This window comes from Plantactinospora sp. A48, assembly GCF_055793945.1.
Genome location: NZ_JBTIXF010000051.1, coordinates 1 through 48,215, shown reverse-complemented (window position 1 = coordinate 48,215; position 48,215 = coordinate 1). Strand labels below are relative to the sequence as shown.

Annotated in this window: 44 protein-coding genes and 1 tRNA gene; 9 read left to right on the top strand and 36 right to left on the bottom strand. The window is 70.7% G+C overall.

All coding sequences use genetic code 11. From position 1 onward, the window contains the following. Positions 1-216: 216 nt before the first annotated feature. The 7 genes from ACXN5W_RS22850 to ACXN5W_RS22820 all read right to left on the bottom strand — a co-directional run bounded on the left by ACXN5W_RS22850 (position 217) and on the right by ACXN5W_RS22820 (position 8,207). Positions 217-558: an STAS domain-containing protein gene (locus tag ACXN5W_RS22850; protein WP_473160396.1), complete on the bottom strand. Its 342-nt coding sequence runs from the start codon at positions 556-558 to the stop codon at positions 217-219. 38 nt (positions 559-596) lie between these two features. Then, positions 597-2,717, bottom strand: coding sequence for a glycogen debranching protein GlgX (gene glgX, locus ACXN5W_RS22845; RefSeq protein WP_473160395.1), 2,121 nt, complete (start codon positions 2,715-2,717; stop codon positions 597-599). Continuing rightward, a complete protein-coding gene (locus ACXN5W_RS22840) occupies positions 2,714-3,076 on the bottom strand; it encodes an STAS domain-containing protein (protein ID WP_473160394.1) in 363 nt (120 codons plus the stop codon). The genes glgX and ACXN5W_RS22840 overlap by 4 nt, the downstream gene beginning before the upstream one ends. Positions 3,077-3,182: 106 nt before the next feature. After that, the gene (locus tag ACXN5W_RS22835; RefSeq protein WP_473160393.1) at positions 3,183-4,997 is read right to left on the bottom strand and encodes an AGE family epimerase/isomerase; all 1,815 of its coding nucleotides are present in this window, start codon (positions 4,995-4,997) and stop codon (positions 3,183-3,185) included. 525 nt (positions 4,998-5,522) lie between these two features. Beyond that, positions 5,523-6,911 (bottom strand): peroxidase family protein, encoded by a 1,389-nt coding sequence (locus ACXN5W_RS22830; RefSeq protein ID WP_473160392.1) that lies wholly within the window; start codon positions 6,909-6,911, stop codon positions 5,523-5,525. Beyond that, positions 6,908-7,231: a UBP-type zinc finger domain-containing protein gene (locus ACXN5W_RS22825; protein ID WP_473160391.1), complete on the bottom strand. Its 324-nt coding sequence runs from the start codon at positions 7,229-7,231 to the stop codon at positions 6,908-6,910. The genes ACXN5W_RS22830 and ACXN5W_RS22825 overlap by 4 nt, the downstream gene beginning before the upstream one ends. Positions 7,232-7,259: 28 nt before the next feature. After that, positions 7,260-8,207 (bottom strand): NAD(P)/FAD-dependent oxidoreductase, encoded by a 948-nt coding sequence (locus ACXN5W_RS22820; RefSeq protein ID WP_473160390.1) that lies wholly within the window; start codon positions 8,205-8,207, stop codon positions 7,260-7,262. 979 nt (positions 8,208-9,186) lie between these two features. Between ACXN5W_RS22820 and ACXN5W_RS22815 the strand changes: the two genes are divergently transcribed. Further along, positions 9,187-10,359 (top strand): IS701 family transposase, encoded by a 1,173-nt coding sequence (locus tag ACXN5W_RS22815; protein WP_473160389.1) that lies wholly within the window; start codon positions 9,187-9,189, stop codon positions 10,357-10,359. 121 nt (positions 10,360-10,480) lie between these two features. Here the strand turns inward: ACXN5W_RS22815 and ACXN5W_RS22810 are convergent, their stop codons facing one another. The 10 genes from ACXN5W_RS22810 to ACXN5W_RS22765 all read right to left on the bottom strand — a co-directional run bounded on the left by ACXN5W_RS22810 (position 10,481) and on the right by ACXN5W_RS22765 (position 18,587). Beyond that, complete coding sequence (locus tag ACXN5W_RS22810; RefSeq protein ID WP_473160388.1) at positions 10,481-11,503, bottom strand: aldo/keto reductase; 1,023 nt, start codon at positions 11,501-11,503, stop codon at positions 10,481-10,483. A gap of 76 nt (positions 11,504-11,579) precedes the next feature. Beyond that, positions 11,580-12,041 (bottom strand): VOC family protein, encoded by a 462-nt coding sequence (locus ACXN5W_RS22805; protein WP_473160387.1) that lies wholly within the window; start codon positions 12,039-12,041, stop codon positions 11,580-11,582. Further along, positions 12,038-12,643: a DJ-1/PfpI family protein gene (locus tag ACXN5W_RS22800; protein ID WP_473160386.1), complete on the bottom strand. Its 606-nt coding sequence runs from the start codon at positions 12,641-12,643 to the stop codon at positions 12,038-12,040. Before ACXN5W_RS22800 ends, ACXN5W_RS22805 begins: the two co-directional genes overlap by 4 nt. After that, the gene (locus tag ACXN5W_RS22795) at positions 12,636-14,225 is read right to left on the bottom strand and encodes a GMC family oxidoreductase (protein ID WP_473160385.1); all 1,590 of its coding nucleotides are present in this window, start codon (positions 14,223-14,225) and stop codon (positions 12,636-12,638) included. The genes ACXN5W_RS22800 and ACXN5W_RS22795 overlap by 8 nt, the downstream gene beginning before the upstream one ends. Continuing rightward, positions 14,222-14,617 (bottom strand): nuclear transport factor 2 family protein, encoded by a 396-nt coding sequence (locus ACXN5W_RS22790; RefSeq protein ID WP_473160384.1) that lies wholly within the window; start codon positions 14,615-14,617, stop codon positions 14,222-14,224. Before ACXN5W_RS22790 ends, ACXN5W_RS22795 begins: the two co-directional genes overlap by 4 nt. Before the next feature lie 31 nt (positions 14,618-14,648). Continuing rightward, complete coding sequence (locus ACXN5W_RS22785) at positions 14,649-15,101, bottom strand: nuclear transport factor 2 family protein (protein ID WP_473160383.1); 453 nt, start codon at positions 15,099-15,101, stop codon at positions 14,649-14,651. A gap of 1 nt (position 15,102) precedes the next feature. After that, entirely contained in the window at positions 15,103-15,534 is a 432-nt protein-coding gene (locus tag ACXN5W_RS22780; RefSeq protein ID WP_473160382.1) for a nuclear transport factor 2 family protein, read from the bottom strand. Positions 15,535-15,621: 87 nt separating this feature from the next. Then, entirely contained in the window at positions 15,622-16,053 is a 432-nt protein-coding gene (locus ACXN5W_RS22775; protein WP_473160381.1) for a Cif family virulence factor, read from the bottom strand. 51 nt (positions 16,054-16,104) lie between these two features. Continuing rightward, positions 16,105-17,745 carry a thiamine pyrophosphate-binding protein gene (locus tag ACXN5W_RS22770; RefSeq protein WP_473160380.1) on the bottom strand — a complete coding sequence of 547 codons (1,641 nt, stop codon included), beginning with the start codon at positions 17,743-17,745 and terminating at the stop codon, positions 16,105-16,107. A 14-nt stretch (positions 17,746-17,759) separates the two neighbouring features. Then, complete coding sequence (locus ACXN5W_RS22765; RefSeq protein WP_473160379.1) at positions 17,760-18,587, bottom strand: type 1 glutamine amidotransferase domain-containing protein; 828 nt, start codon at positions 18,585-18,587, stop codon at positions 17,760-17,762. A gap of 375 nt (positions 18,588-18,962) precedes the next feature. Between ACXN5W_RS22765 and ACXN5W_RS22760 the strand changes: the two genes are divergently transcribed. Beyond that, the gene (locus tag ACXN5W_RS22760; protein WP_473160378.1) at positions 18,963-20,114 is read left to right on the top strand and encodes a low temperature requirement protein A; all 1,152 of its coding nucleotides are present in this window, start codon (positions 18,963-18,965) and stop codon (positions 20,112-20,114) included. Between the two features lie 190 nt (positions 20,115-20,304). Here the strand turns inward: ACXN5W_RS22760 and ACXN5W_RS22755 are convergent, their stop codons facing one another. The 4 genes from ACXN5W_RS22755 to ACXN5W_RS22740 form a co-directional block, all read right to left on the bottom strand. Further along, entirely contained in the window at positions 20,305-20,790 is a 486-nt protein-coding gene (locus tag ACXN5W_RS22755; protein ID WP_473160377.1) for a DinB family protein, read from the bottom strand. A gap of 124 nt (positions 20,791-20,914) precedes the next feature. Then, on the bottom strand, positions 20,915-22,885 hold the full coding sequence (locus ACXN5W_RS22750) for a vWA domain-containing protein (protein ID WP_473160376.1): 1,971 nt from the start codon (positions 22,883-22,885) through the stop codon (positions 20,915-20,917). Between the two features lie 2 nt (positions 22,886-22,887). Continuing rightward, positions 22,888-24,408 (bottom strand): magnesium chelatase, encoded by a 1,521-nt coding sequence (locus ACXN5W_RS22745; RefSeq protein WP_473160375.1) that lies wholly within the window; start codon positions 24,406-24,408, stop codon positions 22,888-22,890. 110 nt (positions 24,409-24,518) lie between these two features. Beyond that, on the bottom strand, positions 24,519-25,016 hold the full coding sequence (locus ACXN5W_RS22740) for a hemerythrin domain-containing protein (RefSeq protein WP_473160374.1): 498 nt from the start codon (positions 25,014-25,016) through the stop codon (positions 24,519-24,521). A gap of 233 nt (positions 25,017-25,249) precedes the next feature. Between ACXN5W_RS22740 and ACXN5W_RS22735 the strand changes: the two genes are divergently transcribed. After that, entirely contained in the window at positions 25,250-26,371 is a 1,122-nt protein-coding gene (locus ACXN5W_RS22735; protein WP_473160373.1) for a site-2 protease family protein, read from the top strand. Between the two features lie 25 nt (positions 26,372-26,396). On the opposite strand, the gene ACXN5W_RS22730 is transcribed toward ACXN5W_RS22735, so the two are convergent. Further along, a complete protein-coding gene (locus ACXN5W_RS22730; RefSeq protein WP_473160372.1) occupies positions 26,397-27,008 on the bottom strand; it encodes a hypothetical protein in 612 nt (203 codons plus the stop codon). Positions 27,009-27,168: 160 nt separating this feature from the next. Between ACXN5W_RS22730 and ACXN5W_RS22725 the strand changes: the two genes are divergently transcribed. Both ACXN5W_RS22725 and ACXN5W_RS22720 read left to right on the top strand, forming a co-directional pair. Further along, positions 27,169-30,081: a hypothetical protein gene (locus ACXN5W_RS22725; protein ID WP_473160371.1), complete on the top strand. Its 2,913-nt coding sequence runs from the start codon at positions 27,169-27,171 to the stop codon at positions 30,079-30,081. Between the two features lie 436 nt (positions 30,082-30,517). Continuing rightward, positions 30,518-31,216 (top strand): helix-turn-helix domain-containing protein, encoded by a 699-nt coding sequence (locus ACXN5W_RS22720; protein WP_473160397.1) that lies wholly within the window; start codon positions 30,518-30,520, stop codon positions 31,214-31,216. A 58-nt stretch (positions 31,217-31,274) separates the two neighbouring features. Here ACXN5W_RS22720 and ACXN5W_RS22715 read toward each other — a convergent pair whose 3' ends face one another. The 7 genes from ACXN5W_RS22715 to ACXN5W_RS22685 are packed head-to-tail and all read right to left on the bottom strand — an operon-like array spanning position 31,275 to position 39,615. Further along, entirely contained in the window at positions 31,275-32,534 is a 1,260-nt protein-coding gene (locus ACXN5W_RS22715) for an MFS transporter (protein WP_473160370.1), read from the bottom strand. Further along, positions 32,531-34,882: a malto-oligosyltrehalose synthase gene (gene treY, locus ACXN5W_RS22710; protein ID WP_473160369.1), complete on the bottom strand. Its 2,352-nt coding sequence runs from the start codon at positions 34,880-34,882 to the stop codon at positions 32,531-32,533. Before treY ends, ACXN5W_RS22715 begins: the two co-directional genes overlap by 4 nt. Continuing rightward, complete coding sequence (gene malQ, locus ACXN5W_RS22705) at positions 34,882-36,381, bottom strand: 4-alpha-glucanotransferase (protein WP_473160368.1); 1,500 nt, start codon at positions 36,379-36,381, stop codon at positions 34,882-34,884. The genes treY and malQ overlap by 1 nt, the downstream gene beginning before the upstream one ends. Further along, positions 36,365-37,786, bottom strand: coding sequence for a glycogen synthase (locus ACXN5W_RS22700; protein ID WP_473160367.1), 1,422 nt, complete (start codon positions 37,784-37,786; stop codon positions 36,365-36,367). Before ACXN5W_RS22700 ends, malQ begins: the two co-directional genes overlap by 17 nt. Continuing rightward, a complete protein-coding gene (locus ACXN5W_RS22695) occupies positions 37,783-38,553 on the bottom strand; it encodes an HAD family hydrolase (protein WP_473160366.1) in 771 nt (256 codons plus the stop codon). Before ACXN5W_RS22695 ends, ACXN5W_RS22700 begins: the two co-directional genes overlap by 4 nt. Then, the gene (locus ACXN5W_RS22690) at positions 38,553-38,828 is read right to left on the bottom strand and encodes a MoaD/ThiS family protein (RefSeq protein WP_473160365.1); all 276 of its coding nucleotides are present in this window, start codon (positions 38,826-38,828) and stop codon (positions 38,553-38,555) included. The genes ACXN5W_RS22695 and ACXN5W_RS22690 overlap by 1 nt, the downstream gene beginning before the upstream one ends. A gap of 13 nt (positions 38,829-38,841) precedes the next feature. Next, positions 38,842-39,615 (bottom strand): HisA/HisF-related TIM barrel protein, encoded by a 774-nt coding sequence (locus tag ACXN5W_RS22685; RefSeq protein ID WP_473160364.1) that lies wholly within the window; start codon positions 39,613-39,615, stop codon positions 38,842-38,844. Positions 39,616-40,331: 716 nt separating this feature from the next. Here ACXN5W_RS22685 and ACXN5W_RS22680 point away from each other — a divergent pair. After that, positions 40,332-41,666, top strand: a complete 1,335-nt coding sequence (locus ACXN5W_RS22680) for a CE1 family esterase (protein ID WP_473160363.1) — start codon at positions 40,332-40,334, stop codon at positions 41,664-41,666. Between the two features lie 189 nt (positions 41,667-41,855). Here ACXN5W_RS22680 and ACXN5W_RS22675 read toward each other — a convergent pair whose 3' ends face one another. Next, positions 41,856-42,230, bottom strand: a complete 375-nt coding sequence (locus tag ACXN5W_RS22675; RefSeq protein ID WP_473160362.1) for a hypothetical protein — start codon at positions 42,228-42,230, stop codon at positions 41,856-41,858. A gap of 8 nt (positions 42,231-42,238) precedes the next feature. On the opposite strand from ACXN5W_RS22675, the gene ACXN5W_RS22670 reads away from it, so the two are divergent. Further along, the gene (locus ACXN5W_RS22670; RefSeq protein WP_473160361.1) at positions 42,239-42,412 is read left to right on the top strand and encodes a hypothetical protein; all 174 of its coding nucleotides are present in this window, start codon (positions 42,239-42,241) and stop codon (positions 42,410-42,412) included. Between the two features lie 98 nt (positions 42,413-42,510). Here ACXN5W_RS22670 and ACXN5W_RS22665 read toward each other — a convergent pair whose 3' ends face one another. From ACXN5W_RS22665 to ACXN5W_RS22645, 5 genes are all read right to left on the bottom strand, one after another. Beyond that, a complete protein-coding gene (locus ACXN5W_RS22665) occupies positions 42,511-42,768 on the bottom strand; it encodes a Txe/YoeB family addiction module toxin (RefSeq protein WP_473160360.1) in 258 nt (85 codons plus the stop codon). Continuing rightward, a complete protein-coding gene (locus ACXN5W_RS22660; RefSeq protein WP_473160359.1) occupies positions 42,765-43,040 on the bottom strand; it encodes a type II toxin-antitoxin system Phd/YefM family antitoxin in 276 nt (91 codons plus the stop codon). Before ACXN5W_RS22660 ends, ACXN5W_RS22665 begins: the two co-directional genes overlap by 4 nt. 70 nt (positions 43,041-43,110) lie before the next feature. Next, positions 43,111-43,401, bottom strand: coding sequence for a hypothetical protein (locus tag ACXN5W_RS22655; RefSeq protein ID WP_473160358.1), 291 nt, complete (start codon positions 43,399-43,401; stop codon positions 43,111-43,113). Positions 43,402-43,439: 38 nt separating this feature from the next. Next, positions 43,440-43,512: transfer RNA gene (locus ACXN5W_RS22650), tRNA-Ala, on the bottom strand. A gap of 76 nt (positions 43,513-43,588) precedes the next feature. After that, the gene (locus tag ACXN5W_RS22645; RefSeq protein WP_473160357.1) at positions 43,589-44,179 is read right to left on the bottom strand and encodes a YqgE/AlgH family protein; all 591 of its coding nucleotides are present in this window, start codon (positions 44,177-44,179) and stop codon (positions 43,589-43,591) included. A gap of 193 nt (positions 44,180-44,372) precedes the next feature. Here ACXN5W_RS22645 and ACXN5W_RS22640 point away from each other — a divergent pair, with 193 nt between their 5' ends. Beyond that, a complete protein-coding gene (locus ACXN5W_RS22640; protein ID WP_473160356.1) occupies positions 44,373-45,176 on the top strand; it encodes an S-methyl-5'-thioadenosine phosphorylase in 804 nt (267 codons plus the stop codon). 72 nt (positions 45,177-45,248) lie between these two features. Further along, positions 45,249-46,844: a benzoylformate decarboxylase gene (gene mdlC, locus ACXN5W_RS22635; protein ID WP_473160355.1), complete on the top strand. Its 1,596-nt coding sequence runs from the start codon at positions 45,249-45,251 to the stop codon at positions 46,842-46,844. A 412-nt stretch (positions 46,845-47,256) separates the two neighbouring features. Here mdlC and ACXN5W_RS22630 read toward each other — a convergent pair whose 3' ends face one another. Then, a complete protein-coding gene (locus ACXN5W_RS22630; RefSeq protein ID WP_473160354.1) occupies positions 47,257-47,739 on the bottom strand; it encodes a hypothetical protein in 483 nt (160 codons plus the stop codon). Between the last annotated feature and the right edge of the window lie 476 nt (positions 47,740-48,215).

Genomic DNA, 48,215 nt, shown 5'->3' with positions numbered 1-48,215 from the left:
GCCACTCCCTTCGGGCAGGCCCCGCCAAAGAGGGGATAAGACCTGACCACCAAAAGGGGGCGGGCCCGGCCAAACCGGGCGGACCCCAGGTCAACGCAGGGCAAGACGCAAGGCCACAGAAACCAGGCCGGCCTGATCGGGGGTACGCCCAAAGAAGCGGCCCGGCGGCGACGGAGGTTCTCCGTCGCGACCGGGCCCGGCACTGGCGCTTGCCCGTCAGACAGCGCCCTCCCCCAGCCAACCGGGCAGGCGGTCGATGATCTCGAAGCAGTAGTGGTATCCCACCAACAGGATGGTGCGCTGGATCGTCTCGTTGGCCCCCACCAACGCGATGCGCACTCCGGCGGGCAGCTTCTGCCGGGCGTACGCCAGCATCCGCAGCCCGCCGGAGGACAGGTAGCTCACCTGGGTCAGGTCGAAGACCACCTGTTTGACAGTCGGATCAGCGGCCCGTTCCAGTTCCTGTCTGAACGTCGGCGCCGTGTGTGCATCCATGACGCCGGCCAGCGTGATGACCGTGGTAGCTCCCTTCCGGCGCAGGGTGGCCCTCAGATTCACCTACGGCTCCTCTCGCTGTGGGTCGGCATGGACTTTTGTCAGGACCGGCGACCCACCAGAGCCAGGCAGGATCGGGGACCGACCCGGATCGCCCGCTGGTCGTCGAGCACCGGCTCGGATCCGGATTCGGCGGCGCCGACGACGGTGTCTGCGAACAGGTGCCACCGCACCCCGTCGGGCAGTTCCGGCAGTTCCAGGTCGTGGCCCTCCCAGTGGCCGTTCGCCACCAGGTAGACGAAATCCACCTCGCCGTCGGCGGCCCGGCCGGTGCGCATGCAGGCCAGCAGGTGGCTGTCGTCCGACCAGTCCGCCTGCCAGGGCCGCACGCCGTGCCAGCTGACGTCCGGGTAGCCCGTACCGGCCCGGTCCTCACCCACCGGGTGCAGCGGGTCGCGCAGCATCGGGTGGGCCGACCGGAAGCCGATGCACCGGCGGACGAACTCCAGCAGTTCCTTGTTGCGCTCCACCAGTGACCAGTCGAACCAGGTCAGCGAGCTGTCGTGGCAGTAGGCGTTGTTGTTGCCGCTCTGGCTGCGGGCCACCTCGTCGCCGGAGTAGATCATCGGGATTCCCTGGCTGCTGAGCAGCAGGAGCATCGCGTTCTTCATCTGCTGCATCCGCAGCGCGACCACCTCGGGGTCGTCGGTCGGCCCCTCGACTCCGCAGTTCCAGCTCGCGTTGTCGTCGTTGCCGTCCCGGTTGCCCTCGCCGTTGGCCTCGTTGTGCTTGTGGTTGTACGAGACCATGTCGGCCAGGGTGAACCCGTCGTGGCAGGTGATGAAGTTGACCGAGGCGGCGGTCCCGCGCAGCGCGTACAGGTCCGCCGAGCCGACCATCCGGGTGGCCAGGTCACCGATCGTGCCGGACTCGCCCTTCAGGAAGCGCCGCACGGTGTCACGATACTTCCCGTTCCACTCCGACCACCTGCCGTAGTTCGGGAAGGCGCCCACCTGGTACAGGCCACCGGCGTCCCACGCCTCGGCGATGAGCACGCAGTCCCGCAGCAGCGGGTCGTAGGAGAGCGCCTCCAGCAGCGGCGGGTTGGCCAGCGGCGCACCGTCCTCGCCGCGGTCCAGGATCGCCGCCAGGTCGAACCGGAACCCGTCGACGTGGAACTCGCTGGCCCAGTACCGGAGGCAGGACAGCACGTAGTTGCGGACCACGGGGTGGTTGCAGTTGAACGTGTTACCGGTACCGCTGAAGTTGTAGTAGTACCCCTCGGGCGTGAGGATGTAGTAGGTCCGGTTGTCCAACCCACGGAAGTGGATGGTCGGGCCGTCCTCGTTGCCCTCGGCGGTGTGGTTGAACACCACGTCGAGCAGCACCTGGATGCCGGCGGCGTGCAACTCCTTCACCAGGTTCTTGAACTCGTCGCACTGCATCCCGAACGGGCCGGTGGCGGCGTAGCCCGCCTTCGGGGCGAAGAACCCGATCGTCGAGTAGCCCCAGTAGTTGAGCAGCAGCTCACCGGTGGTCGGGTCGATCCGGCTGTTCTCGAACTCGTCGAACTCGAAGACCGGCATCAGCTCGACGCAGTTGACCCCGAGCGACTTCAGGTACGGGATCTTCTCGACCAGCCCGGCGTACGTGCCCGGAGCGGCCACGCCCGAGGAGGGGTGCCGGGTGAACCCGCGCACGTGCATCTCGTAGATGACCAGATCCTCGTTCGGGATCCGCAGCGGACGGTCGTCGTCCCAGTCGAAGTCGTCGAAGGCCAGCCGCGAGCGGTACTGGTACGGGTTGTTCCAGTCCGGTGCGGTACCCCAGACGTCCCGGCCCGACATGGCCCGCGCGTACGGGTCGGACAGGATCCGCTCCGGATCGAACCGGTCCGCGATGTGCGGGTTGCTCGGACCGTGTACCCGGTATCCGTAGTCGAGGTTCTCGTAGTCCAGCCCGAAGACGGTGATCGCCCACACGCCGCCGATCCGGAACTCGTGCGGGATGGGGATCTCCGCCATCGGGCTGTGCTCGCCGTGCTTGAACAGCACCAGCGAGATGGACTCGGCCGCGCTGGAGTAGACGGAGAAGTTGACCCCGCCCGGCACCAGGGTGGCGCCGAACGGCATGTGCCGGCCCAGCCGGACCCCGTACCCCGCGATCTGGTGGGTCGGGTACGAGTCGATGCGGTCCCGGACGACGTGTACCGGCGAGGTCATGCGGCCACGCTCCGATCGGTGGTGGCGGCCTCCGGCCGCAACGCCGACAGCCCCTGGTCGAGGTTGTCCGCGACGAGGAAGAACCGCAGGAAACCGGTGGCGGACAGCGCCAGGTGCAACTCGTCCCGTACGCCGATCACGCACACCTTGCCGTCCATCGCCTGCGCCTGGCGGTAGACCGCCAGCATGGTCCCCAGCCCGGCGTGTGACACGTAGGGGACCTCGGTGAAGTCGAGCAGCAGGGGTTGCCCGGTGAGCAGGAGCGGCATGATCCCGTCATGCACCTCCTGCGCGTACCGGCTGTCCAGGGTCCCGACGAGGCGGGCCACGGTGACGTCGCTGATTTGGTCTCTGGTCACGTACATGGGCGCTCCTTCCTTCAACAGCCGCCCGACCGGTGTGCGAGCCCGGCCACCGGGCCCGGCGGTGACCGGACCCGGTGACGCCACCGGTCGGGCGGAACGGTCAGGCCGTCGGGGTGAGCTGGACCTTGACGGTGAGGGACTCCGCGGACTCGGGAAGCTCGACGGTCATCGCCGTCGGGTCGAAGCTCTCCCAGGGCTTCCCGTCGATCTCCACGTCGGTGAGCCGGACCCGGCCCGCCGGCAACAGGTCCGGTGCGACCCGCAGGGTGCGCGAGGCGTCCGGCCGAGGCTTGAACCACAGCTCCAGCGGCTGCTTGGTGATCAGCAGGTTCGTGTAGACCGCGGACAGGTAGCACAGTTCGGCGGAGTGGTACATGCTCATCGAGTGGCTGCCCTTGAGCCGCTCGGTGCCGAGCAGGTAGGGCAGGCCGCTGGCCAGGACGTTGAAGTAGACCGCACCCTCGTCGTGGTCCAGGAAGAACGTGTTGTAGAAGCCGGCCGCCTGCCGCGCCTGCTCCCGGTTGTCCTCGCCGCCGATGCTGCCGGCGAGGATGAGGTACGCCAGGATGGCCTGCTCCTGCTGCCACCACGCCTTGCGGTCGTGCCAGGCGAAGCGGTGCCAGTCCTGCCCCTCCTGCCGGACCCGCTCGACGACGTCGTACCAACCGCCGCGCTGCTGGTCGGAGCCGACCGCCGGCATGATCTCGGCGATCTTCTCGGCCAGGTCCCGGTAGGTCTTCTTCGGGTTCTGCGCGTGCATACGCATCAGGTTCCAGGCGATCTTGAGGTTGTGCCCCACCACCGCCCGGTTCTGCTGCCAGGTGTGTCCGAGGTCGTGCGACCAGTCGGCCAGGAACCGCTCGTTGACGAACGGGCTGGTGTCGTAGTCGGGGAAGTGCTCGACGATCGTGTCGAAGGTGCGCTCCAGCATCTCCGCGTGCCGCTCCTCGCCGGTGGCGAGCAGCATGTTGATCAGGTACGCCGGCGCGTGGTCGCCAACCGAGTTCCAGTTCTTGCGGGACTGGTTGAACCGCAGCGAGTCGTGGTGCGGGCTCAGCAGCACCGGGTCGATGTGCGAGTAGTACCCGCCGCCCTCCCGGTCGCGGTAGTACTTCTCGAACAGCCGCAGCGTGGCGTCCACGTCGGAGGAGATCCGCGGGTCGCCGGTGACCCGGAACGTCTGGGTCGGCCCGGCCAGGGCGTAGATCTGCTCGTACATCGGAATCGCGTCGTAGTCGTCGTCGAATTCAGAGGTGAAGAGCTTGCGCTCGTAGTCACCCTCGACTTTGATGCCGTGGTACCAGTACACGACGTCGGCATCGAGGTCCACAAAACGCATGTGATCGCGCAGGTATTCGGTGCCCTTTTCCGCGACCCGGAGGTACTCCTCGTCGCCGGTCAGCATGTACGCCGACGCCATCCCGTAGACCATCCGGGAAATTGTGTCGGTTTCCTGCACGTGACTGTCGGCTTTCTCACCGTCGAGTCGGATGTTGGTGCGGTATTCCTTGTAGTCGATCGGGCCGTGTCCGAACTGCGCCCGGCGGTAGAAGGAGGCCAGGGAGTCGATCTGGTTCACCCACCAGTTGGGCTTCTCGAAGCCGTACTCGCCCACCCGCCGACCCAGGAAGACCAGCCGCTTCGCCTCGAAGTTGTAGCCGTCGCCCTCCGGGTAGAAGACGCCGTAGGTGAACAGGTGGCGCCCCGGCGTCAGCATGTCGTCGACATGCTCGCTCGCGTCGGCGTACGGCTCGTCGAGGTTACGCAGCAACTCGGCCGACATGCCGTCCGAAAGTCGTACGTCGAAATCCCGTCCGTCAATCGTCCGCAGGCCGAAAACTCCCTTCTGGCGGTCGTATTCAGTGACGCTCCCCGCAATGGTGTCCATGAAGGGAAAGCGCATTGCATCGGTCATGGTCGACCTCCTCAGCAGGCGTGCTGGCCGTGACGAATCGGCCGGTCAGGCAGGCGTATGAAGAAATCGTGGCCAGTGGGGCTGGAGAGCGTCAACCAAATGCCGGGCACCGGACGGTCGTCGGGAGATAGAGCGGGTGGCTTCGTCAAGTCACCCGCACAGGTGGTCGTCTGTCGCCGTGGTCTTCCGTCGGGGTCTTCCGGGGCGGTCCCCCGCCGCCCGGTCCGCGAACCGGCGCCCGGGGTGACACCGGACGGACGCCGGCCGGCAACCGACGCGTCACCCACCGGGGCGGTCCGGGCGGTACGGACCGCCCGCCGACCGTGGCCCGGAGATCCCCCGGAGCCCCGGCCCCCCGGACCCCCCGGGCGCGGCAGGGATGCGGGCGCGGCGGGCCGAGCGGCACGGACACGCGAAACTGGGCCACAGCCGGTGTTGGCTGCGGCCCAGCCGCGTCGTCGGCTCAGCGGGCGCCTGTGGGCCCCGCATCACGCTTACGGTCCCCGGTTGTGCGCGGGCCCCGCGTCATGCCGCCGGGGCCGGCGGCATGGCGAAGGCGAGCAGGTCGGCCAGCCCGAACCGCTCGCCGGCGGCCGGCAGCGTGGGCCGCCACTCGGGATCCACCGTGAGGTAGGCGTCGGCGTCGGCCCGCAACAGTCCGATCAGGACCTCGGCCACGACGCGACCGCCCACCGGGCCGAGCCGGTCGCCGCCGCCGTGGTGCTGCGCCTCCTTGAGGACGTAGAACCAGAGCGGGGTGCCGGCCTGCCATTCCTCGCCGACCTGTTCCGGGGCCAGCGCCGGCACGCCGAGCAGCTCGGCGACGGCCTCCCCGGAGGGCAGCGCGGTGGCCCGGCCACGGAGCAGGTCGCGCACCGCCAGCGAACGGTGCTCGGGTGTCGCGACGTCCCCGGTGATCTCGTGCGGCAGCACGATCAGGCTGGCCGGCAGCCCGCCGTCGAGCCGTTTGGCCCGCTGGGCCGGCGGCTGGTCCGGCAGGTCGAAGACCTGGGCCCACTCCAGCCGATGTTCCGGCGCGATCGGCCCGTGCCCGAACAGGTCGGGGAAGAGCGGGTACTCCCGCTGTCCGGCCTGCAGCCGGTACCGGTGCCGGATCTGGCCGTGGCCGTACCGGTAGGCGGCGTCGGCGAACTCGAGCGGGATGAACGCCTCCCCGGCCGCCGGGGCGAAGAACCGCGCCCCGTCGGTCAGGACCTCCGTCACGAGGTCCCGGCCCACCAGCCGGGGCAGGAAGTCCTCCACGACGATCCACTGGTAGTGCCACACCAGCGCCCGCCGGGCCTCCTCGAACAGGTCGTCGTCGGGTACGCCGTCCTCCCGCAGCCGGTCGACCAGCCGGTTGTGCGCGTGCAGGAACGCCAGGTGCAGGTGGGCGACGAAGCAGTGCACGTCGTTGCGCGGATCGCCGATCAACGCCGTGCCCTGCCAGTTGCGCGGCAGGTCGAGCCCGTCGGGCGCGGTGATCAACCGCGCGGTGTCCTGGCTGTCGTAGAGGTACGGCGAGCCGACCGGTCCCTCGGCGTGCACCATCTCCAGGTTGAGCCGGGGCGAACGGGCGTTCCGCAGCGCCTCGACCTCGGCGCGCAGCCCGACCGGGGACCGGTCCGCGGTGATGTCGTGCGCCACGAGCTGGCCGAAGAACGGCCAGCCGGCCGCCTCGTGACCATCGTCGATGGCGTGCCCGGGACGGCTCGGGAACCGTGAGGCGTCGCAGGAGCCGCCCGGCGTACCGGCGGCGTAGAGCGCGTCGGCGTCGGTCTCCAACGGCGGCAGGCCGGGGAACATCCGGCCGTAGCGGGCGCCGAGCGACGGCGCGTCGACGCCGCGACCCGGTGCGAGGCAGTGGTCGCGGACGATCCGGCGGGGCGCGGCACGGGTGGGGGCCGCCGTCATACCGCCTTCTCCTCGGGGAGCAGGAACAGCTCGTCCGGATAGCACCAGCCCCACTCCTCGCCCGGCTCGAGCGAGCGGACGAGGGGATGCTGGACGTGCCGCCAGTGCGCGGTGGCGTGCCGGCGGGGCGAGTTGTCACAGCAGCCGACGTGCCCGCACTCCAGGCACTCGCGCAGGTGCACCCAGCGGGTGCCCTCCCGCAGGCAGTCCTCGCAGCCGTAGCTGGTGCTCGGCTGGACATCCCGGACGCTGTCCAGGTGGTCGCAGCTCTTGGACGTCGGGTTGCCCTCGGCGTCCCCGACAACTTCCCATGCGGTCATTCCGACCGTCCTTTCACGAATGTCGGCCTCAGTCGGCCTTCAGCTCAGGTGGGTACAGGAAGTAGTTGGCGGCCGAGGCGGCCTGGGCGCCCTCGTGCACGGCGGCGGTCACCTGGTGGGAGTGCAGCGCGGTGACGTCGCCCGCGGCGTAGACGCCGGGCACCGAGGTCTTCTGCTCCGAGTCGACGTCGATCCACCCGCTGGGAGCCAGCCGCACACCGAGCTGCCTGGCGAGGCCGGTCTCCGGCGTCGCGCCCTGGATGCTGAACAGCGAGTCCAGCTCCAGCCGGCGCCCACCCCGGGTGAGGACCGCGGTCATCATGCCCTCGACGCCCTCCACCTCGTGGATGTGGTCGTCGATGACCTCGATGTTGGCGTTGTCGAGCCGCTTGCGGAACTTCGGCTCGATCTCGTTGGAGTGGCTGTTGGTCAACAGCCGGATCTGGTCGGTGAGGCTGTGCAGTTGCATCGCCTCGCCGGCCGCCGCGTTGGTGTGCCCGACCACGAGGATGTTGCGGCCCCGGTTCTCGTACCCGTCGCACGTGATGCACCAGAACATGCTGCGGCCGACGTAGTCCTCCCACCCCGGGAAGTGCGGGAAGTGGTCCAGGACTCCGGTGGCCAGCACCACGACCCGCCCGTGCCAGCTGTGCCCGCCCTGCCCGGTCGCGGTGAAGCCCCGCTCGCCGTCCCCCTCGAGGTGCGAGATGACGTGGTGGGCGAAGGTGATCTGCGGGTACGGCTCAAGCTGGCGCCGCGCCAGCTCACGCAGGCCGATGGTCGCGATCCCGTCGGGGAAGCCGAGGTAGTTGCGGTTCTTCTGGTGATGGGTGGAACGACCGTGCCCGGTGTCGAAGACCAGCACGCTGCGGTTGTAGCGCGCGAGGTAGAGGGCGGCGGAGAGCCCCGCCGGCCCGCCGCCGACAACCAGCGCATCGGCGTTGCCGCCCCGGGGGGCGTGGTCGGGGGTGGTCAATGTGCTTCCTCCGGGTCTGAATTGGCGACGGACCGACCCGACGGCGCGGGCGGCCAGGATGGCCCGCATTTCCGGTCACGGTGGGGTCGCGTCACAGCCCTGAGCACGATGGCCGGGCGGTGGCCCGTAACACAACGTCACCGACTCCGGACTGAGGGCACGAGCCGAGCTTTGCATACGGATTCATCTTCAAACGTCCCCCGGGAAGGTCGTGACGCACTTCGTCAAGTTCTCGCGTACGATGCGTCAGGTCATCCGCACGAACCGGCAGGACGGGCGAGCGGCGGCCGGGGCCGCGCGACGACCGACCGGGTACGCACCAAAGTGGACGGCGGCGCCCTCACCCAAGGTGACCCCCGAATTGATCGCTCTGCGTCAGGACGGCAGATCATGAAGGTTTCATGTCAATTTGATTAACTGCTCTTTGTCAATGGGACTATTCAACCGTCAAAATATCAGCCATTCTTCAGAGAGTCTTATGGCGTGTATCAGGAGCCCGGTCGGTCGATTTCCGTCGACTGATCAGACAGTCAGTTTCTGCGAAAGAATGAACGAGACTCAGCCGTTCGTCGTGGCAGTCACTGCCACTATGCGGATCCCGCAGCGTGACTCCGACAGCGTGGAATCCCCCAGCAAATAGGAAAAATGTCCCCACCGGTCGGGTCACACCCCCCGCCACCTGCGTCAACGTACTGTCACCGAAGGTGACGTCTACTTGACTGCGGTGATCGTCGAGGCCCTCGAACCGCTGGCCGGCGGCCCAGGTGAAAGCATATCTTCCATCGCGATCATTCCTCTTCATTCCTGACAGAGACGCCAATCCAACACAGTCACCACATCGGACAGACCTAGCCAGCCCCTACAACGACTCGGCATAATCTTCCACGGGAGTCAATTTTCGGGGGTAGGCAAAGTGACCGATTCGTTGCAATCATTCACCTCAGCCGGCCAGAAGGACTTTAAGGAGTTCTGTGGAGACGTGTTCGCCACCCTAGGCCGCACCGACCAGCGACAGGCCGCCGAGACGTACCTCTACGGGTTGCTCAACTGCCAGGGTCGCAAGTCGATCAGGCGGCTCGTCGCCACCGCCCCCGGGCGCAGCGAGCAGTCCCTCCAGCAGTTCATCAACCAGAGCCCATGGGATCCGGAGCCGATCCGCCAGCGCCTGCTGGCCCACCTCGTCCGGCACCTCCAGCCCAGCGCCTGGACGATCGAGGAGATCCACTTTCCCAAGCACGGCCGCTATTCGGCCGGCGTCGACCGCCAGTACGTGCCGTTCCTGGGCCGCGTCTGCAACTGCCAGATGGCGATCGCGGTGACCCTGACCGCGGACAACGTGACCGTACCGATCAACTGGCGGCTCATCGTGCCGGAGTCCTGGGGGCGGGACGAGGACCGCCGGCTACGGGCCCGGATGCCCGACCACGAGCTGCCCCGCCCCTACTGGCAGTACCACATCGAGGTGCTCGACGACATGGCCCTGGAATGGGGCATGCCCGCGGCACCGGTGCTGGCCGACACGGCCCACCGGAGCAATGTGGAGCCCTTCCTGACCGGGCTCGAACTGCGCAACCAGCCCTACCTGGTGCAGCTCGGACCGACCCAACGGATGTGGTGCGAGTTGCCCGGACAGCGTCCCGGCCGGACCGGCCAGGGCACGGACGGGTCGTCGGCGGCCTGGCACGGCACGGCGAGCGACCTGGTGGCCCGCATCGGCAACCTGACCCGGGAGACGGTCGAGTGGCGTCACGAGCACAACAGCCTGATGCGTTCCCAGTTCCTCCGGATACCCATCCGGGCCACGGTCTCGGACGGCGTCGGGGGACGGCCACCGGGCGAGGCGCCGACCCGGGTGCTGCTGTGCGAGTGGCCGCTGGGCAAGTCCCGGCCGCGCGGTTTCTGGATCACCAACATGGCCGACAATTCGCTGCGGAGCCTGGTCGCGCTGGCCAAACAGCGTCTCCAGGCCCGTCCCCGACTGGAACAGTTCGCCGACCGGTTCGGCCTGCGTGACCACGAGGGCCGTACCTTCGCCGGCTGGCACCACCACGTGACGCTCACCAGCGCGGCGTACACGTACCAGCTTCTCACCGGCGAGGTGGAGGACGACGCCGACGGGCACAGCCCGGCCAGCGACTACGCGGTCTCCTGACCGACCCGCGCGACACGGCGCGCACGCGCGACCCGGCCCCGCCGGACGCCGGTCGCGCCGGGCCTGCTCGGCAGGCCCGGCGCGAGGGGTGTTCGCCGCCCGGGTGACAGGACACCAGGTGTCAGTACGGGCTCTGCATGTCGACGTCGTCGCCGACCGGACCGTAGACGAAGTTCCGCATCGAGGAGATGAAATCGGCGGGAAAGCCCCGCTGGATCCGGCTGACCTCGTCCAGCCGCCGCAGCGCCTCGGCGGGAAGCTGGACGTCCACCGCACCCAGGTTGTCGACGAGCTGGTCCAGCCGCCGGGCCCCGATGATCGGGTGGACCGTCGGATGCTCGGCCACCAGCCAGGCCAGCGCCACCTGCGAGGAGCTGACCCCCAGCTCGTCGGCGACCGCGTCCACCTCCCGGGCGATCCGTAGGTCCCGCTCCCCGACATCGGCGGCGTTCAGCCGGGTGTGGACGGTCGGCGTGGACCGGGTGAACTTGCCGGACAGCAGGCCGCGGGCCAGGGGCGACCAGGCGGTCACCCCCAGCCCCAGCCACTCGGCCATCGGCAGCAGCTCCCGCTCCGCGTCCCGCTCCAGGAGGCTGTACGGCAGCTGCACACCGACGAACGGGCTCCACCCGTGCCACTCGGCCAGGGTGTTGGCCCGGGAGATCACCCAGCCGGGGGTGTCGGAGATGCCGACGTACTGGATTTTTCCGGCGCGTACGGAATCGTCGAGCGCGCGCATCATCTCCTCGACCGGCGTCGCCGGATCCCAGATGTGCACCCACATCAGGTCGATCCGGTCGGTGTCGAGCCGTTCGAGACTCTGCTCGATCGAGCGGACCAGGTTCTTCCGGTGGTTGCCCGAGGCGTTCGGGTCGGTTCCGTCGCTGGACAACGTGTACTTCGTCGCCACCACGAACCGGTCTCGATCCGCCTTGATCAGCTCACCGACGATCCGCTCGCTCGCGCCCTCCGTGTACTTGTCCGCCGTGTCGATGACGTTGCCACCGGCCTCGGCATAGGCGGTGAACAGCTTCCGACACTCCTCGACCGGAGCACCCCAGCCCCAGTCCTCCCCGAAGGTCATCGTGCCCAGGATCATTTCCGAGACCCGCAGTCCGCTGCGGCCCAGCGTTCGGTACCTCACCGACAGCCTCTCCGTCCATTACGTTCAACACCTCGTCGTGACCGGATGAGACTACGCCTGCTACGCATCGTCAGGGTTACGCCGAGCCGCGCGCGAGCTCCGGCCGGGCCGCGGGTGCGTCCTCGTCCCGGTAGCCCTGGCTGACCTCCACCACCACGCCGTCCGGATCGGTCAGCCAGACACTGTGCCAACCGGCGATGAAGTCGTCGAAGTGCAGCGGCCCCAGCGACACCGGGATCTGGTCGCCCACCCGGTCGAGGAAGGCGGCCAGGTCGTCGGTCTGGAAGGCCAGGTGCCGGGCGATGCCCCGGTACGGCGGCCCGTCGCCCGTGACGTCCAGCGGGGACGCCTCCGGACCGTCGAACAGCTCCAGGTAGACGTCGCCCTGCCGGAGGAAGATGATCCGGCTGTCCCCGAGTTCCACCGTCCGGGCCCGCTCGAAGCCGAACCACCGGTGGTAGAACTCCTCGGTCACCCGCTGGTCCGCGCAGTTCAGCGCGACGTGTGACCAGCGCAGCCCGGGTGCCGGCGCCGTCACGACCGGCGCCGCTCGACGAGCCGGTCGATGATCTCCCGGGCGAACAGGTGGGCGTGCATCCCGGTACGGCCGGTGACCAGATCGTCCCCGTCGACCACGACGTCGGAGTCGACGTACTCGGCACCCATGTTGCGGACGTCGCCCACCAGGTTGTTGTGGCAGACGACCTTCCGGCCACGGATGGTCTCCGGGATCGGGGCCAGCAGCCAGAAGCCGTGGCAGATGATGCCCTTGAGCACCGACGGCTCGGCGAAGGCCCGCCGGACCAGATCCACCGCGGGGGCCAGCTGGTTGACGTCCTCGGTGTACCGCAGCCGGTCCGAGACCATGCCGGAGGGCACGATCACCGCGTCGTACGAGCGCAGCGTCTCGTCGTCGATGCCCTCGACGCTCTCGTGCGCGGTGAACGGCGCCCGCCACTCGTGGCCGCTGAACGTCAGCGACGGCTGGCCCCACAGGCGGCTGAGGAAATGGACCTCCGCGCCCTCCTCGGCGAACCGGCGCTGGTAGTAGTGGATCTCCGGCTCGAAGAAGTCGCTCTCCACCAGCACGGCGACCTTGGCCCCGGACAGCGGTCCCTCACGCAGCACGATGTCAGCCATCACGCGCCTCCTTGATCAGATCCGCGACCCGCTCGGCGATGGCCACGATCGCGGTGTGACAGTTGCCGGACGGAACGGCGGGCATGACGCTGGCGTCGACCACCCGGACGCCCTCGACACCGCGGACCCGCAGCGCCGGGTCGACCACGGCCAGGTCGTCGATGCCCATCCGGCACGAACCGGCCTGGTGGTGGTAGCAGTCGGCCCGGTTCCGGACGAACTGCTCCAGCTCACGGTCGGTGCGCACGTCCGGACCGGGCAGCAGCTCGCCCTTGAGCAGGCCCTTGAAGGTGGACGTGGCGAAGATGTCCCGGCTGAGCTTGACCGCCTGCACCATCCGCTCCAGGTCGGAGCGGTCGCCCAGGTAGTTCGGGTCGATCAGCGGCTTCTCGGCCGGGTCGGCCGAGGCGAGCCGGATGCTGCCCCGCGAGTTGGGCCGGACCACGCCGGGCAGGATCGACACCGCGTTCGGGTGCTGCTGCCCGACGATGATGTCGAACGGCACGTGTACGAACGCCATCTGCAGGTCGGGCGCGATCATCCCGGGCTGGGAGAGCGCGAACAGCGCCGACTCGGACAGGTTCTGCCGGCCCGGTGGCACCGGATCGACGGTCTCGGCGATCACGCCGGTGAGCACGTGGTTGTGGAAGTTCTCCCCCACCCCCGGCAGGTCGGCCACCACGGGCAGGTCGAAACCGCGCAGTTGCTCGGCGCCGCCCAGGCCGGACAGCAGCAGCAGCTTCGGCGACTCGATGGCGCCCAGGCAGACCAGCACCTCCCGGGTGGCGCGTACCTCCCGGTCACCCGGCTCGGCCGGGTCGATCCCCGGCAGCCGCCGGCCCTCGCCGGTGGCCTCGGCCGGTGCCTCCTGCCGGTAGTTCACCCCGACGCAGCGGCTGCCCTCGAAGACCAGCCGCCGGGCGTAGGCGTCGGTGCGTACCGTCAGGTTCGGCCGGGCCAGCGCCGGTTCCAGGAACGACACCAGCGCGCCCCGCCGCTTGCCGTCCTTGACGTCGATGTGGTGCCAGCCGGCGCCGATCATCTCCGGGCCGTTGAAGTCGGTGACCTCACGGTGCCCGAGTTCCTTGCAGGCGTCGATGAAGACCCGGGACATCGGGTTGGCGTCCGGGCCGCCGGCGTTCGTCACCACCTGCGGACCGGTGGTGCCGATCCGCGGGTCGGTCACGTCCTCCTGCGCCTCCAGCTTGCTGAAGTACGGCAGCAGGTCGTCGTAGGACCAGCCGGCGGCGCCCTGGTAGGCCCAGTTGTCGAAGTCCGACCGGTGCCCCCGGATGTGCATCATGATGTAGAGGTTGCTGCTGCCGCCCGGCAGCTTTCCCCGGGGCTCGTAGACCCGGCGCCCGCCGAGGGCCGGCTGGGGCACCGTCTGGTAACCCCAGTCGACCGGGCTGCCGAGCAGCGTGTACCACAACGGGGCGGCGTCCACATTGGCCGGTATGAAGCTGCCACCGGCCTCCAGCACCAGCACCCGGATGTCCGGGTCCTCGGTGAGCCGGTTGGCCAGCACCGACCCGGCGGTGCCGCCGCCGACGATGACGTAGTCGTACTCCTCGACGCTCACGACTGGCCTCCGTCGGTGGCGGCACCGGACAGGACCGCGCGGAAGGGCACCGTGTCATGGAAGTTGGCCATGTACGTGATCAGCCCACCGGTGACCCGGAAGTAGTTCGCCACATCCGCCTCGATCCGGCCCCCACTGGGAGTGACCGCCGAGATGTGGGAGACCACCGCCGCCTGGTCGCCGTCGACCACCACGTGCCGGGGCCGGTTGGCGAAGCTCGCGTACATCTCCGGGAAGCCCTTCATCATCGAACGCAGGGTTTCCCGGCCGGTCACGTGGCCGGCGAGCTGCTCGTCCATCACCTGATCAGCGTCGAACAGGTCGCACCAGGCGTCCCAGCTACCGGCGTTGGCGAGCTCGTAGTACCTGTTCACAACTTCCCTGGTGTCCATCGGTGCCCCTCCGCGTATATGTGGGCCGGTTTCAGACCCCGACGCGGGTGGCGTCGGTGCCCAACTGCGACCAGAACTGGTTGAACAGGGTGGTGCCGTCGCCGAAGATCGCGCCGCGACCCTCGATGACCTTGTCGTCGCGCCACCGCAGCAGGTGGACCACGTCGATCTCCAGCCGGTCGTACGGCGAGGTGCTGCCGTCCCGGGCCGAGGAGCGGGTGCCGACGTTGTAGGACACGTCGGCCGACCACTCGTCGGCGAGGAGGATGGCGGACCGCGTCATCACGAAGCTGCCGCCGGAGAGCTTCCCGACCCGCTCCATGAAGGCGAAGAACCCGTCGAGGCCCTCCCACCAGCCGGCCAGCTGGTGGTTGCCCGGAACCAGCCACCGCATGTCCTCGGCCCAGTACCGCTCGATCTCCTGCCGGTTTCCGGTGGCCAGCGCCTGGTACGCGGCCTCCACCAGCTCCGTGGTGACGGCCATCTCAGGCCACCGCGGCGGAGAGGCGCTCGCCGACACCCTTGAGCTGGAAGCGCGACCACATGTACCGGTCCACGCCGTGCTGGTCGGCGGTGTGCACCTGGACGGTCTTGATCCGGCCGTCCTGGACGCCGTACGAGGTGCAGGTCGGGAACAGGTACTCCTGGCCCTCGGAGTTGCCGTGGCCGTGGTGCTTCTCCACGACGGTGCCGTCGTCCAGCTCACCGAAGTGGACGTCGTCGACGGTGATCCCGGCCTGGAAGAGGTCGCCGAAGAAGGCGATGACCTCGTCGGCGCCCTTCATCACCCCGGACAGCGGGTGGTGACCGGGCATCGCCCAGGTGATCTCCGAGTGGAAGATGTCGGACTTGATCTTGTCCATGTCACCGTTGCCGAAGTACTCGTACATCTTGAGTACGAGATCCGTGTTGGACATGACTCCTCCTTCGTCGTACCGCTCCTGGGCGGTCCAGGAGCGGCGGTTGCCGCGTTCCGACGCCCGGCGAAGGCCGGACGCCGGTGGTCAGAGCGACGCCGAGCCGGGCATCGGCTGGAGGGCGTCGACGGTGTACGTCTTGATCAGCGGGCTGCCGTCGGCACCGGGCACGACCTCCCAGGTCTGGTAGGCGTCGAAGCCCAGCCACACGCTCTTCGGCGCCGGCGGGTTCCAGATGGTCGCCTGCCAGTTCACGACCACCTTGACGGTGGCCCGCGTCTCGGACAGGTCGGTGAACTCGACCGAGGTGACCGTGTGCACCTCGTCGAAGAAGCGGTTGGTGACCGCCTTGTACCAGTCGGCGAAGCCGGCGTGGCCGCGCGCGGTGGCCTCGGGGAACCGCATCTCCAGGCCGTCGTCGACCAGGTAGCGCAGCGCCTCGTCGAGGTCGACGTGCCGGTCCAGCGCGACGTACCAGTCGGCCACCATGGCCCGGACCGCCTGTTCGGTGAAGCTCATCTCATCCCTCCTGGATGGGTGGGTGGGGTGCGGCCGGCCGGGAGCCGACCCTCAGGGCCGCACCGTGTCGTCGGTCAGCAGGTCGATCAGGAACGGCCGGGTGGTGGTGAGCATCCGCTCGACCGCCTCGGCCACCTGGTCCGGCTTGTCCACCCGCATCCCGTCCGCGCCGAAGGACCGCGCCAGCCCGACGAAGTCGACCTCCGGGTGGGACAGGTCGAACGAGTGCGGGAACGGGTGGTTCGGGATCTCGCGCTCGGTCCAGTACTGCTCGATGTTCAGGTTCAGCAGCTCGTACCGGTGGTTGTTGCAGACCACGAACGAGGCCGGCGCGTTGTGCCGGACCGCCGTCCACAGTGCCTGGTACGTGTAGAGGCTTCCGCCGTCGCCGCTGAAGCTGACCACCGGTCGATCCGGGTGGGCGAGCTTCATCCCGACCGCGCCGGGGATGCCGACCCCGAGCGAGCCACCGCGGGTCAGGAAGTAGTGTCCGGGCCGCGCGGGTTGCAGGTGCTTCACCACGTACGGCGAGGCGGTCAGCGCCTCGTCGAACACCATCAGGTCCTCCGGCGCCCGCCGGGCCAGCTCGGCCAGGAAGACGTCGATCAACCTGTCCCCGGGCTCCTCGGCGCCGCGCTCGGCGCTGCGCCGCTCGATCCGGGCCCGGGCCGCCGCGTCCTGCTCCGGGGTACGCAGCCGGTCCAGCGTGTCGGCCAACGCGGCCAGCGTCGGCTTCGGGTCGGCCACCAGCCCCAGGGTCACCGGGTGGTTCTTGGCGATCTCGTAGTCGTCCAGATCGACGTGGACGATCCGGGCGTCCGGGTGGAACGGGCTGGTCAGATCCGGGAAGACCTCCGGGAAGACGTACGTCCCGACGATCAGCACCGTGTCCGCCTCGGCCACCGCGGCGCGGCTGACCGGGCCGAACATGTGCCCCAGCGGGCCCCGGGTCAGCGGATGCGCCGCCGGCATGTGCGCCTCGGACGAGTCGACGAACCAGACGTCGGCACCGAGCTTCTCGGCCACCCGGAGCAGCTCCGGTTCGGCGCCCGACACCGAGACACCGTCGCCGACCAGCAGCAACGGGCGCTCGGCCCCGGCCAGCAGCGCGCCGGCCCGGGCGATCAGCTCCGGCACCGGACGGACCCGGGTGTCGGGGATGACCGTGGGGATCACCGGTTCGTCGTTGAGGGCGTCCAGCACGTCCATCGGCAGCGCCACGAAGACCGGACCCCGGGGCGGGGTCATCGCGATCTTGATGGCCCGGCGCAGCACCCGCAGCAGCGAGCGGTGGTCCACCACCCGGGTCGCCCACTTCGTCACCGGGCGCGCCATCGACACCAGATCCGCCGCCATCTGGGCGTCCATGGCGTCGTACGCCACGCCGGACTCACCGGCCACCACCACCAGCGGAGCGTGGCCCCGCTTGGACTGGTACATCATGCCGATGCCGTTGCCGAGCCCGACGCCGCTGTGCAGTTGCAGCACCGCGGGTCCGCCGGTGGCCCGGGCGTACCCGTCGGCGATGCCGGCCGCCACGGTCTCCTGCAGGGTCAGGATGTAGTGGAAATCGGGGAATTGCTCCAGCGCATCGAGAAAGCCCTGCTCGACGGTGCCCGGATTACCGAACATATGCGTGATACCGTCGGCGAGGAACTGCTCGATTATCGCCTCTCTACCTGGCCTGGGCACGATGTACACCTCTCTTACCAGCCGTAGCGGCGAAGACCGTCTTCCAGCATGGCGACCATTTTCTCGCCAGTGCGGAACGAGTCCGGAGTCGACCGTCCGGTGACGAACGGGTAATCCACGACAACCGAGATCTCCCGGCCGAAGTTTCCGTGGTAAGCGCCATCGGGACCGGTGGCGTCGCGCAGGATGTACTCCAGCGGATACGGCGGCGGACCCATGTTGAAGTCCGTGTTCAGGAACCCGGTGCCATCCTTGTAGTCGTATTCCTTACAGTGCCCGGTCACGTTCTTGCCCCACAGGATGCTCTGCCGGTACTCCCATTCGCGGGCGAACGCCAGGCAGGCGACGCCGTAGCACTCGGCGCCGATCACCTTGTCGCTGCGCAGGAACGCCAGGATCAGGTCGTGCACCCGGCCGTTGTTGGCCAGGTCCACGATCGGGCCGCTGCCGCCGACGATCAGGATGCCGTCGTACTCGGCGATCTCGCCCTCGAGCTGGTCGCCCACCGTGCGGTTGTACGCCTCGAGCTTGCGCAGGTAGTCGTCGTCACTGGTATAGGGCCGCGTGGGCAACCAGTCGGCGAGGCTGATCGGATTCGCCAGGCGGTCGGACTCGTCCACCTCGCGGGCGAGTTTCGCCACCTCCTGGCTCACCACGCTCCGGCCGAGCGGCGGGTCGAGGAAATCGGGTTCGAGACTCGGCGGCAGGGCCCGGGGACGATGGCCGTTCGGCGTCGCGAACACGACCTCGTAACCGCGCTCGTCAAATGCACTGAGCGGGCCGACGAGTTCCTCACCCCAGTACCCGTATTCGGATAGCACCACGAGGATTTTCTTGGTCACCACGACTCCTCGGTCCGCAGGATTCAGCGACACTGACCCCGGAATGGGCCGGTCGGTTTTGGTAACCGAATACTGCGGGCCCGGCCGCCGGGCAGTCAACGACCGCAAAAGGTGCCCGCCGTACGCCACGGGGTGCGCGGGCAATCTTCGTCAAGTCACCGTGGTGACTAACCGGGTCACCGTCAAAAAACGGCTGTGACGTCTTCACGACCGCCTCGATGAGCGGTCGAGGGCGCCCGTGTGGCGTACTCCGTCAGGTTGGGGTGGACACTTCGGCACATCGGGCGGCGTGGTAGGTCGAGGACGAAGATTTCCGGCACGACGCACCATTGAGCGGTACCTACGCAGGGGGGTTCCGATGCCACAATCTCATTCATGACCGAGGCCCCCGCCAACCACGCCGAGCCGCCACGCCCGGTGTCGCCCTTCGAACTCTTCTTCGACCTGGTCTTCGTCTTCTCGCTCACCCGGGTCACCGAGCTCATCCTCGAGCATCCCAACGCGGCCGGCGTCGGACGCGGCCTGCTGGTGCTGGCCCTGCTGTGGTGGACCTGGGGCGCGTACGCCTGGCTCACCAACGCCGTACGGACGGACACGGTCGCCTCCCGCGCGGTCGTGCTGGCCGCGATGGGGTCGATGTTGATGGTCGCGGTGGCGGTGCCCCAGGCGAGCGGACGGGACGCGTTGGCCTTCGCCATCGGCTACTTCGTGGTCCGCGCGCTGCACCTGGTGCTGTTCGCCGTGGCCGGCGGCGCCAACCGGGCCGCCATCCTGCGCCTGGCCCCCGGCAACATGGCCGCGGCGATACTGCTGATCATCGGCGTGTTCGTGCCGTCCGGGATCCAGGTGGTGCTCTGGGGCCTGGCCGTGCTGATCGACTACGGCACCCCGCTGATCACCGGCGTCGGCGGCTTCACCGTCCACGCCGGGCACTTCTTCGAGCGGCACGGGCTGTTCATGATCATCGCCCTCGGCGAGTCGGTGGTGGCCATCGGCGCCGGCATCCTGCACGCCAAGGAGGCCATCACCCCGTTGCTCGCCGCGACCATCCTGCTGGCACTGGCCGCGATCGGCGGTCTGTGGTGGGCCTACTTCGACTGGGAGGCCGGGCTCAACGAGCAGGTCCTGGCCCGCGCCTTCGGCCCGGTCCGCGCGCACCTGGCCCGCGACCTGTTCAGCTACCTGCACCTACCACTGGTGGCCGGGATCGTGCTGGTGGCGGTCGGGCTGACCGGCGTGATGGAGCACCCGACGCACCCCCTGCACGGCGTCTATCCGATCGGCCTCGGTGGTGGTGCCGCGATCTTCCTGCTCGGCCTCAGCGCGGTCAGCGGCCGGCGCGGTCACCGTCCCCGGCTCGACCACCTGATCGGCGGGCTGATCTGCCTGGCGCTCATCCCGGTCGCCGAGGTGGTTCCCGCCGCGGTGGCCCTGGTGCTGATCGACGCCGTCCTGCTGGTGGTCGCCTTCGTCGACCGCACCCGCAGCCACGGCGCAGCCGGAATGGAACTGCCCCTCGCCACCTGACCGGACCGCCACCGCCACCGCCACCGCCAGTTGGCGGTCGGCGGTCGAGGGCCGGCAGCCGGCCCCCGGTTGCCGAGGGCTGGTTGGCGGTGGCCGTGGCGGTGGCGGTGGCGGTGGCGCGACGGTCTCGACGGCGGTGGCCCGGCCGGGCGGATGGTCCCGGGCCGCCTGCCGATCCGGCGGCGGTGACTCAGGGCGGTGCGGCGCCGCCGGCGCGGCGCAGGACGCGGAGTTGATCGGTGTGCGCAGGCAGGTGGACCCGTTCGTGGATGTCCAGCACCCGGCCCCACGGCAGTGACCCGTCGACGACGATCCGATCGCCATCGCGCAGGTGTGTCTCCACGGGCGTGTCGGCGGTGTCGGCATCCAGCCGCGCCACCAGCGCGCACAGCCGTTCGCTGCTGGCCCGGAGCCGGTCGGTCAGCACGGCCAGATCGCCGCACTCGGCCACCAGCGCGGTCACCTGCGGCGTACGCACGGCGTCGTGGTCGTAGTACGCCCACGGAGCGCCGGACAGCACCGCCTCGGTCGCCGCGACCAGCAGGTCATCGTTCAGCGTCAGGTGCGCCACCACCTGCTCGGCGCTCCAGTCACCCCGGGGTGGCGGCCCGAAACCGCCGGCCGCCACCTCGGTCAGCAGCACCTCGTACGCCCCGCGCAGCACCGCCGTGTCCATGCCGTCGAGCCTATGACCCGGCCACCTCATTGATCATGGAGTTCGGGCTACGAGGACAGCAGGGTTAGGAAGGGCCCCCTCCTATACCGAAAGCGACAAGAAGGGGCCCTTCCTTTCCGGCTCGTCAGGCCGCGCGCCGGCCGCGACCCCGGCGGGCCCGCAGGTAGTCGGCCACCACGTACCGGCCCAGGTCCTCGGGGTCGGGGGTGAGGACCCGACCGCCGCTGCGTCGGGCCACCGCGTCGACGAACCGGCGCAACCCCGGATCCTCGCCCAGCATGAACAGGTTGAGCGTCGTGCCGTACCGGGTCAGGTGATCCACCTCCACGACGGTGGCCTCGATGGTCTCCCGCAGCGGCGGCCAGTGGAAGATCGCCTCGCCGTCGTCCGGGTCGAGGTGCGCGGTCGGCTCGCCGTCGGTCACCACCAGCACCACCGGCTCGGAACCCGAGTGCCGGCGCAGGTGCCGGCCGGCCAGCCGCAGCGCGTGCTGGAGGTTGGTGCCCTGCACCATGTCCGGCTCGACCGCCGCCAGCTCCCGCTCGGTGAGCGGCATGGCGGTCGGCCCGAACCCGATGATCTGCAGCGCGTCCTGCGGGAACCGGGTGGCCACCAGATGCGACAGGGCCAGCGCCGTCTGCTTCATCGGCCCCCAACGTCCCTCGGAGACCATCGAGAACGACAGGTCGACGCAGAGCGCCACCGCGGCCGAGGTCCGCGCCTCGGTCTCCACCACCTCGAAATCCTCGACGTCGAGCTGGACCGGCACCCCCGGCCCACGCCGCCGGACCGCCCTGCCGATGGTCCGGACCACGTCCAGCGGCTGCTCGTCGCCGTACTCCCACTGCCGGGACGCCCCGGTGATCTCCCCGGCGGCCCCGGCGGAGCGCAGGTCGTGCTGGCCGCGCCGCCCGGCGGACAGTTCGGCGAAGACGGTCCGCAACGCGGTCCCACCGAGCCGTCGCAGCGCCTTCGGGCTCAGCGTCAGACCCTCGCCGGTCCGGCTCACCCAGCCCTGCCGGCGCAACTCCCGCTCCAGCTCCTGGAGCCGGCGTACGTCGTCCGCGGCGCCCCGGCCGAGGTTCCGCTGCACCGACTCGACATCGACGTCGTCCAGGGTGGCACCGGGATGTTCCTGACCCAACTGGTCGAGCAGATCGTCCAGGTCGGCGATCTCCCCGAGCGCGCCGGTGGCCTCCCCGTAGCCGAGCGGCTGGTCGCCCCGGACCCGCTCCCGCCGGCCCCAGCCGAGATCGGGACGCAACGAGCGCAGGTTGGCGTCCAGCGCCGCCATCTCGGCGGCCAGCCCGTCGCCGAGGGCCTGCGCCATCAACCCGGCAAGTTCCTCCCGCTGCTGCGGTGACAGCGACCGCATCAGCCGCTCCCCCGCCGCAGCCCGCCGGGCCAGCACGTCGACGAGTTCGTCCACCGACTCGGGTCGTTCCGGGAAGAACTCCCCGTGCCGGCGCATGAACTCGGCGAACGCGTCGGTGGTGTCCTCGCCCCGGCCGTGCCGCGCCAGCAGATCGTTCAGATCGTGCATCAGCTCGCCGAGCCGGCGCTGGGCGTTCGGATCGGTGGCCGAGGACTGCAGCGCGTCCCGCAACCCGGTGAACCGCTGCTCCAGCACCTCACCCCGGAGACCGTCGAGGATCTGCTGGTACGTCTGACGCGCCTCGTCACTGGCCCAGTCGTACGTCGACAACTCCTCGACGGCCCGCGCCGTGGACCGGGGCAGACTGTCCAGGACCGCCTCGTTGAACCGGGCCGCCTCGTCGTCCCGGCCCCGCAACTCGTCCCGCTCGGCGGCCAGCGCCTGGTCGAGCAGTGCCTGTGACCGGGTCACCGCGCCGTCGAGGTTGCCCCGCCGCATCGCCTCCCGGCGCAGCCGCCGGGCCCGGGACAGCAGGTCGTCCAGGCCGGCACCGCCGCGCGGGCCGCGCCGCAGCAGGTTGCGCAGCGCGTCCCGCAGGCTGCCGCCGGCCAGCACCTCGGCGCCGACCTCGTCGACGGCGGCCCGCACGTCGTACGGCGGGGCCAGCGGATCGGGGCCACCCCGCCAGGCCCCGTACCGGAACCGGTTGCCGGTCGCCACGATCAGCCCCGTCCCCCGGTGGATCGTCCGCCGGTGTCCCGGCCGCCGTAGCGGGTCCGGCCGTCGTCCGTGACATCCTTGGCCAACCGTCGGGTCAGATGCAGCCCTTCCAGCACGAACTCGATTCCGGCGGCGGCCTCGCCCGGCGTCGGCGCGTCACCCAGGCCGAGCCGTTCGAGCACCTTGGCCAGGCCCGGCACCGTGCCAACCTGCCGCAGCAGGTCCGCCGCGCCGACCAGCTCGCCGGTCTCCACCACCTCACCCTCGGCGACCAGCCCGGTGAACCCGGACAGGTCCAGACCGGACAGCCGGGCCCGGAACGTCTCGGCGGTGGCCGTCCGCAGCAGATGGGCCAGGATCTCGATCTCCCGGCCCTCCTCGTTCGCCTCGAACTCGACCTTGCCCCGCAGCGTGCTGGTCACCGAGACGGCATCCCCGACCCGCGCCACGGCTGAAAGGAAGGGCCCCTTGTTATCGCTTCCGGTAGAGGAAGGGTCCCCGGTTAACGCTTCGGACTCGGCGGCCGCCGTACCGGTCAACAGGCCCTCCCGGCGCAGCGCGGCGGCGGCGACGGTCTCGGCGGCGGCGATGGCGAACCGGGCGGACACCCCGGACCGGGCGTCCACCGAGGGCGACTCGCGGACCCCGCGGGCGAACCGGGCCAGCACCTCCAGCACGTGTCCCGGCACCTCGGCGACCAACTCGGCCTCCTGCTGGATCAGCGCGATCTCCAGCTCCAGGTCGAGCGGGTAGTGGGTACGGATCTCGGCCCCGAACCGGTCCTTGAGCGGACTGATGATCCGGCCGCGGTTGGTGTAGTCCTCCGGGTTGGCGCTGGCCACCAGCAGCAGGTCCAGCGGCAACCGCAGTTGGTAGCCGCGGACCTGGATGTCCCGCTCCTCCAGCACGTTGAGCAGGGCCACCTGGATCCGCTCGGCCAGGTCGGGCAACTCGTTGACCGCGAAGATGCCCCGGTTCGTCCGCGGGACCAGACCGAAGTGGATCGTTTCGGGGTCACCGAGGGTCCGGCCCTGGGCGATCCGGATCGGGTCGACATCGCCGATCAGGTCACCCACGCTGGTGTCCGGGGTGGCGAGCTTCTCGCCGTACCGCATGGAGCGGTGCAGCCAGGAGATCGACAGGTCGTCCCCCGCCTCGGCCACCGCGGTGATCGCGGCCGGGGTGACCGGATGCATCGGGTGTTCGTTGAGCGGTGAGCCCGGCAGCACCGGGGTCCACTCGTCGAGCAACTGGCCGAGGCTGCGGATCAGCCGGGTCTTGCCCTGGCCGCGCTCGCCGAGCAGCACCATGTCGTGCCCGGCCAGCAGCGCCCGCTCGACCTCGGGCAGCACGGTGTCCTCGTAGCCGACGATGCCCGGGAAACGCTCGGCGCCGGAGCGCATCCGGGACAGCAGGTTGTCCCGCAGCTCCTGCTTGACGGTCTTGTAGCGGTGTCCGGCGGCGCGTAGCTCGCCAAGGGTGGCCGGCAGCTCGGCCGGCGGCGCGTGGAAGGTCTCCGTCACCCCACCGACGCTAGCTCGCCGGCACTTCGAGTGCGTTACCTCCGACCGATACTGTCGGGTTAATAGGGGTCCCCTGCTATACAAAAGGCGATAATAGGGGGCCCTTCCTTTCATCGGTGGTCGGCGATGTACTGCTTCGGGTCCTTGTCGGCGAAGCGCAGCCCACGGCCCCGGGGGTGCTCGCCGTAGAACGTCAGCCACCGGGCGCCCAGCTCGGTCCGCAGCTCGGTGCCGGCGTGCCGGCGGAAGTCCGGCAGCGCGCCGTCCTCCTCCTCGGCCAGGTGCTCGCTGTTCTCGCTACGCGCCTGGCGAACCGCCTGCCACCAGCCGTCCGAGCCGACCGGGTGCCGTCGGGCCTCCTCGATCGCGTCCCGGATCTTGTTGTGGTCCCGGATCGCGTCGTCGGTCTCGTCCTCGCCGTCGTCACCGTGCTTGACCAGGTGCGGGTAGAGGATCGTCTCCTCGGCCTCCGCGTGGATGTCCAGGTGCAGCGCCAGATCGTCCCAGATCGCCCGCAGCTCGGCCTCGTCCCGGGCGTCGTCGAGGCGGGCGAAGCCGACCCGGAACGCGTGGTGGTCGTCGAGGATCAGCGCGGTGATGTCGTCCATGCGGGACCTACCCCTTCGGTCGAGAACGGCTGCCCCGACGCTACCCCGGAAGGAAGGGCCCCCTGCTATCGCTTCCGGTAGAGGAAGGGGCCCCGCTTAACGCACCCGACTCCGGCGGGAGCGGCAGCGACGGGGCCCCGCTGTGACGCGCGCGGCTCCGACGGGGTCCGTCACCGACCGGTGGGGATTCGCGCACCTGGCGTGATCGCGGTACGCCGGGGTATGCATGCCACATGGGGGCGAGCTTCCGGCTGGGCCGGATCGCCGGCGTACCGGTCGGCGTCAACTGGAGCGTGGTGGTCATCTTCGGCCTCCTCGTCTGGGGCCTGGCGGGCGTGCAGTTCCCCCGGGCCTACCCCGGACACCCCGGCTGGGCGTACGCGCTGGCCGGGGTCGCCGCGGCGGTGGTGTTCCTCCTGGGGCTGCTGGCCCACGAGGTGTCACATGCCGTGATCGCCAGGCGCAACGGAATCGAGGTGCAGGGCATCACACTGTGGTTGTTCGGTGGGGTGGCGCAGTTGCGCGGAGAGGCCCGTACCCCCGGTGCCGAGTTGCGGATCGCCGGCGTCGGCCCGTTGGTCAGCCTGCTGGTCGCGGGCGTGTTCGGCGCCGTCGCCGGTGGACTGGCCGCCACCGACCAACGTGGCCTGGTGTTCGGGGCGTTCGCCTGGCTCGCCGGGATCAACCTGATCCTCGCGGTCTTCAACGTGCTGCCGGCGGCACCCCTGGACGGTGGCCGGCTGCTGCGCGCCGCGCTGTGGCGCTGGCGCGGCGACCGGACCTGGGCGGCGATCGCGGCGGCCCGCGCCGGGCGGGTGCTCGGCGCCCTGCTGATCGCGGTCGGGCTGTGGCAGTTCGTCACCGGTGCCGCGCTCGGGGCCCTCTGGCTGGCGCTGATCGGCTGGTTCCTGGTGGGTGCGGCGGTCGCCGAGGAGCGGCAGGTCCGGGTGGGCGGGGCGCTGTCCGGGGTACGGGTGTCGGAGGTGATGACCGGCCAGCCCCAGTCGGTGACCCCGGACGTGACGGTCGCCGACTTCGTGGACCATTACCTGTGGGCGTACCGGCACTCGGCGCTGCCTCTGGTCGTCGACGGCCGTCCGGTCGGCCTGGTCACCCTGGACCGGGTCCGCGGGGTGCCGGCCGACCAGCGCTCCGGTACGACGCTGGGCGCGGTCTCCTGCCCCCGGGACGAACTGGTGCTGGCCCGGCCGGACGAACCGCTGCTGGAGCTGCTGCCCCGGCTCAACCAGTGCGCCGACGGCCGCGCCCTGGTGGTGGTGGACGACCAGCTCGTCGGCATCGTGTCGCCCAGCGACATCAGCCGGGCGGCCCAGCGCGGTGCGCTACGGAGTTGACCAACGCCGGGCGCGGCTGCGCGGGTCAGTTGCCGACCCGGTCGAAGGAGTGCCGGATGTAGACCAGATGCCCGACGAAGCTGAGCAGCACCACCAGCACGCCGATCGGGACCGCCGCCAACCCGGGCGCGCCGAGCACCGGGCCGAGCAGCAGGATGGCGGCCAGCCCGAGCAGCAGGGAGTCGATCGCGCCGATCAGGGCGGCGCTCGTGTACGGCATCTCCCGCCATCGTCCGGTGCTGTGCGAACCGGTGATTTCCCAGGCCGCCTTTCCCCCTTCGACGACCGCGTCGGCGAAGAATTCCGTGCCCTGCGCGAAGTGCCGGTGATAGTACGCCCGGATCTCGCGCAGCCGTACGAGATTGATGTAGTTCTCCACACTGGTCTCCACCAGCCGGACGAAGGTGAGCCAGCCGAGCGCGATCAGGCTCGGCAGGGCGGCACCGAGGTAGGGGGCGATCAGGGTGCTCCGGCCGGCCGCGAAACCCAACCCGATCAGTGCGGCCGAGACGGTGGAGAGAAAGATCGTGGCCCGGCCCACCGACTCGGAGATGGTGGCCCCGCGGCTGGTCTGCAGCACGAAGTGCTCGGTGGTCAACGCGGTGAGCAGCGCCTGCTCACGCTCCTTCTCCTCCACCCCGCCTCCCAGGCCGATCCGTGTGCGCCAACACTATGGGAGAGAATTCCGTGATGGGCCGGAAATCCACCGATAAGGCCGCTCGATAGACGTCAGGCACCGGATGCGCCCTGGGACCCGAAACATCGACGGCCTTGCCTGGGTGGGATAGACAGGCCTTATGCGACGAATCCTGGCTCTGACCGCCACCGTCGTGGCGGCACTGATCGGCCCTGCCGGGCCGGCGTGGGCGGGCCCAGCCGAGCCCCGGGTGGCGGCCGAATCCACCACGCCGGCCGTACCCGCCACGGCGTCGGCGTCCACAACGGGTTCCCCGTCCACCGTGGTGGCCAGGTCCACCACGGGGTCCGACCCGACCTCGGGGTCCGCGTCGGTCAGAACCCTGCCGCCCGGTTGGACGATCAGGGACGGCAGGCTGACCTGGACCGCCCCCCGCCCGGTTCCGACGGGCGACGCCCGGGTCGAGTTCTACTCCGGCGACACGCTGCTTGGTCAGGCCCGGCCGGCGAAGGATCGGCGTACGTTCCAGTTGGAGTTGCCTGGCCGGCTCACCGACCTGCGGGTCCGGGCCGGCGGCCGGCGCCTGGACGCGCCGGCGACGCCGGCGCGGCGCGACCGTCCCACCCCGGTAATGCCTCCGGCGCAACCACCGGCCGGGATCGACCCGGGCGTCCCGGGCCGGTACAGCACGATCACCGGCGAGTATTCGCTGCCCGAGGTGAAACTGCCGGACCTTCCGGCGCCGGTGGAGATGCGCGCCGTCGTCGTCGCGCCGGTCGACGCGGCCGGCCCCCGGCCACTCGCCCTGTTCCTGCACGGACGGCATGACACGTGCTTCGACGGACCCGACCCGGCCGGAGCGACAGTTGACTGGCCGTGCCCGCCGGGAACCGAGCCGATACCCAGCTACCGGGGTTACCTCCAGGCGCAGCGGCTGCTCGCCTCACAGGGCTACCTCACCGTCTCGATCTCGGCGAACGGCATCAACGGACAGGACGGCTACCTCATCGACGGCGGCGCCCAGGCCCGCTCGTCGCTCGTCCGGCTGCACCTCGCGAACTGGGCCGACTGGGCCGGCCAGCCAGGCCGGGCGGCCCAGCCAGACCAGACGGACCGGGCAGGTCAGACCGACCGAGCAGGCCAGACCGACCGGACCCGGCAGACCAGTCAGGACCGCGGCGCCGCCCCGGCTATCGTCCGGGCCGCGCCACCGGCGGACATGTCGAGGGTGTTCCTGATGGGACACTCCCGAGGCGGTGAGGGGGTCAGCCGCGCCGCCCTGGACAGCCTCAACCCACCGCCGGCGGGTCTGGACGGGTATCCCGGCCGGGTTCGGTGGAGCATTCGCGGCCTGCTGCTGATCGGACCGACGAGCTTCGGCCAGGACCCGGCGCCGGACGTACCCTCGGCGAGCGTGCTGCCGGGCTGTGACGGCGACGTCTCCGACCTGGAGGGTCAGCTGTACGTGGACGCCACCCGCGGGGTGGGTGGCGGCCGGGCGCTGCACAGCGCGCTCTACGTCATCGGCGCCAACCACAACTTCTTCAACACCGAGTGGACCCCGGGTCAGGCGGTCGCGCCGGCGATGGACGACTTCGACTACCGCGGCGTGGACGACCCGCTGTGTTCGGCCGGCCAGCCGACCCGGCTGACCCCCACCCAACAGCAGAACGTCGGAGCCACGTACATCGCGACGGCGGCTCGGTTGTTCGTGGCCGGCGACGACCGGGCCCGTCCGCTACTGGACGGCAGCGGGGTACGGGCCCCGTCGGCCGACCCGGCGCGGGTACTGAGCCACGCGATCGGCGGGGCCCGTACCCCGGCGATCATCCCCGATCCCTCGCTGGCGGTGACCAACGGCCGGATCTGTGCCGAGGTCACCGACGTCGCCTCGACGGCGTGCCTGGTCCACGACAGGTACGTCGAGCCCTCGCCGCACTTCGTCGGGTTCCGCGGCATGGTCGCCGAGGCCGGACGGTACGCCGTGCTGCTGGACGGCGCCGGCACGACGACGATCCGACCGGCCCGGCCGGTGTCAGTGGGTACGGCACGGTCGCTCGCCCTGCGGCTGATCGTGCCGCCCAACTCGACCGGCAACCGCTTCGGAGTCGCCGTGGTGGACACCCGTGGACAGCGGACCCGCCTCGGCGACGTCCGGGTCGACGGTCTGCCCGGGACGGACGCCACGGCGTCGTACTGGGCGCAGGAGGTACGGGTGCCGGTGCCGCGCCCGCTGGGCGCCATCGCCCGGCTGGAACTCGTCCGCACGGGCGGGACCGGGCCGGCATGGCTGGTCGACGCCTGGGGTTGGCGGCCTGGCACCCCGGCGCCGCTGCCGGCGGCGCTGCCCCGGATCGACATCGGCCTGCTCACCACGGACGAGGGCGACGCGGGCACCCGGACCTACCAGGTGCCGGTGACCGTGCGGGGTCGCGGCGTCGGAAAGATCCGGATGTTCCTCATCGATCCGTCCACGTACGCGGCCCGGAGTTGGGTCGTCGACATCAGGCCGGACACGAGGACGTTCACCGTGCCGGTCGAGGTCACCGGCAACACCCGCTATGGCACCGACAGGCACTACGACCTGTCCGCCAAGGCGTTGCGCGGCACGATGATCGGCTGGTACAGCGGTGGTGTCCAGGCCCGCAACGACGATCCGGCACCGACCCTCGCCTTCACCCCGGCCACGGCGACCGCGACCGAGGGCGCCGTGCTGACCTGGACCGTGCGGCTGTCCGCGCCGGTCGATGACTACCTCGTCCTGATGTTCGAGCCACGGGCGCCGGCCGCCGGGCCGGAGTTGTCCACCACCGACCTCGACCCGGAGTTCTTCACCACGGCCAGCGGGGAGGACCCGGAGCCGTCCCGGCCACTCTCGCAGACCAGACTGACGCTGTACGGCCTGGTCGAACCGGGCGACGTCACGACCGACCTGATGCTCCTGCCGACCGTGACCGACGGGCTGGTCGAGGAGGCCGAGCACGTCCAGTTCCAGGGGTACGCGTTCCTGAGCGATTTCCGCGACCCCCCGATCCCGCTCGGCATGATCGGCGGGACCGTGACGGACGGTTGACCCCGCTGCCGGACCTCGTGGTGTCGGCACGCCGAGACGGCATGGAACGGTCCGGACTGCGATCGGCTGTGGGGAAGTGCCTGGACTTCGGGTCCGGACACTTCCCCACAGCCTCTTTTCGGTCAATCCCACCGATCAGTCAATTCTGTGTCAAATTCCGAGGATCGCGCCACAGCAATGGATTGCTGGTCGCTATCGTCCATGGACAGGAAATGCCAGGTCAGGGCCGTAACCCTCAGCTATCACCCGGTGGCACTCCGTCTTGACCAGCCCTTCCGGCTGGGTTAGCATCGGCCGAACCTAGCGCTATATCGCGGAAGATCAATCGGCGGAATTTGGATGACGATCTCGCCGCATCCGCGTTTACTGTCCGCGTTTCTCGGGGGAGAAAATGCAGGAAAGCGCCGAAAAGGTCGTCGAACGAGCCATCGACGCGATGCGTCAGAACTTCGCAGAGCAATTGACGGTAGACGATATGGCACGGGTGGCCATGTTCAGTAAGTTCCACTTCACCCGGATCTTTCAGAAGACCACGGGTGTCTCGCCGGCCCGGTTCCTGTCCGCGATCCGGATCCAGGAGGCGAAACGGCTGCTCACCACGACCCGGCTCAACGTGACCGACATCAGTATCCGGGTCGGCTACAACAGCGTCGGCACCTTCAGCACCCGCTTCACCAGGAGCGTCGGGCTGTCGCCCACGGTCTACCGGCAGCTGGGCGGCCGCACCCGGCAGATACCGGCGCAGCGGGCGTCCGCGACCGGACGCGGCACCCTCTGCGGCCGGGTGAACGCCCCCGGCCGGGGCCCGGCACCCGAGCTGATCTTCATCGGGCAGTTCCAGCACCGGATTCCGGAGGGCCGCCCGTTACGCTGCACGATTCTCGACGGGCCCGGCCACTTCATGTTCACCGACATCCCCGACGGCATGTCGTACCTGCTGTGCTACTCGCTGCCGGGCGACCTGCTACGGCTCCAGCAGAGCGTGATGGTGGCGAACGCCGGACCGTTGACCTTCCGCGGACGACAGTTCATCGACGTGGACGTACACCTGAAACCGGCGTCGAAGTTGGACCCGCCGGCCCTGCTGGCCCTGCTGGACAACCGCGACACCGGTCGCGGCCATGACGCCCGCTGAACCGCCGCCGGCCGAGCCGGAAGCGGCCGGGGGCCGGAGGTGGCCCGGGGCCACCGGCTCAGCGGGCCAGGGTGCCGGCCCGGGGTTGGGCCTCGGGAGCCGGATCGGGTTCATTCCGCTGGCCACGGCGCAGCAGCAACGGCAGCGGCAGCAACGCGGCGATCCCGGCCACCACCGCGAGGGTCACATAGCTGCCGTACGCCAGCACCAGGCCGGCCCCCACGCTGGCCAGCGCGGAGGTCCCCCACACCAGCGCGTCCACGCCACCCTGCACCGACAACCGTTCGGCCGGAGTCAACGCCTGGGTGAGCAGGCTGCTGCCGCCCACGAAGCACAGGTTCCAGCCCCAGCCCAGCAGGAACAGGGCGACCACCAGGTAGGGCAGTCCGGTGCCGTGCGACACCGAGACGGCCAGCACGGAACCGGTGAGCACCGCCACACCGAGCACGACGGTCACCCGCGCCCCGTACCGGTCGGCGAGGTGGCCGGACAACGGCGCCAGCGCGAACATCCCGATCAGGTGGGCGCTGAGCACCACGCCGACCGCGCCCAGCCCGTGGGCGTGGGCGGCCATGTGTACCGGCGTCATGGTCATCAGGGCCACCATGGCCAGCTGCCCGGCGATCATCGACACCAGCGCGACGAGCACCGCCGGTTGCCGCCAGACCCGGCGGTCGCTGGCGGCGCCTCCACCACGGGCCCGCACCCGCAGCCTCGGCAGCGACAGCGAGGCGGCCAGGCCGACCATCGCCGCCAGCACCGCGACCAGGAACGGGCCGGCCAGGTCGGGCAGGTCGAGCCCGCCGGCCAGCCGCGCGGCGGGTTCCAGCAGGTTCGGTCCGACGATCGCGCCGAACGTACCGGCCCAGACGGTGACGCCGACCGCCGTGCCGCGGCGCTGCGGCGGATAGAGGTCCGCCGCGCAGTACCGGGACAGCTGCGCCCCACCGTTGCCGACGCCGAGCAGCACCATGCCCAGGATCAGCCAGGAGACGCTGTCACCGGCCACACCGAGGGCCGCGACGATCGCGCCGGCCACCGCCGTCAGATAGCCCAGCGACAGGGCACGCCGGCTGCCCTGCCGGGCCAGGATCGCCGACAGGCCGAGGGTCCCGGCCGCCGTCCCGAGCACCCCGGCCGCGTTCGGCACCCCGCTCCACGCCTCGGTCAGGCGGTGCGCCCCGATCAGGGTCGCCGCGGTACTCGCCCCCACCATGGAGGTGTTGGTGGCCGCCACACCGCCGAGCAACGCCGCCATCGACCGTCTCCGGTCGGTCGTCTGAACATCCCGGTCGGCCGTCAGAGTCTCCATGTTCATCCCCGTTCCCCCATGATGAGCAGGGCCACCGGAAGCCGGGAGAGCATCTCCCCCACCTCCGGGGCCGCCGATTCGATTCGCGCCCCGGTGAACGCGTCCCGCCAGCCTCGCCCGTGGTCGGCGGGCAGCGGCAGCACCGTGTCGGCCCAACCACCCCGCTCCGCGAGCCGCACGGGCAGCCGGGTGGCCACCGCGACCACCGCACCGTTCCGGCCGCCGCGGGCGAACCCCACGAGGTGTTCGGCGGCCGGGCCCTCCGCGCGCAACGGCCGGTACCCGGCGAACAGCTCCGGACGGTCCCGACGCAATCGCAGCGTACGTGAGGTGACCAGCAGCTTGGCCGCACCGCTCGGGTCGGGTTCCGGCAGCCACCCGGCGTCCAGGCGGGCCAGCAACGCCCGCCGGGCCGCGAAATCGACCGGCCGGCGGTTGTCCGGGTCCACCAGGGACCAGTCCCACAGCTCGGTGCCCTGATAGACGTCCGGCACACCGGGACCGGCGAGTTGCAGCAGCTTCTGCCCGAGCGAGTTGACCCAGCCCGGTCCGGCGATCGTGTCGACGAACCCGCGCACCTCGGCCACCAGCTCGACGTCGCCGAACACCCGGGCCGGCCAGCCGGTGACCAGTTCCTCGTAGCCCCGGTCCGGGTCCAGCCAGTTGGTCCGCAGCCGCGACTCCCGGGCGACCTTCAACAGGTACCCGGCCAGCCGGTCCACCCCGATCGGCCACGCCCCGAGCAGCGTCTGCCAGGCCAGTGGTTCCAGGATCGGATCGCCGACGGGCTGCCGCCGGGACCACCGGGCCACCCGCTCGGCGTACTCCTCGGGCAGCTCGCTGAGCACGGCCAGCCGGGCCCGGACGTCCTCCGACCGCTTGGTGTCGTGGGTGGACAGCGTCGTCATGGTGGCCGGCCAGGACGCCTCGCGAGCCAGGTTGGCCCGGTGCAACTCGGCCGGGGTCACCGCGAACCGGTCCGGGTCCACCCCGACCTCGTTGCGGGCGATGAGGACGTTGCGCCGGTAGAGCGCGGTGTCCTCCACCCCCTTGGCCATCACGGCACCGGTCGCCTGTTGCAGGCGCACCGCCAGCGTCCCCTCGGGACGGCGCACCATCTCGGCCCGTACGGCTCGGCAGACGTCGCCGAGCGTCGGGTCGGCGGCGGCCACCCGGTCCACCGCCACGTCCAGCGCCCAGCGGTGCAGCGGCAGGTAGCTGCGGTACACCGGGAACGCCACCAGCAGCGCCCGGACCGCGGCCTCCCGCAGCTCCGGCGGGCGGTCCGGCAGCAGCGCCGCCACGGCGTCGGCCACCCGCCGGACCTCGGCCAGCAGCATCCCCGTCACCACCTGCTCACGGGCGGCTCGCAGCACCTCCGGCACCGGCTCGGCGGCCGGACCGGCCGTCGCGGTGAGCCTGGCCTCCGCCCGGCCGTCGACGAAGACGCCGCAGATCTCCCCCAGCGCGTCATAGCCGGTGGTGCCGTCGATCGGCCAGGCCGGCGGCAACTCCTCGTCCGCCCCCAGGACCTTCTCCACCACGATCCAGGTGTCCGGTGCCGCCGCGCGCAGCCGGCGCAGGTATCCGGTCGGGTCGGCCAGCCCGTCCGGGTGGTCGATCCGCAGCCCGGTCACCTCGCCGGCCCGGATCCAGCGCAGCGGCTCGGCGTGCAGCGCGGCGAACACCTCCGGGTCGTCCATCCGCAGGCCGGCCAGGGTGTCGATGTTGAAGAACCGGCGGTAGTTCAGCTCCGCCGCGCCCCGCCGCCACGACACCAACCGGTAGTGCTGGCGTTCGTGTACCAGCGCGGCCGGCCCGGACCCGGTGGACGGCGCCAGCGGAAACCGGTGATCATGGTAGACGAGCTGGTCGTCGGCGACCTTGAGATCGCCCAGGGCGGCCGAGCCGCCGTCGCCGTCGTCGGCCAGCACCGGCAGCAGCAACGGACCGCTGGCCCAGTCGATGTCGAAACAGCGGGCGTACCGGGAGTCCGGCCCGTGGCGCAGCACGTCCGACCACCACGGGTTGGCCACCGCGTCGGCGACGCCCATGTGGTTGCAGACCACGTCCAGGACGAAGCCGAGCCCGGCCGAGCGCAACCGCTCGGCCAGCCGCGCCCGTTGCGCCGCCCCGCCCCGGGTCGGGTCGACCCGGCCGGGGTCCACCAGGTCGTACCCGTGGGTGGAGCCGGGGGTGGCGGCCAGCAGGGGTGACGCGTACAGCGCGCCGACCCCCAGCTCGACCAGGTAGTCGGTGAGCGCGACCGCGTCCGCCAGCCGAAAGTCCGGCCCGAACTGCAACCGGTAGGTGGCGGAGGGACGCGGCCGGTGGTTGGCGGAGGGAACCGTCATCAGCCGGTGAACCCCCGGGCCCGACGCCTGGCCGCCCGCCGGTCCCGGCCGTACGTCTCGGTGAGCCGCCGCAGCCGGAACTCCAGCCCCGGCGTGAGCGCCCGGTCCCGGAACCGCCACCGCCAGCTTCCCGCGCTCTGCCCGGGGATGTTCATCCGGGCCTCCGATCCGAGTTGCAGCACGTCCTGCAGGGGCAGCACGGCGAGTTCGGCGACCGAGGCGAACACCGCCCGGGCCATCGCCCAGCAGATGCCGTCCGGAATGCCGCCCAGGTAGCGCTCCACCCGGGTCCGCTCGTCGGCGCTCGCCTCCGCCCACCAGCCCGCGGTGGTGTCGTTGTCGTGCGTGCCGGTGTACGCGACACAGTCGGTCGGGAAGTGGTGCGGGAGGTGCTGGTTCTCGTCGCCGGAGAAGGCGAACTGGAGCAGCCGCATGCCCGGGATCCCGGCGTCGACCCGGAGCCGCTGGACCTGCGCGGACGCCGGACCGAGATCCTCGGCCAGCAGCGCGACCTCGCCCAGGGACTTGCGGATCGACTGGAACAGCGGATGCCCCGGGCCGTCGCGCCACTGCCCCGCTCCGGCCGGCTCGCCGACCGGCACCGCCCAGTAGCGCAGGAAGCCACGGAAGTGGTCCAGCCGCACCATGTCGTACAGCTCGGTCATCCGGCGGACCCGGTCGACCCACCAGGCGTAGTGGTCCGCCGCCATGACGTCCCAGCGGTAGAGCGCGTTGCCCCAGACCTGGCCGTCGGAGCTGAACTCGTCCGGCGGGAAGCCCGCCACCACGGTGGGCCGGCCGGCGGAATCCAGCTCGAACAGTCCTCGTTCGACCCAGGTCTCGCAGCTGTCGGTGCCCACGAACATCGCCAGGTCACCGATGATCTCGATACCCCGACGACCCGCCTCGGCGCGGATCGCCCCGTAGTGGCTGGCGAACAGCCACTGCTCGAACCGGTAGTAGGCCAGCCGGTCGGCGGCGGCCTCGTCGAGCCGCCGCAGCGCGTCCGGGTCCCGCCGGGCGTACTCCGCGGGCCAGTCCGGCCACGGCCCGCCGTAGCGCTCCCGCAGCGTCATGAAGCGGGCGTAGTCGTCCAGCCACCACGCCTGGTCCCGGTCGAAGGCCCGACTCTGCTCGGTCGGGGTGAACGCGGCGAACGCCCGGGCCAACAACCGGCGCTTCAACCGTGTCACCGCCGGGTAGTCGACCCGGTCGTCCGGCAGCGCCGGCAGGTCGACCAGGTCGGCCGCGCCGAGCAGCCCGTCCGCGCGCAGCCGGGACACACTTATCGACAGCGGGTTGCCCGCCATCGTCGCGTACGACTGGTAGGGGCAGCCGTCACCGCCGACCGGGTTCAGCGGCAGGACCTGCCAGATCCGCTGCTCTGCCGCGACGAGGAAGTCCAGCCACTCCACGGCCGCCGGGCCGAACTCACCCACCCCGTACGGCCCCGGCAGTGAACTCGGGTGCAGCAGTATCCCGCTACGTCGTTCCGGCACCGGATCCGTCCTCCCCCGCTGTCCCGGCGCCCCGACACCGGTCGGCCGTCTCACCCCGGTAGAGCCGTTCGTAGTGGTGGGCCGCCTCGTCCCAGGAGAACCGGGCCCGCATCCCCAGGTCCCGCAGCCGCGCCCAGGCCGGCCGGTCGGCGTACCGGGCCAGCATCGTGGCCAGCACCGAGACCAGCTCCGCCGGACGGTCACCGGCGAAGTGGAAGCCCAGCCCGGTCCGGGCCACCGTCTCGACCATGCCGCCGACGTGCCGGGTCACCGGCACCGAGCCGTACCGCAGGGCGATCAGCGGGGCGAGCCCGCACGGCTCGAACCGGGACGGCGCGAGGAACGCGTCGGAACCGGCGTACGCCAGTCGGGCGGTCGGTTCCCCGCTGTCCGGGTGGAAGGCCATCTGCGGGTAGTAGCGGGCGACCCGGCGGAACGCGCCCTCGAACTCGGCGCCCATCCCGACCACCACCAGTTGCAGCCGGAGCGCGGCGATCTCGTCGATGCTCTCCAGCAGCAGCTCGACGCCCTTCTGGCTGACCAGCCGGGCGACGAAGGCGACCAGCGGCACCTGCGGGTCGACCGGCAGGTCGCTGCGCTCCTGCAGGGTCCGCTTGGCCACCGTCTTGCCGGCCAGGTCGTCCACGTCGTACCGGGCCGGCAGATGCCGGTCGGTGGCCGGGTTGAACTCGTCGTAGTCGACCCCGTTGAGGATGCCGACGTAGTCGTCGCTGCGCGACCGCAGCAGGCCGTGCAGCCCCGATCCGTGCGCCGGACCGAGGGTTTCGTCGCGGTAGCGTCCGCTGACCGTGGTCACCGCGTCGGCGTGCCGGATGCCCTGGGCGAGCAGGTTACCGGTGCCGTACCGGGTGAGGTCCAGCTCGACGGCCTTGTCGTGCGGAAAGAGCCCCTGGTACGCCAGGTTGTGGATGGTCATCACCGTGCGCGGCCGGCCGGGCCGATCGCCCAGGTACGCCGGGATGTGCCCGACGTGCCAGTCGTTGCAGTGGACCGCGTCGGGCCGCTCGTCCTGGCGGAGCGCGTGCTCGCCCACGGCGCGGGAGAAGAGCACGAACGAGGTCAGATGCCGCTCGACGTACCCCTCCGGGCGTTCCCAGTCGGGGTACCGGTCGCCGCGCAGGGCGAAGTACCGCACCCCGTGGTGATCACCGAGGTCGGCGACCTCGAACACCGCCCGCTGACCGCCGGCCGCCACCGGGATCCGGCCGACCGGCCGGCCGGCGGGCAACCCCGCGTAGCCGGGCAGGAACAACCGCACGTCGTGCCCGCGCCGGGCCAGGGTCCGGGGCAGCGCCTGGGCCACGTCGCCCAGGCCGCCGACCTTGACCAGCGGAGCCACCTCGGAGGTCGCGAAGAAGATCCGCAACCGGTCGTCGCGACTCACGCCCGTCCTCCCGGTACGGCGACCGTCCGCCCGCCCTGCCCGGCGGTGAGCTGCCCGGCCGGGGCGGTGACGGACGTGGAGATCGTGACCGGCCCCCCGGGCAGGTCCAGCGCCACGCCGTGGGGCACCGGTGTACAGGCCAGTCCGGTCAGGTCCGGCACCGTCCAGCGGGCGCCGGCGGCCCGCAGCACCGACGCCACGCCGACGCCCACCGCGCCGGCACCGGCGGCGCTGGCCGCCAGCACTCCGCTCGGCGAGTCCTCGACGACCAGGCACCGTCCGGGTGGCAGGTCGAGTCGGGTCGCGGCCAGCCGGTAACAGTCCGGCGCGGGTTTGCCCCGCTCGGTCTCGCCCCAGGTCACCATCGTCTCGAACAGCTCCGTCGCGCCGAGGTGGGCGACGGCCCGGCGGGCTCGCGCCGCGGACGCCCCGGTGACCAGGGCGAGCCGTACGCCCGCCGCGCCCATGGTGGTGACCAGGTCCCGCGCCCCGGGCACCTCGACGAAACCCAGATCGGTCTCCACCGTCCGCACCCGGTGCAGCAGCCGGCTCCGGGCGGCCTCGTCCAGGTCGCCGAAGAGGGCCGCGACGGTGTGCTCCGGAGCGCAGCCCAGCACGTGGTCGCGGATGGCCGGCCCGGACAGCGTCCGATCGTGACCGGCGGCCAGCTCCCGCCAGAGCGCCAGAATGGCCTCGGTCGAGTCGATCAGTACGCCGTCCAGGTCGAACAGCACGCCCGCGAAGTCGGGCGCGGCATCCGCCGACATCAGCCCCCCGCCACGGCGGGCAGGATGGTCAGCGAGTCGCCGTCCCGCAGGGGCGAGTCCAGCAGGCCGCTGGTACGGACGTCGGTGTCGTTGATGTAGAGGTTGATGAAGCGCCGCAGCTTCCCGTCCTCGTTCATCAGCTTGGATCCGAGTTGCGGGTGCAGGCTGCTGAGGTGCGCCAGTACCTCGGCCAGGGTGGCGCCCTTGGCGGTCACGTGCTTGTGGCCGCTGGTGTAGTTACGGAAGACGGTCGGGATTGTCACTTCGACGGACATGCTCTGCTCCTCCTCAGCTGGGGATCTCGTCGCCGCGCATCGCCCCGGCGAGGTACGACAGCCGACCGGCCTCGACGGCGTACCGCACGGCGCGCGCCATCAGCATCGGCTCCCTGGCCTGGACCAGCGCGGTGTTGACCAGTACCGCAGCCGCGCCCATCTCCATCGCGTAGGTGACGTGCCGGGCGCTGCCCAGGCCACCCTCGACGATCACCGGTATGGTCAGTTCCTTGATGATCCGGTGGATCGGTGCCGGGTCCGGAATGCCGGCGCCGGAGGCGACCGGGGCGGCCATCACGCGCAGCGCGGAGCAGCCCAGGTCCTGTAGCTCCCGGGCCGTGGCCAGGTCGGGCAGGATGAACGGCATCACCTCGTGGCCCACCTCGCGGAGCTGGGCCGCCACCTGGATGGTGGCCCGGTTGTCCGGCAGGTTGTCCGCGCTGCGGACGTCGAGCTTGAACACCGTGATGCCGTACGCCTCGTGCAGGATGCGCGTGGTCTTCCAGGCGCTTTCGGCGGACCGGGCGAACGACGTGGTGCCGATCCACAGGTAGTCGTCGACGTTGATCTCGTCCTCGACGTCCGACAGCACCAGGCTGGACCGGTTGTTGTCCGGGTCGACGGTGGTGATGAAGACCTGGGCGCCGGTCGCCTCGAGCACCTGACGGATCACCGACGGGGACGTGTACTGCTCGATGCCGACGAGCAACCGCGAGGTCAGCGCGGTGCCGCCGATGGTCAGCCAGGCATCCTGGAGATCGGTGACCTCCATCGAGTCCACAGACATGTACAACCCCTCTGGTTCGACCATCCGCAGTTGTTACGACCTAAATGTTCGCGCCCCGCAAATCGTTACGGCATCTTCCAAAGTGCTCCGTCCGACAGTTGACCGCGTAACATCTGCTTGCTATCGACGTTTGTGAACTCGTCCCGCGCTCATCGACCCACGGTCCACGGATCTCGGGGCGGGGGAGCCAGAGGTAAGACGTTTCCGGTTCCGTCCACTGTGTCGATGCCCCAACCGGCATCCGACACACCCCTCCGGACCTCGCCGGCAAGGCACGCCGACCATCTCGCCGCATCGACAACTGTCACTTGACAGTCCCGAGACATCGGATCTATCGTTTGCCGGGACCGGTTGGTCGAGCCTGCGGAGAACTGCCCGAGTATGCCCCACCTACGCGGTCAGCCCGCTCATCGGCGCCTGCCCCTGTCCTGCTCGGTCCGCGACCATCCACGGCCGCGCGCGACGCCTACGGCCCGGGACTGACCGCGGGCAACGCGGACCGGGCCTGACCGCGGGCAGCGCGGACCGGGCCTGACCGCGGGCAACGCGGCTCGTCCGGCCCACAACCAGACGAAGCCGCGATGGCGCCCGAGTTGACGGGCTGGTCCCACCCGGCCCATCAGCTGAGCGAGGCGCGGCGAGGACGGCGGTGACCCCGCCCATCGACCCGGCCGGCGGCGGAGACGAGTCTCGATGACAGAAGGAGTTGGAACGCCTTGAAACACAGACCAACGCTGGTGTCCCTCGTGGTCGCCGCGGTTACCGTCATGGTGACCGGCGGCCTGACCCTCGGCGGCGGGCTCGCTGCCGCCGGCAGTGTCGGTACGCAGGCCGCCACGGCCGGGTGCGGCAAGGCACCCACACTGACCAGCGGCAAACGCACGATCACCAGCAGCGGCCAGAACCGCAGCTACATCCTGCGCATCCCCGACAACTACGACAACAACCACCCCTACCGGCTGGTCTTCTCCTTCCACTGGGTCGGCGGCACCGCCGAACAGGTCGACAACGGCAGCACCAGCGGCATCGAATGGTCCTACTACGGACTCCGCGTCGACAAATACGGCAAAACCAACACCATCTTCGTCGCCCCCCAAGGCATCAACAACGGCTGGGGCAACACCAACGGCCAAGACCTCACCTTCGTCGACGACATGACCCGCCAAATCGAAAACGGCCTCTGCATCGACACCACCCAACTGTTCGCCTCCGGCTTCAGCTACGGCGGCGCCATGACCTACGCCATCGCCTGCGCCCGAGCCACCACCTTCCGCGGCGTCATCGTCTACTCCGGCGGCGTCCTCAGCGGCTGCCAGGGCGGCACCCAACCCATCGCCTACTTCGGCATCCACGGACTACGCGACACCACCCTGCCCATCTCCGGCGGACGCTCCATGCGCGACCGATTCGTCCAGAACAACGGCTGCACCCGACAGAACCCCCCCGAACCACCCCAGGGCAGCCTCACCCACATCGTCACCTGGTACACCGGCTGCCAACCCGGCTACCCCGTCGTCTGGGGCGCCTTCGACGGACCCCACGCCCCCAACGCCGTCGACGGCTCCGCCGACCCCTACGCACCCGGCGCCAAATCCTGGACCCAAGCCGAAGTCTGGAAATTCATCACCTCACTGAACTCCACGTCGCCGACGACGGCCCCGCCGACCACGACCCCGCCGACCAGCACGCCGCCCACGACCGCTCCGCCGACCACGCAACCGCCGACGAGCGCGCCGCCCACGACCCAGGCGCCCGGCGGTGCCTGCGGCGCCAGCTACCGGACGATCAACGCCTGGTCGGGCGGCTTCCAGGGTGAGGTCACCGTCACGGCCGGCAGTTCGGCGATCAACGGCTGGGGCGTCCGGTGGACCCTCGACGGCGGCCAGACCATCAGCCAGGTGTGGAACGGTACGTTGACCGTCAACGGCTCGTCCGTGACCGTGCGCAACGCGTCCTACAACGGCACGGTGCCGGCGTCCGGGTCGACCACGTTCGGCTTCCTCGCCAACGGCACGCCGACCGCTCCGACGCTGACCTGCACCAGCCCGTAACCCCGATACCCGCCAAGCGGCGGCGGACCCCACCGCGACCGGGGCCGGAGCCTCGCCGGTCCGACCGGAGTCCGCCGCCGCTTCCTGGGGTCCGCCGTGGCGGGCGGACCTCCGATCTGCCCGCGCAGAGATGGGGCGGGCGAGCCCCCGATCTGCCGTTCAGGTGCCGGCGAACCCCGATCTGCCCGCTCAGTAGCGGGCGGTGATGAACCAGGCGAACGGCAACAGCACGACCAGTGTCGCGGCGACCCAGCCGAGCGCGCGGGGCACGCTTCCGGCCAACCTGCGCAGCACCAGCACGTTGACCCCGAGGAAGGCGGCGCCCAGCGGCACGCCCGTGACCATCAGGAACAGCACCGCCGCACTCGCCTCGTCACCGTCGATCTCCATGGGTGGCACCTGTCCCGCGATCGTGGCGGACGTGTGGTTCGTCTGCGGCGGGTACGGGCTGCGCGCCGCGTACGCCAGCAGGGACATGAGCACGCCGAGCGGCACGACGGCGAGCACTCCGAGCACCAGGTTGGTCAGCGCGCCCAGCAGCGTGGTCGTGATCAGTTTCCGCACGTCGCACAGTGTCTCGCGGATGGCGCCACGCCAAGCGGGCGCCACAGTTCCTCGCCGAGGCACTGCCCGGTCTCGATCCGGGCATCGTCCGATTCGTACCGCACCACGTCGCGCACGCCGCCTCGGCGGGACTCGCCGCGCCACCGACCACCAGCGGATCGGCGGTGCTGGTACTCGGGTAGCCGGGACGACTCGCGTCGCCGCGCGCGATGTCTTTCGAGGCTCGCGGGAATCAGACGATCCGACGGGGGTCGCTGCCGCAGTCGAAGATGCCGGTCCGCTACTGGTCGACGTAGTGGTACCGACAGGCGACGATCTCGACGTCATCCTTGGCGATCCGATACACCAACCGGTGTTCGCGATCGATCCGGCGGGACCAGAATCCGGACAGCTCTCCCCGGAGGGGTTCCGGCTTCCCGATGCCCTCGTATCCGTTGCGCATTACGTCGGCGATGAGGTCGTTGATGCGCTTGACCAACTTCCGGTCCGTGTGGCTGAGGTACTGGCTCCACGCCGTCGCGGTGAAGACCAGCCTCATGCGACGTCCGCCACGGCGGCCGGGTCGGTCAGCTCCCGCTCGGCCGCCTCGCCCTTTTCAAGCTCCGCGATCGATCGACGCAAAGCCGCAGCGTTGCTCGGGCTTCGGAGGAGATACTCGGTTTCCTTCATCGACTCGTACTCGGCGAGCGGCACGATCACCACCGGTTCGTGGCCCGACCGGGTCACCACCACTTCCTCCACGTCGTTGATGACGCTGTCGAGTTCGGCGGCCAGGTTCTTTCGTAGTTGGGTGAAGTTCACAGTCCGCATAGCGATCACCTCCAAGAGAAGTACAGAAAACTGTACCTCAAGAGGTGCGTGAGCTGACCCGTCGTCTCCTTCAGCGGCGCGCTCGCCCGCGCCGATTCTGTACGCACAGGAGCCACGCCAGGTACAGCAACCGCCGATCGCCGGCGGCCGACTCCGCCCGGGCGGGGAGGATCGCGGCAAGACCGCCGGCCCCGTCGTACTCCTCGTCCTCGCTGTCCAGGTCGAGGATCATGGGCGAGCGGGTGGCCCGGAAATAGGCCGACTGCCCGACGCAGTACCGGGTGGCCCTGACCAGGGAATCATCCCCGTCTTCAAGATCCCCCAGCGCGATGATGCCCCCGCCCGAAACGGACGAGGGCATCTCAACGGGTTCACCAGTTCGCACAATGGTGCGGTCGGTGGAGCCGAGGGGACTCGAACCCCTGACCCCCACACTGCCAGTGTGGTGCGCTACCAGCTGCGCCACGGCCCCCGGTGTTGCTGGCCCGGTCGCCCGGGCACTCGCGAAATAATACACACGCGGCGAGCGACCCCCAACGGGGCACCCCCTAGTTCAGTGCCACGTCCGGGGGGAAGTGCGCCACCGCGGCCATGATCCCGCCCTGCCGGCGCAGCACCATCGGCCACAGATCATCCGGGCGGTCCACGAACGGGTCACCGGGCAGCGCGTCGAGGACGAACCAGGACCCGGCGGCGATCTCCTGCTCCACCTGGCCCGGCTCCCAACCGGAGTAACCGGCGAAGACCCGGATCCCGGTCACGTCCGTCCGCAGCCGCTCCGGATCCACCGACAGGTCGACCGTGCCGACCGCGCCGGAGATCCGGTTGAAGCCCTTCACCCGCTGCGCCGGATTGCGCATCCGGGCCAGACAGATCGCCGACTCCGGCTGCACCGGGCCCCCCTCGAAGAGCACCGCCGGGTCGCCGGCCAGTTCACCCCAGTCCCCCAGCACGTCCCCGACCGGTACCTCCGTGGCGCGGTTGAGAACCACACCAAGTGCGCCGCCGGGCTCGTGGGCGACGAGGAGGACGACGGTGCGATCGAAGTTCGGATCCTTCAGAGTCGGCGTCGCGACCAGCAGCTGCCCGGTCATCGACTCCATGGACCGCCCACCGATCGCCTGCCCTTCTGAATGCATGCCAGCCACCTGCTATCCCCGCGCCAGGTCGGCGCCGCACATCGCGGGCACGGGGTTGTGCCCGACGGTCAGCCACGCAGTCAACGCCATGCCCGCACCATAGCTTGCGGCGCACCGCCTGGTTAAGGTCTGTCAGGCCGGCGCGGCCGGCAACGAGACATCGACAGGACGCCGTACGGGAGGGTGGAGACCGGTGCAGCAGAACGCGGAACTGGCGGTCATCGGGGGGTCGGGCCTGTACGCGCTGCTCGATGACGTACAGGTGTGCCCCGTGGACACTCCGTACGGACCGCCGTCGGATCCGGTGATGCTCGCCGAACTCGACGGCCGAAGAGTCGCATTTCTGCCACGACACGGACGTGATCACCGGCACCCGCCGCACCTGATCCCGTACCGGGCCAACCTGTGGGCGCTGCGTTCCCTCGGCGTACGGCAGATCATCGCGCCGTGTGCCGTCGGCGGCCTGCGGCCGGAGTTGGGGCCCGGCGCCTTCGTGGTCCCGGATCAGCTGATCGACCGGACGAGCGGGCGGGTCCAGACCTACTACGACCGGGGCGCGGTACACGTGCCGTTCGCCGACCCGTACTGCCCGACCGGTCGGGCGGTGGTGCTGGACACCGCCCGCCGCGAGGGCGTCCCCACGCAGGACGGCGGCACCATGGTGGTGGTCGAGGGCCCGCGCTTCTCCACCCGCGCCGAATCCCGGTGGTACGCCTCGATGGGCGGCTCCGTGATCAACATGACCGGCCATCCCGAGGCGGTGCTCGCCCGCGAACTGGCGCTCTGCTACACCGCGATCGCGCTGGTGACCGACTACGACGCGGGGGTCGAGGCCGGCCAGGGCGTGACCCAGGACGAGGTCTTCCGGGTCTTCGCCGAGAACATCGCAACCCTGCGCGGCCTGCTGATCGAGGCCGTCACGGCGCTGCCCCGGGAACGGACCTGCCCGTGCGCGCGCAGCCTCGACGGGATCGACCTGCCCATCGAGCTGCCCTGACGATCCGGCGCGGCCACCGCCCTTCACCGCCGATCGCCCACCTGGAGGCGGGAAATCGGGCAGGCTCGACCCGTGGCCACGGTGCGGGAAACGACGTACGACCTGCTGCGTGCGCTCGGGCTGACGACGATCTTCGGCAACCCCGGATCGACCGAGGAGCCCTTCCTGCGGGACTTCCCGGACGACTTCCGGTACGTCCTGGCGCTCCAGGAGGCCTCCGCGGTGGCGATGGCCGACGGATACGCCCAGGCCACCGGCCGGGCCGCGCACGTCAACCTGCACACCGCCCCCGGGGTCGGCAACGGGATGGGCAACCTCGTCACCGCCTGGCACAACCGCACCCCGCTGCTCGTCACCGCCGGCCAGCAGACCCGCGAGATGCTGCTGACCGAACCCCGCCTGGCCAGCCCACGCGCCACCGAACTGGTCCAGCCGTACGTGAAATGGAGTTACGAACCGGTCCGGGCCCGGGACGTACCGGCCGCGCTGTTACGCGGGTACGCCACGGCGGTCCAACCGCCCGCCGGTCCGGTGCTGCTGTCCGTACCGATGGACGACTGGGCGCAGCCGGCCGGCGACCCACCGCCGGTACGCCGGGTGAGCACCCGGGTCGCCCCCGATCCGGACCGGCTCCGGGAGTTCGCCGCCGACCTGGAGGCCAGCCGGAACCCGGCCCTCGTGTTCGGTGGCGCCGTCGACCGGTCCGACGGCTGGGCGGCGGCCGTGGCACTGGCGGAACGGCTACGCGCGCCGGTGTGGTCCGCCCCGTCCCCCGAACGGGTCGGGTTTCCCGAGAACCACCCGCAGTTCCGCGGTGTCCTGCCGTTCGCCGTCGGACCACTGGCCGAGCGACTGACCGGCCACGACGTGGTGCTGGTCGTCGGCGCCCCGGTGTTCCGCTACTACCCGCACGTACCGGGCGACCATCTGCCCGCCGGCACCCGGCTGCTGCACGTCACCGACGACCCGGGCGAGGCCGCGCGGGCACCGGTCGGGGACAGCGTGCTCGGCGACGCCCGCCTGGCCTGCGCGAGCCTGGCCGAGCTGATCGCCCAACGCGACCGGCCGGTCCCGGCGGGCCGGCCACCGCCGCCGGAACCCGACGACGGGGTCCCGCCGAGCCCCGACGCGCTGTTCGCCGCGCTGGCCCGGCTCTGGCCCGCCGACGGCGTGCTGGTGCAGGAGACCCCGTCCAACCTGTCGGCGCTGCGCCGCCGGTTGCCGATCACCCGCCCCCGGTCGTACTTCACGATGGCCAGCGGTGGACTCGGTTACGGCCTGCCGGCAGCGGTGGGCGTGGCGCTGGCCGAGCGGGACACCGGACGACACCGGCCGGTCATCGCGGTGATCGGTGACGGCTCGTTCCACTACTGCGTCCAGGCGCTCTGGACCGCCGCCCGGCAGCACCTTCCGCTGGTCGTACTGGTGCCGGTGAACGGCCAGTACGGCATCCTCAAGGCGTTCGCGGCGCACGAGGACGCGCCCGGGGTACCCGGTCTGGACCTGCCCGGCCTGGACCTGCTCGGCGTCGCCCGCGGCTACGGCTGCGCCGCGTACCCCGTCGAATCGGTGGCGGCGTTGGAGGCCGCGCTGCCGGCGGCGCTCGCCGCCGACGGCCCGACGGTGCTCGCGGCACCGATCACCCGGGACATCCCGGCCATCCTGTAAGCCGCCGCCCTGGCAACCGGCGTGCGGTTACCGGATGGCCTACGGTGACCCACCTACGTCCGCCACGCCCGGGTGCCGCAACACCCCACCCGCACGGCGACCGTCGCGACCGACCGCGCGGTGACCGACCGGGACATGAACCACGTTGCTGTCACCGGTCGGTTGCCGGCCGGGCGGTGGCCGGTTGCCGGCCGGGCGGTGGCCGGTTGCCGGCCGGGCGCTTGTCGGTTGCCGGCCGGGCGCTGGCCGGGCGCTGGCCGGCCCCGGCCGCTGGTTGGGCGCTGGCCGGCCCCGGTCGCAGGGTGGGCGCTGGCCGGCCTCGGCGCCGGCCGGGCGCTGGCCGGCGCCGGTCGCAGGGTGGGCGCTGGCCGGCCTCGGCGCCGGCTTGGCCGAGGCGGTCGCGTGGGTGGTGTCAGGTCTCCGCGCCGATGTCGATCTGGTACGCCTGGTAGACCAGATCCGCACCGCGTTGCCGATGCCGGGACAACTCGCGCAGCAGATCACCGCCCCAGGACCGAACCTGGTCGATCGTCGTCTCCGGATGGTCCGCCCGCAGTCGCAGCGCGGCGATGGCCGCCAACACGGCCGCGTGCTCCCGCACCAGCACGTGTACTCCACGGGCCAGCCGCGGCGCGCGGTCCAGCAGTTCCGCGTACAGCCCGGCCGGACCCTCGGTCACCACCATGTGCTCACCGAACGCCTGGCTCAGGCCGGCGAGCCGGCTCGTCACCCGCTGCCGCCACATCGGATCACCGGCCGGCGCGGCAAGGGCGCGTTCAACGTTCTGGATGTCGTTCAGCAGGGTCATCCGGTGGGCCCGGGCGGCTCGTAGCGACGGGCCACCGGAGCCGGACGAGATCTTGGACACCGGAGGTCGGGCTGGAATCATCGCCATTGACGCACCTCCTCGCACGTCGGTCCGCCCATTGACGCACCTCCTCGCACGTCGGTCCGTGAGGAGATGGTGCGGCCTGCGGACCCTGCCCGTCCAGAGGAAGTTCTGTCGAAATCGCCTCGCTTCACCCGTTCGTGGCCCCCACCACCCCACCGCCCCCACCAGCCCCGCCAGCCCCACCCCAGCCCCGCCACACGCCCCACCCACCCCAGTCGCCCCCGTCCCCCCACCCCCCGGCCTCGCGCTCCCGCTCGGCCTCCACCGCCCGGCGGACCTGTTTCGGCGACATCGGGGGGTTGGCGGGTCCGGGACCCCCCGACACCGCCGAACTTGTGCTGATCTTGCTGCCGCCGCCGACGCAGTACGGGGGGGGGGGGGGGGGGGGGGGGGGGGGGGGGGGGGGGGGGGGGGGGGGGGGGGGGGGGGGGGGGGGGGGGGGGGGAGGAGGGGCTAGGATGCGCTGCTGCATTCATACT

What these genes read in the sequence shown, in the direction of transcription:
- glgX (WP_473160395.1), bottom strand. Translation starts at nt 2,717, where the DNA reads ATGACCTCGCCGGTACACGTCGTCCGGGACCGCATCGACTCGTACCCG.
- ACXN5W_RS22775 (WP_473160381.1), bottom strand. Translation starts at nt 16,053, where the DNA reads ATGAGCTTCACCGAACAGGCGGTCCGGGCCATGGTGGCCGACTGGTAC.
- ACXN5W_RS22630 (WP_473160354.1), bottom strand. Translation starts at nt 47,739, where the DNA reads ATGGCGATGATTCCAGCCCGACCTCCGGTGTCCAAGATCTCGTCCGGC.
- treY (WP_473160369.1), bottom strand. Translation starts at nt 34,882, where the DNA reads ATGACGGTTCCCTCCGCCAACCACCGGCCGCGTCCCTCCGCCACCTAC.
- ACXN5W_RS22645 (WP_473160357.1), bottom strand. Translation starts at nt 44,179, where the DNA reads ATGCATTCAGAAGGGCAGGCGATCGGTGGGCGGTCCATGGAGTCGATG.
- ACXN5W_RS22720 (WP_473160397.1), top strand. Translation starts at nt 30,518, where the DNA reads ATGCGTCAGAACTTCGCAGAGCAATTGACGGTAGACGATATGGCACGG.
- ACXN5W_RS22800 (WP_473160386.1), bottom strand. Translation starts at nt 12,643, where the DNA reads ATGGCTGACATCGTGCTGCGTGAGGGACCGCTGTCCGGGGCCAAGGTC.
- ACXN5W_RS22835 (WP_473160393.1), bottom strand. Translation starts at nt 4,997, where the DNA reads ATGACCGATGCAATGCGCTTTCCCTTCATGGACACCATTGCGGGGAGC.
- ACXN5W_RS22830 (WP_473160392.1), bottom strand. Translation starts at nt 6,911, where the DNA reads ATGACGGCGGCCCCCACCCGTGCCGCGCCCCGCCGGATCGTCCGCGAC.
- ACXN5W_RS22785 (WP_473160383.1), bottom strand. Translation starts at nt 15,101, where the DNA reads ATGGCCGTCACCACGGAGCTGGTGGAGGCCGCGTACCAGGCGCTGGCC.
- ACXN5W_RS22695 (WP_473160366.1), bottom strand. Translation starts at nt 38,553, where the DNA reads ATGTCGGCGGATGCCGCGCCCGACTTCGCGGGCGTGCTGTTCGACCTG.
- ACXN5W_RS22685 (WP_473160364.1), bottom strand. Translation starts at nt 39,615, where the DNA reads ATGTCTGTGGACTCGATGGAGGTCACCGATCTCCAGGATGCCTGGCTG.
- ACXN5W_RS22725 (WP_473160371.1), top strand. Translation starts at nt 27,169, where the DNA reads ATGCGACGAATCCTGGCTCTGACCGCCACCGTCGTGGCGGCACTGATC.
- ACXN5W_RS22825 (WP_473160391.1), bottom strand. Translation starts at nt 7,231, where the DNA reads ATGACCGCATGGGAAGTTGTCGGGGACGCCGAGGGCAACCCGACGTCC.
- ACXN5W_RS22760 (WP_473160378.1), top strand. Translation starts at nt 18,963, where the DNA reads ATGACCGAGGCCCCCGCCAACCACGCCGAGCCGCCACGCCCGGTGTCG.
- ACXN5W_RS22755 (WP_473160377.1), bottom strand. Translation starts at nt 20,790, where the DNA reads ATGGACACGGCGGTGCTGCGCGGGGCGTACGAGGTGCTGCTGACCGAG.
- ACXN5W_RS22660 (WP_473160359.1), bottom strand. Translation starts at nt 43,040, where the DNA reads ATGCGGACTGTGAACTTCACCCAACTACGAAAGAACCTGGCCGCCGAA.
- ACXN5W_RS22790 (WP_473160384.1), bottom strand. Translation starts at nt 14,617, where the DNA reads ATGGACACCAGGGAAGTTGTGAACAGGTACTACGAGCTCGCCAACGCC.
- ACXN5W_RS22735 (WP_473160373.1), top strand. Translation starts at nt 25,250, where the DNA reads ATGGGGGCGAGCTTCCGGCTGGGCCGGATCGCCGGCGTACCGGTCGGC.
- ACXN5W_RS22655 (WP_473160358.1), bottom strand. Translation starts at nt 43,401, where the DNA reads ATGCCCTCGTCCGTTTCGGGCGGGGGCATCATCGCGCTGGGGGATCTT.
- ACXN5W_RS22690 (WP_473160365.1), bottom strand. Translation starts at nt 38,828, where the DNA reads ATGTCCGTCGAAGTGACAATCCCGACCGTCTTCCGTAACTACACCAGC.
- ACXN5W_RS22715 (WP_473160370.1), bottom strand. Translation starts at nt 32,534, where the DNA reads ATGAACATGGAGACTCTGACGGCCGACCGGGATGTTCAGACGACCGAC.
- ACXN5W_RS22740 (WP_473160374.1), bottom strand. Translation starts at nt 25,016, where the DNA reads ATGGACGACATCACCGCGCTGATCCTCGACGACCACCACGCGTTCCGG.
- ACXN5W_RS22665 (WP_473160360.1), bottom strand. Translation starts at nt 42,768, where the DNA reads ATGAGGCTGGTCTTCACCGCGACGGCGTGGAGCCAGTACCTCAGCCAC.
- ACXN5W_RS22780 (WP_473160382.1), bottom strand. Translation starts at nt 15,534, where the DNA reads ATGTCCAACACGGATCTCGTACTCAAGATGTACGAGTACTTCGGCAAC.